The 56404-nt window shown below is 54.3% G+C and carries 58 protein-coding genes and 3 tRNA genes (2 of these 61 cut by a window edge); 30 read left to right on the forward strand and 31 right to left on the reverse strand.

Annotated elements, in window-relative coordinates; genetic code table 11:
* The 4 genes in view from C0557_RS02320 to C0557_RS02335 are tightly spaced (at most 49 nt apart) and all read right to left on the reverse strand, a layout consistent with a single transcriptional unit that may run on beyond the window.
* Positions 1 to 1057, reverse strand: the 5' portion of a protein-coding gene (locus C0557_RS02320) for a DUF445 domain-containing protein (RefSeq protein WP_208657364.1). It extends 224 nt beyond the left edge of the window; 1057 of the gene's 1281 nt are visible here — the first part of the coding sequence; its start codon is at positions 1055 to 1057; its stop codon lies beyond the left edge, outside the window.
* Positions 1058 to 1097: 40 nt separating this feature from the next.
* Positions 1098 to 1742 carry a LysE family translocator gene (locus tag C0557_RS02325; RefSeq protein ID WP_208657365.1) on the reverse strand — a complete coding sequence of 215 codons (645 nt, stop codon included), beginning with the start codon at positions 1740 to 1742 and terminating at the stop codon, positions 1098 to 1100.
* A 49-nt stretch (positions 1743 to 1791) separates the two neighbouring features.
* Positions 1792 to 2556, reverse strand: coding sequence for an AraC family transcriptional regulator (locus C0557_RS02330; protein WP_208657366.1), 765 nt, complete (start codon positions 2554 to 2556; stop codon positions 1792 to 1794).
* Positions 2557 to 2600: 44 nt separating this feature from the next.
* Positions 2601 to 3497, reverse strand: coding sequence for a LysR substrate-binding domain-containing protein (locus C0557_RS02335; RefSeq protein ID WP_208657367.1), 897 nt, complete (start codon positions 3495 to 3497; stop codon positions 2601 to 2603).
* Positions 3498 to 3874: 377 nt separating this feature from the next.
* On the opposite strand from C0557_RS02335, the gene C0557_RS02340 reads away from it, so the two are divergent.
* From C0557_RS02340 to C0557_RS02365, 6 genes are all read left to right on the forward strand, one after another.
* The gene (locus C0557_RS02340) at positions 3875 to 4558 is read left to right on the forward strand and encodes a nucleoside recognition domain-containing protein (protein WP_074774724.1); all 684 of its coding nucleotides are present in this window, start codon (positions 3875 to 3877) and stop codon (positions 4556 to 4558) included.
* A complete protein-coding gene (locus C0557_RS02345; RefSeq protein WP_064568522.1) occupies positions 4551 to 5018 on the forward strand; it encodes a YjiG family protein in 468 nt (155 codons plus the stop codon). The genes C0557_RS02340 and C0557_RS02345 overlap by 8 nt, the downstream gene beginning before the upstream one ends.
* A 24-nt stretch (positions 5019 to 5042) precedes the next feature.
* Positions 5043 to 6146, forward strand: coding sequence for a M20 peptidase aminoacylase family protein (locus tag C0557_RS02350; protein ID WP_208657368.1), 1104 nt, complete (start codon positions 5043 to 5045; stop codon positions 6144 to 6146).
* A gap of 297 nt (positions 6147 to 6443) precedes the next feature.
* Positions 6444 to 7814 carry an NAD-dependent succinate-semialdehyde dehydrogenase gene (locus tag C0557_RS02355; RefSeq protein ID WP_208657369.1) on the forward strand — a complete coding sequence of 457 codons (1371 nt, stop codon included), beginning with the start codon at positions 6444 to 6446 and terminating at the stop codon, positions 7812 to 7814.
* Positions 7815 to 7940: 126 nt separating this feature from the next.
* A complete protein-coding gene (locus tag C0557_RS02360) occupies positions 7941 to 8222 on the forward strand; it encodes a BrnT family toxin (RefSeq protein WP_074774736.1) in 282 nt (93 codons plus the stop codon).
* Complete coding sequence (locus tag C0557_RS02365; protein WP_208657370.1) at positions 8209 to 8514, forward strand: BrnA antitoxin family protein; 306 nt, start codon at positions 8209 to 8211, stop codon at positions 8512 to 8514. Before C0557_RS02360 ends, C0557_RS02365 begins: the two co-directional genes overlap by 14 nt.
* Before the next feature lie 77 nt (positions 8515 to 8591).
* Here the strand turns inward: C0557_RS02365 and yjiA are convergent, their stop codons facing one another.
* The 3 genes from yjiA to btsT form a co-directional block, all read right to left on the reverse strand.
* On the reverse strand, positions 8592 to 9548 hold the full coding sequence (gene yjiA, locus C0557_RS02370; protein WP_208657371.1) for a GTPase: 957 nt from the start codon (positions 9546 to 9548) through the stop codon (positions 8592 to 8594).
* 10 nt (positions 9549 to 9558) lie between these two features.
* Positions 9559 to 9762, reverse strand: a complete 204-nt coding sequence (locus tag C0557_RS02375; RefSeq protein ID WP_007373011.1) for a YbdD/YjiX family protein — start codon at positions 9760 to 9762, stop codon at positions 9559 to 9561.
* Between the two features lie 151 nt (positions 9763 to 9913).
* On the reverse strand, positions 9914 to 12067 hold the full coding sequence (gene btsT / locus C0557_RS02380; RefSeq protein WP_208657372.1) for a carbon starvation CstA family protein: 2154 nt from the start codon (positions 12065 to 12067) through the stop codon (positions 9914 to 9916).
* Positions 12068 to 12393: 326 nt separating this feature from the next.
* Between btsT and tsr the strand changes: the two genes are divergently transcribed.
* Positions 12394 to 14058: a methyl-accepting chemotaxis protein gene (gene tsr / locus C0557_RS02385; protein WP_208657373.1), complete on the forward strand. Its 1665-nt coding sequence runs from the start codon at positions 12394 to 12396 to the stop codon at positions 14056 to 14058.
* Positions 14059 to 14144: 86 nt separating this feature from the next.
* Entirely contained in the window at positions 14145 to 14957 is an 813-nt protein-coding gene (locus C0557_RS02390; RefSeq protein WP_208657374.1) for a GNAT family N-acetyltransferase, read from the forward strand.
* Between the two features lie 17 nt (positions 14958 to 14974).
* Here C0557_RS02390 and opgB read toward each other — a convergent pair whose 3' ends face one another.
* The 9 genes from opgB to C0557_RS02435 all read right to left on the reverse strand — a co-directional run bounded on the left by opgB (position 14975) and on the right by C0557_RS02435 (position 22477).
* Positions 14975 to 17266, reverse strand: a complete 2292-nt coding sequence (gene opgB, locus C0557_RS02395) for a phosphatidylglycerol--membrane-oligosaccharide glycerophosphotransferase (protein ID WP_208657375.1) — start codon at positions 17264 to 17266, stop codon at positions 14975 to 14977.
* A 241-nt stretch (positions 17267 to 17507) separates the two neighbouring features.
* On the reverse strand, positions 17508 to 18008 hold the full coding sequence (locus tag C0557_RS02400) for a DUF2501 domain-containing protein (protein ID WP_208657376.1): 501 nt from the start codon (positions 18006 to 18008) through the stop codon (positions 17508 to 17510).
* A 74-nt stretch (positions 18009 to 18082) separates the two neighbouring features.
* Positions 18083 to 18820 (reverse strand): DNA replication protein DnaC, encoded by a 738-nt coding sequence (dnaC, locus tag C0557_RS02405; RefSeq protein WP_208657377.1) that lies wholly within the window; start codon positions 18818 to 18820, stop codon positions 18083 to 18085.
* A gap of 2 nt (positions 18821 to 18822) precedes the next feature.
* Complete coding sequence (dnaT, locus tag C0557_RS02410) at positions 18823 to 19362, reverse strand: primosomal protein DnaT (RefSeq protein WP_074774758.1); 540 nt, start codon at positions 19360 to 19362, stop codon at positions 18823 to 18825.
* 159 nt (positions 19363 to 19521) lie between these two features.
* Positions 19522 to 19950: an organic hydroperoxide resistance protein gene (locus C0557_RS02415; protein ID WP_074774761.1), complete on the reverse strand. Its 429-nt coding sequence runs from the start codon at positions 19948 to 19950 to the stop codon at positions 19522 to 19524.
* A gap of 85 nt (positions 19951 to 20035) precedes the next feature.
* The gene (locus C0557_RS02420; protein ID WP_208657378.1) at positions 20036 to 20485 is read right to left on the reverse strand and encodes a MarR family winged helix-turn-helix transcriptional regulator; all 450 of its coding nucleotides are present in this window, start codon (positions 20483 to 20485) and stop codon (positions 20036 to 20038) included.
* Positions 20486 to 20529: 44 nt separating this feature from the next.
* Positions 20530 to 21171 carry a TetR family transcriptional regulator gene (locus C0557_RS02425; protein WP_208657379.1) on the reverse strand — a complete coding sequence of 214 codons (642 nt, stop codon included), beginning with the start codon at positions 21169 to 21171 and terminating at the stop codon, positions 20530 to 20532.
* Between the two features lie 65 nt (positions 21172 to 21236).
* Complete coding sequence (locus tag C0557_RS02430) at positions 21237 to 21710, reverse strand: threonine/serine exporter (RefSeq protein ID WP_074774769.1); 474 nt, start codon at positions 21708 to 21710, stop codon at positions 21237 to 21239.
* The gene (locus C0557_RS02435; protein ID WP_074774772.1) at positions 21701 to 22477 is read right to left on the reverse strand and encodes a threonine/serine exporter ThrE family protein; all 777 of its coding nucleotides are present in this window, start codon (positions 22475 to 22477) and stop codon (positions 21701 to 21703) included. The genes C0557_RS02430 and C0557_RS02435 overlap by 10 nt, the downstream gene beginning before the upstream one ends.
* Positions 22478 to 23028: 551 nt before the next feature.
* On the opposite strand from C0557_RS02435, the gene C0557_RS02440 reads away from it, so the two are divergent.
* Together C0557_RS02440 and bglJ are read left to right on the forward strand one after the other, a co-directional pair.
* Positions 23029 to 23766, forward strand: coding sequence for a LuxR C-terminal-related transcriptional regulator (locus C0557_RS02440; protein ID WP_208657380.1), 738 nt, complete (start codon positions 23029 to 23031; stop codon positions 23764 to 23766).
* Entirely contained in the window at positions 23763 to 24383 is a 621-nt protein-coding gene (gene bglJ / locus C0557_RS02445; protein WP_071892777.1) for a DNA-binding transcriptional activator BglJ, read from the forward strand. The genes C0557_RS02440 and bglJ overlap by 4 nt, the downstream gene beginning before the upstream one ends.
* A gap of 47 nt (positions 24384 to 24430) precedes the next feature.
* On the opposite strand, the gene C0557_RS02450 is transcribed toward bglJ, so the two are convergent.
* On the reverse strand, positions 24431 to 24889 hold the full coding sequence (locus C0557_RS02450; protein WP_043955135.1) for a YbaK/EbsC family protein: 459 nt from the start codon (positions 24887 to 24889) through the stop codon (positions 24431 to 24433).
* A gap of 337 nt (positions 24890 to 25226) precedes the next feature.
* On the opposite strand from C0557_RS02450, the gene C0557_RS02455 reads away from it, so the two are divergent.
* Complete coding sequence (locus tag C0557_RS02455; RefSeq protein WP_074774781.1) at positions 25227 to 26567, forward strand: PTS sugar transporter subunit IIC; 1341 nt, start codon at positions 25227 to 25229, stop codon at positions 26565 to 26567.
* 45 nt (positions 26568 to 26612) lie between these two features.
* Here the strand turns inward: C0557_RS02455 and fhuF are convergent, their stop codons facing one another.
* Positions 26613 to 27401, reverse strand: a complete 789-nt coding sequence (gene fhuF, locus C0557_RS02460) for a siderophore-iron reductase FhuF (protein WP_208657381.1) — start codon at positions 27399 to 27401, stop codon at positions 26613 to 26615.
* Between the two features lie 102 nt (positions 27402 to 27503).
* Positions 27504 to 28568, reverse strand: a complete 1065-nt coding sequence (locus C0557_RS02465) for a GGDEF domain-containing protein (protein ID WP_208657382.1) — start codon at positions 28566 to 28568, stop codon at positions 27504 to 27506.
* 217 nt (positions 28569 to 28785) lie between these two features.
* On the opposite strand from C0557_RS02465, the gene C0557_RS02470 reads away from it, so the two are divergent.
* Positions 28786 to 29064: a DUF1435 domain-containing protein gene (locus C0557_RS02470; RefSeq protein WP_208657383.1), complete on the forward strand. Its 279-nt coding sequence runs from the start codon at positions 28786 to 28788 to the stop codon at positions 29062 to 29064.
* 34 nt (positions 29065 to 29098) lie between these two features.
* Here the strand turns inward: C0557_RS02470 and C0557_RS02475 are convergent.
* The 4 genes from C0557_RS02475 to rsmC all read right to left on the reverse strand — a co-directional run bounded on the left by C0557_RS02475 (position 29099) and on the right by rsmC (position 30618).
* Positions 29099 to 29185: transfer RNA gene (locus C0557_RS02475), tRNA-Leu, on the reverse strand.
* Between the two features lie 32 nt (positions 29186 to 29217).
* Positions 29218 to 29304 (reverse strand) — tRNA-Leu (locus C0557_RS02480).
* 28 nt (positions 29305 to 29332) lie between these two features.
* Positions 29333 to 29419 (reverse strand) — tRNA-Leu (locus C0557_RS02485).
* Positions 29420 to 29589: 170 nt separating this feature from the next.
* Positions 29590 to 30618 (reverse strand): 16S rRNA (guanine(1207)-N(2))-methyltransferase RsmC, encoded by a 1029-nt coding sequence (rsmC, locus tag C0557_RS02490; RefSeq protein ID WP_208657384.1) that lies wholly within the window; start codon positions 30616 to 30618, stop codon positions 29590 to 29592.
* A 264-nt stretch (positions 30619 to 30882) separates the two neighbouring features.
* On the opposite strand from rsmC, the gene C0557_RS02495 reads away from it, so the two are divergent.
* The 8 genes from C0557_RS02495 (at position 30883) to C0557_RS02530 (ending at position 37411) form a co-directional block, all read left to right on the forward strand.
* The gene (locus C0557_RS02495; RefSeq protein ID WP_208657385.1) at positions 30883 to 31296 is read left to right on the forward strand and encodes a DNA polymerase III subunit psi; all 414 of its coding nucleotides are present in this window, start codon (positions 30883 to 30885) and stop codon (positions 31294 to 31296) included.
* Positions 31265 to 31705 (forward strand): ribosomal protein S18-alanine N-acetyltransferase, encoded by a 441-nt coding sequence (gene rimI, locus C0557_RS02500; protein WP_007373033.1) that lies wholly within the window; start codon positions 31265 to 31267, stop codon positions 31703 to 31705. The genes C0557_RS02495 and rimI overlap by 32 nt, the downstream gene beginning before the upstream one ends.
* A 12-nt stretch (positions 31706 to 31717) precedes the next feature.
* Positions 31718 to 32395 carry a pyrimidine 5'-nucleotidase gene (yjjG, locus tag C0557_RS02505; RefSeq protein ID WP_043955126.1) on the forward strand — a complete coding sequence of 226 codons (678 nt, stop codon included), beginning with the start codon at positions 31718 to 31720 and terminating at the stop codon, positions 32393 to 32395.
* A gap of 92 nt (positions 32396 to 32487) precedes the next feature.
* The gene (gene prfC / locus C0557_RS02510) at positions 32488 to 34077 is read left to right on the forward strand and encodes a peptide chain release factor 3 (RefSeq protein WP_208657386.1); all 1590 of its coding nucleotides are present in this window, start codon (positions 32488 to 32490) and stop codon (positions 34075 to 34077) included.
* A 385-nt stretch (positions 34078 to 34462) separates the two neighbouring features.
* Entirely contained in the window at positions 34463 to 35080 is a 618-nt protein-coding gene (gene osmY / locus C0557_RS02515) for a molecular chaperone OsmY (RefSeq protein ID WP_208657387.1), read from the forward strand.
* Between the two features lie 127 nt (positions 35081 to 35207).
* Complete coding sequence (locus C0557_RS02520; protein ID WP_007373037.1) at positions 35208 to 35369, forward strand: DUF1328 domain-containing protein; 162 nt, start codon at positions 35208 to 35210, stop codon at positions 35367 to 35369.
* A 153-nt stretch (positions 35370 to 35522) separates the two neighbouring features.
* Entirely contained in the window at positions 35523 to 36632 is a 1110-nt protein-coding gene (locus C0557_RS02525) for a patatin family protein (RefSeq protein WP_208657388.1), read from the forward strand.
* On the forward strand, positions 36629 to 37411 hold the full coding sequence (locus C0557_RS02530) for a metal-dependent hydrolase (RefSeq protein ID WP_208657389.1): 783 nt from the start codon (positions 36629 to 36631) through the stop codon (positions 37409 to 37411). Before C0557_RS02525 ends, C0557_RS02530 begins: the two co-directional genes overlap by 4 nt.
* Here the strand turns inward: C0557_RS02530 and C0557_RS02535 are convergent.
* Together C0557_RS02535 and C0557_RS02540 are read right to left on the reverse strand one after the other, a co-directional pair.
* Complete coding sequence (locus C0557_RS02535; protein WP_208657390.1) at positions 37400 to 38263, reverse strand: YjjW family glycine radical enzyme activase; 864 nt, start codon at positions 38261 to 38263, stop codon at positions 37400 to 37402. The two genes, C0557_RS02530 and C0557_RS02535, sit on opposite strands and share 12 nt — an antisense overlap.
* Positions 38235 to 39785: a YjjI family glycine radical enzyme gene (locus tag C0557_RS02540; RefSeq protein ID WP_208657391.1), complete on the reverse strand. Its 1551-nt coding sequence runs from the start codon at positions 39783 to 39785 to the stop codon at positions 38235 to 38237. The genes C0557_RS02535 and C0557_RS02540 overlap by 29 nt, the downstream gene beginning before the upstream one ends.
* Positions 39786 to 40041: 256 nt before the next feature.
* Here C0557_RS02540 and deoC point away from each other — a divergent pair, with 256 nt between their 5' ends.
* The 4 genes from deoC to deoD all read left to right on the forward strand — a co-directional run bounded on the left by deoC (position 40042) and on the right by deoD (position 44335).
* Positions 40042 to 40821 carry a deoxyribose-phosphate aldolase gene (deoC, locus tag C0557_RS02545; RefSeq protein ID WP_007373042.1) on the forward strand — a complete coding sequence of 260 codons (780 nt, stop codon included), beginning with the start codon at positions 40042 to 40044 and terminating at the stop codon, positions 40819 to 40821.
* A 139-nt stretch (positions 40822 to 40960) separates the two neighbouring features.
* Complete coding sequence (gene deoA / locus C0557_RS02550) at positions 40961 to 42283, forward strand: thymidine phosphorylase (RefSeq protein WP_208657392.1); 1323 nt, start codon at positions 40961 to 40963, stop codon at positions 42281 to 42283.
* A 51-nt stretch (positions 42284 to 42334) separates the two neighbouring features.
* Entirely contained in the window at positions 42335 to 43558 is a 1224-nt protein-coding gene (gene deoB / locus C0557_RS02555) for a phosphopentomutase (RefSeq protein ID WP_074774822.1), read from the forward strand.
* 57 nt (positions 43559 to 43615) lie between these two features.
* Complete coding sequence (gene deoD, locus C0557_RS02560; RefSeq protein ID WP_043955113.1) at positions 43616 to 44335, forward strand: purine-nucleoside phosphorylase; 720 nt, start codon at positions 43616 to 43618, stop codon at positions 44333 to 44335.
* A gap of 86 nt (positions 44336 to 44421) precedes the next feature.
* On the opposite strand, the gene lplA is transcribed toward deoD, so the two are convergent.
* The gene (lplA, locus tag C0557_RS02565) at positions 44422 to 45438 is read right to left on the reverse strand and encodes a lipoate--protein ligase A (protein ID WP_208657393.1); all 1017 of its coding nucleotides are present in this window, start codon (positions 45436 to 45438) and stop codon (positions 44422 to 44424) included.
* A gap of 51 nt (positions 45439 to 45489) precedes the next feature.
* Positions 45490 to 46134 carry a YtjB family periplasmic protein gene (locus C0557_RS02570; RefSeq protein ID WP_208657394.1) on the reverse strand — a complete coding sequence of 215 codons (645 nt, stop codon included), beginning with the start codon at positions 46132 to 46134 and terminating at the stop codon, positions 45490 to 45492.
* 118 nt (positions 46135 to 46252) lie between these two features.
* Between C0557_RS02570 and serB the strand changes: the two genes are divergently transcribed.
* The 3 genes from serB to nadR are packed head-to-tail and all read left to right on the forward strand — an operon-like array spanning position 46253 to position 49871.
* Positions 46253 to 47224: a phosphoserine phosphatase gene (gene serB / locus C0557_RS02575; protein WP_208657395.1), complete on the forward strand. Its 972-nt coding sequence runs from the start codon at positions 46253 to 46255 to the stop codon at positions 47222 to 47224.
* Positions 47225 to 47232: 8 nt separating this feature from the next.
* Complete coding sequence (gene radA / locus C0557_RS02580) at positions 47233 to 48615, forward strand: DNA repair protein RadA (protein ID WP_208657396.1); 1383 nt, start codon at positions 47233 to 47235, stop codon at positions 48613 to 48615.
* Positions 48616 to 48644: 29 nt separating this feature from the next.
* On the forward strand, positions 48645 to 49871 hold the full coding sequence (nadR, locus tag C0557_RS02585; protein ID WP_043955107.1) for a multifunctional transcriptional regulator/nicotinamide-nucleotide adenylyltransferase/ribosylnicotinamide kinase NadR: 1227 nt from the start codon (positions 48645 to 48647) through the stop codon (positions 49869 to 49871).
* A gap of 28 nt (positions 49872 to 49899) precedes the next feature.
* Here nadR and C0557_RS02590 read toward each other — a convergent pair whose 3' ends face one another.
* On the reverse strand, positions 49900 to 50409 hold the full coding sequence (locus tag C0557_RS02590) for a hypothetical protein (protein ID WP_208657397.1): 510 nt from the start codon (positions 50407 to 50409) through the stop codon (positions 49900 to 49902).
* Positions 50410 to 50750: 341 nt separating this feature from the next.
* Positions 50751 to 52418, reverse strand: coding sequence for an energy-dependent translational throttle protein EttA (gene ettA / locus C0557_RS02595; protein ID WP_208657398.1), 1668 nt, complete (start codon positions 52416 to 52418; stop codon positions 50751 to 50753).
* A 214-nt stretch (positions 52419 to 52632) separates the two neighbouring features.
* On the opposite strand from ettA, the gene sltY reads away from it, so the two are divergent.
* Entirely contained in the window at positions 52633 to 54573 is a 1941-nt protein-coding gene (gene sltY / locus C0557_RS02600) for a murein transglycosylase (protein WP_208657399.1), read from the forward strand.
* Positions 54574 to 54670: 97 nt separating this feature from the next.
* Positions 54671 to 55000, forward strand: coding sequence for a trp operon repressor (trpR, locus tag C0557_RS02605; protein WP_074774839.1), 330 nt, complete (start codon positions 54671 to 54673; stop codon positions 54998 to 55000).
* Here the strand turns inward: trpR and yjjX are convergent.
* The gene (yjjX, locus tag C0557_RS02610; protein WP_074774842.1) at positions 54991 to 55506 is read right to left on the reverse strand and encodes an inosine/xanthosine triphosphatase; all 516 of its coding nucleotides are present in this window, start codon (positions 55504 to 55506) and stop codon (positions 54991 to 54993) included. The genes trpR and yjjX overlap by 10 nt on opposite strands.
* A gap of 99 nt (positions 55507 to 55605) precedes the next feature.
* On the opposite strand from yjjX, the gene gpmB reads away from it, so the two are divergent.
* Positions 55606 to 56253, forward strand: a complete 648-nt coding sequence (gpmB, locus tag C0557_RS02615) for a 2,3-diphosphoglycerate-dependent phosphoglycerate mutase GpmB (RefSeq protein WP_007373058.1) — start codon at positions 55606 to 55608, stop codon at positions 56251 to 56253.
* On the opposite strand, the gene robA is transcribed toward gpmB, so the two are convergent.
* Positions 56250 to 56404: the 3' portion of an MDR efflux pump AcrAB transcriptional activator RobA gene (robA, locus tag C0557_RS02620; protein ID WP_074774846.1), read on the reverse strand. The gene runs 718 nt beyond the window's last position; the window shows 155 of its 873 coding nt (coding positions 719–873); its start codon lies beyond the right edge, outside the window; it ends in the stop codon at positions 56250 to 56252. The two genes, gpmB and robA, sit on opposite strands and share 4 nt — an antisense overlap.

Below are 56404 nucleotides of genomic sequence, written 5' to 3' on the forward strand. Positions count from 1 at the left end.
CCTGCTCCAGATGTTCATTCAGCGAGGCGCGCAGCGCAGCGTCCGCCAGCAGGGTTTCGCCGAACCACAGCCCGGCATCGCTGATGCGCTTTTTCATGCGCGAATCAGTGGACTGCATATCCACCTTCATCCAGCCGCGCAGATCCGCCCACATCTCGCCAACATAGTGGTTAAAGGCTTCATCATTCTTCAGATATTCTTTGATGTTGTCTGCACGCTCGGCGATTTCTGGATCGGTTTTCAGATTGGCGATCAGCTTGAGGGTTGCGCGATCAAAGGCCTGGCGGATCTGATGCGCGCGGTCTTCGTTAATATCATCCAGCAGTGAATTTACCGCCTCGGAGACCAGATCCGCGCTCTGCTCGCCGAGCCATTCCGTTGGCAGCAGCTTTGCTTTCATCGGGTGATCGGTCTCCAGCCAGTGCACCACCTGGCGGGCGATAAAAGTGCGGGTGCTCTCTCGTTGCAGCAGGGCGATAAGCTGGGCGATTAAGGTATCGAGCAGCTTCTGGTGTCGATTGTTGCGCGTCAGGCTCTCCAGCATGATGGCGCTGGTTTCGGTCAGATCGACTTTATCGATCGCTTTATGCACCGCGCGGCGCAGCAGGCGCTGAATGCGGGAGTCATCGGCCATTTCCAGAAAACCGCTCATGACCTGCAACAGATGCTGGCCAACGCGCTGCGCATTCTCCGGCTGGCTAAACCAGACGCCGATCATCTGCGCCGGTTGATGGCGTTGGATCAGCGCCACCAGCGACTGCGTATCGAGAAACTTCTCCTGCACGAACTGACCAAGATTGTCGCCGATCCGATCTTTATTACGCGGGATAATCGCCGTATGGCGGGAAATAAACGGCAACGGCACACGATGAAACAGCGCCACCACCGCAAACCAGTCCGCCAGCGCGCCAACCATTGCCGCTTCAGCAATGGCTTTGATCCCGCTCACCCAGAAACCCGGCGGCAGGAACAGCGTAGTGATAAACGTTGCGGCTGCAACCAGCAACAGCGAGAGCGCCAGACGCTTGGCGCGCTTAAGTTCGGCTAATTTTTCCATGACTTAAGCATATAACCCAACGACAGATTCATGCAAAAGGTTAAATCGCAAGCAGATCCCGCAGTAATCCAGCAAGGATCCACACCCCAAACACAATCAGCACTGCGCCAGCGCTGCGTTCTATCCAGCAGATGCTGCGGCTCATGCGTTGCTGCACGGCGGGCAGGCCAATCAGCGTGACCAGCGCCAGATCCCACAACAGCACCACCAGCACCATCCAGATGCCGCTGACCGATTGCTGAAGCAGCGTCACGTCCGGCCCCAGCAGCGCGGTCATCAGCGCCAGATAAAACAGCGCGTTTTTCGGGTTCAACAACGCGGAACCAAGGCCAAGCAGGCACTGTTTTCGCCAGGACGGGCACAACTGCTGCGTGTGTGCGATGGCCAGCGTTTGCGGGCGGCTACGCAGCAAATGGGCGCCAATCCACAGCAAATAGAGCGCACCGAGCAGTTCGATGGCGATGAACAGCGGCGCAAACTGGCGCAGCGCGCTGGACCCGATAATCACCAGCACAATATAGAGCGCATTGCCGGTGGCGATGCCGACGCATAACCCGGCGCTGCCGCGCAGGCGGTAACGAATGGCAAAGCCGATCAGCAGGAAGAAATCTGGGCCAGGGCTGAGCAGGGCAACAAAATGTGCCAGCGCCAGCGCGGGAAAAGCAGAAGGAAATAGCGACTCCATAGTGACCTCAACAGGAAAAAACAGAGGTCACCGTAGCGCAGAGGAAACGCTATTTATTGTCGGATATTGATCGCGCGTACTGGCGCGGCGTGGCGGCGGTGTAGTTCACAAAGGTGTGGTGAAAGTGGCTCTGATCGGCAAAACCGCTCTGGTAGCTGACATCGGCGAGCGCTTCCCCGGCGCGCAGGCGGCTTTTGGCAAACTCCACGCGGGCAATATTGAGAAAGCTGCCGGGCGTCAGGCCGGTGTCCTGCTTAAAAGCGCGGATCAGCGTCTCTTTGCGTAGCGAAAAGCCGTACGCCAGCGCATCCAGCGTCGGTGGCGATTGCAGGTTATCGGTTAACGCCGCCTGCAACTGCTGGCTCAGCGGGCGCAGCGTGGAAGGATGATTGTCGCTGCCGGGCAGCGCATTCAGCAAATGATCGATGGCCGCCGGTAAGTCCCGCGTTTTCCCGCGCTCAATAAGCGCCACAATGTGCTGATACTGTTGGAAAAGTTGCGGGTTGCGGATCACCTGCAACGCAGGTTGAGGGCGGATTTCCTGCGTCAGATACAGCATATGGTAGCTGCGTGGTTGCCCGGCAAGCGGATTGCAACTGTGCGGCGTTAAGGCCGGAATCACCATCAGATCGCCCGCCTGCAGCAGGTATTCCTGTTGAGGGCAGACGCAGCGGGTTTGTCCGTCGAGTATCGCGCCAATCGACAGTTGCGGATGGCTATGGCGTTTATAAGCCTGCTGGCTGCGCCAGGTGCTGCGCAACTCAACGCCGGGCAGACGGCGGAACGTTTGTTGGATATCGCGAATGATCGACATAGCTGCCCCGACGAGTGATGTGATTTCAGGTATATCACAGGCGGCTATTTGTCACTAAACGCATTGCGCAGTAGCTGCCACATATGGTGGGCCGCCGGGGTAAAACGGCGGTCGGAGTTACGCAGCAGATGGCACTGCGCGCTGCTGGCAATCGGATGATCGAGCGGCACGGCCACCAGCGAGCCCTGGCGAATAGGATCGGCGGCGGCATAAGCGGTCATAAACGAAATACCCAGCCCGGCCTGGCTCATGCCCATGGCGGTGGAAAACTGGTTGCAGCGGTACGCCGGGTGAAACTGCAACCCCTGGCTTTTAAACATCGCGTTCATATGGCGTTGCAGGCCAAAGTTTTCCGTCAGCGCGATCAGCGGGTAATCCGCCAGCGCTTCAATGGTGATACTGCTGCGCCCGGCGATTGGATGCTGCGGCGACACGACCGCGCAAATCGGCCCCCACTGGAAGCTGTGGCGTTTGAGTTCCGGCGTGCCGATCGGGCCGAATGCCAGCGCCATATCCGCGTCACCGCTGACAATGTCGTTGAGCATCTCCTGCATGCTGCCCACCACGATATCGACAAACACCTGCGGATACGATTGGGCGAATTCACGCATTACGCCTTCGATAAAGGCGGTGATCAGCCCGCCGCCAATGCGGACCGAAATCGTGCCGCCGCGCATATGACGCAGATCTTTTAGCTGGCTTTCCAGTTTCTCCCGCCGCTGGCGGCTGGCGAAATAGTCCTCGGCCAGCAGGCGGCCGGCTTCCGTCAGCACCACGTTTCGCCCGCGCCGCTCCAGCAACGGTAGCTGGAGCGCGCGTTCCAGTTGGGCTATCTGACGGCTGATCACCGACGGGTTAATGCCGAGGATATCCGCCGCGCGGCGAATGCCGCCCTGGATGCCCACCTCATACAGATAACCGACCGGTTTGTCCTGAAACATGCGCCGTTTCCTCTCGACTGTTGACCTGAAAGCAACAATAACATCCATTTGCAGGCATTTATCATGCCGGTTTAATAGAGATAATCAAATTAATGCTTAATTTATTCTGCCGGGAGGAAATGAAAAACAACGCCGATAAAATTGCACCAAAACGGTGCCCGAAAACGGTGAGAGGTTATTTTATTGGGGCGGTACCAGGGCTTAATTAAATAACTTTTCGTGAACTTTTCTTTTTATTCTCAGTGTTTTTTGGGAAGGTTTTTTATTGCGTTAAAAAATGCAATGCCAGCTATTTATTTTAGCATTTTGTTATTCAGGCATGGATCCTGCTTATTCATACAACATGGCCATCTAATTAATATTTAAAGAGAGATGTTATGAGCGAATCTAAAACGCTGGAGCAACCAGCAAACGAAGAGGCAAACGAGTGGAAAGTGGGGCCGGGCGCCTGGATCTCCTTGATCATTGTGCTACTGGTCTTTTCTGGTTTCTTTTTTAAAGTGGACGGTATGGCGTGGCTGGGCGCCTTCGACTTCACCACGCTGGGCGGGACTTTTGGCACCATGAAGTCGCCGGAAACCAGCACCTTTATCGGCAGCGGCGGCATCAGCGCCAAAGCGGGTTTCCTGTTTGCGCTGTCGCTGGTGCCAACGGTTATGCTGGCGCTGGGGCTGCTGGAGATTTTCACCCACTATGGCGCTATCCGCGCGGCGCACAAGTTACTGACGCCGCTGCTGAAACCGTTGCTGGGCATTCCGGGTTACACCGGGCTGGCGTTGATCACCGACCTGCAAAGCACCGATGCCGGCGCGGCGCTCACCAAGGAGCTGTACGACAGCGGAAAAATTGCCCGTAAGGACGTGGTGATTATGGGCGCGTGGCAATATTCCGGTGCCGGATTAATTAATAATTACTTCTCGATTGGATCGGCGATGTTTGCCTCATTAACTATTCCGATCATTATTCCGCTGGTCTTAATGTTTGTCCTGAAATTCGTTGGCGCCGCCGTGGTTCGCCTGACATTAAATACTGTCTATAAGAGAGATTTCGACCATGAATAATACCGCCAAAGTCTCCGGCAACCCGTTTGATATTTTCGTTATCGGCGCACGTAAAGGTTTTAATATCGCCATTAATAACCTGATGCCGAATGTCGTAATGGCCTATGTCATTGCCGAAATGCTCAACTTACTGGGGGTGATGCAGATTATTGGTCATCTCTTCGCACCGCTGATGGGCGTGTTCGGCCTGCCGGGCGAAGCCGTTACCGTGCTGCTCACCGCCTGGCTCTCCTCTTCTGCAGGAACCGGCGTCGCTATCAGCTTGCTGACTAAAGGCCAGCTTGATGTCGGGCAGATCACCATTCTCGCCCCGGCCATCTTTTTAATGGGTTCGCAGCTACAGTATATGGGCCGCCTGTTGGGTGTGGCCGATGTCCCGAAGAAGTACTGGCCGTTACTGATGGCCGTCAGCATTCTTAACGCGATTATTTCTATGCTGGTCATGCGCGTTATTGCCTGAGTAAAGAATACCAAGGAGTAAGACGTGTCACGCACATTAGAACACTTTAATTACCTGCATCAGATCCCGGAGCTGGGCTTCGAAGAGTACAAAACCTCCGCCTATATCGCAGGCGTACTGGAGGCGGCGGGCTACCAGGTCACGCGCCAGGTGAATAACACCACCGGCATCGTGGCCGTGCTGGACAGCGGCAAACCCGGCCCGGTGCTGGCGTTGCGCGCCGATATGGACGCGCTGGGGCATATCATCAACGGTGAGCATGTCGCGCGCCATACGTGCGGCCACGATGGTCACTCTTCCGTGGTGCTGACCACCGCCCAGGAAGTGATGGCAGAAGGCGTGGTGAAAAAGGGCAAGCTGAAGTTTATCTTTCAGCCAGCTGAAGAGCTGGGCACCGGGGCGATTGCCCTTACCGAGGGCGGCGTGCTGGAAGATGTCGACATGCTGCTCGGCTTCCACCTGCGCCCGCTGGAAGAGTGCCCGATGGGGCAGGCTGTTCCGGCGATGTACTACTCGGCATCCGCCACCGTTGAAGTGATGTTCCACGGTAAAGCGGCACACGCCGCGCGCCCGCATTTAGGGGTGAACGCGCTGGATGCCGCTGCGCACGCGGTGCAGGCAGTGAACGGCATTCACCTTGCGCCGTCGCTGACCTGGAGCGCGAAAGCCACGCGTTTTCTCTGCGATGCCGGGGTGACGAACTCCATTCCCGATAAAGCGCAGGTGTGCTGGGATCTGCGGGCGGCGCAGAACGAATCCATGGAGACGCTCAAACAGCAGGTATTGCGCGCTATCGAGAGCAGCGCTGCGGCGTATGGCGCACGGGCGGAGATCCGTATCCTGAAAGAGATGCCCGCCGCCATCATTGATGATGAGGCAACGGAAGTGGTTTCCCGCGCTATCCGTAGCGTGTTTGGCGACGCCGGATTGACCGAACCGAAATCAACGCCAGGCAGTGAAGATTTCTTCCACTACCTGCGTCTGCGCCCGCAGGTGAAAGGCGGTTTCTGGGGGCTGGGCGCCAACCTGACGCCGGGGCTGCATCACCCGGAAATGCACTTTGACCGCGAAGCATTAGCGCTCGGCGTGAAAGTGTTTAAAGCCTGCGTGCAGGACGTGCTGGGCTGAGTCAGGGCTTCCCGCTGTGATGGTCCCTGCATTTCAAACAACTCAATGCCGGGGCCATGCGCGAGTTTCAACATCCTCACCGCTTTCACCACCGTGCCCGGCACCTCCTGTGATGTTCATCGCATAAGCATAGCGCAACGTACATCCGCCAAAATCAACGCTATAACCTGCCTGTTAATCATTATCTTTACTTATCTTTATCCTGAGTATTTTTATAAGACGTTGCTTATCAACTAGGCTTAAGGCTTGTGACAGCGTTTAAAACTTAATGAATGACGATACCAGGAGACATGTAATATGGCTTATAAAACAGTGAATCCTTTTAACAATCAGCTCATTAAAGAGTACGCGAACCACAATGATGCCGAGATTGAAGTGGCGCTGACAAAAGCGGATGCGCTGTATCACTCTTCGTGGTCGAAGGGCGATATCGATCAGCGGCTTACGGTGTTGCACAAACTAGCCGATCTGATTGACAACCAGCAGGAAGCGTTGGCAAAAATCGCCAGCCGCGAGATGGGGAAACTGATTGCGCAAAGCCGCAGTGAAGTACAGCTCTGTGCGCAGATCGCCCGTTACTATGCCGATAACGCGAAAGCCTTTCTGGCTCCGGTGAAATACCCGTCTGAACTCGGCGAAGCATGGGTTGAACACCATCCGATTGGCGTCATTATGGCCGTCGAGCCGTGGAATTTCCCGTATTACCAGTTGATGCGTGTGCTGGCGCCAAACTTCGCCGCCGGTAACCCGGTTCTCTGTAAACATGCCAGCATCGTGCCGCAGTGCGCCGAAGCGTTTGCCCATCTGGTGCGGGAAGCGGGCGTGCCGGAAGGGGCATGGACCAATCTGTTTATCTCTTCCGATCAGGTGTCGGCCATTATTGCCGATCCGCGCGTGCAGGGCGCGGCGCTGACCGGTTCGGAAAAAGCCGGTAGCGCGGTAGCGGCGCAGGCGGCGAAACACATCAAAAAATCGACGCTGGAACTGGGCGGGAATGATGTGTTTATCGTGCTGGATGACGCCGATCTGGAGAAAGCGGTGGAAACCGGCGTGCAGGCGCGCCTGGCGAATGCGGGTCAGGTTTGTACGGCAGCCAAACGCTTTATTATTCATCAGGATATTGCCGATCAGTTCCTGCGCAAATTCACGGACGCTTTCCGCCAGGTGAAGCTGGGCGATCCGCTGGATGAAAGCACCACGCTTGGCCCGCTCTCGTCAAAAGAGGCGCTGGATACGCTAAGCCAGCAGGTGAGCGAGGCGGTGCAAAAAGGGGCGAAACTGCATCTTGGCGGTAAGCCTGCTAAAAGCGAAGGCAACTTCTTTGAGCCGACCATTTTGACCCATATCACGCGCGATAATCCGGCTTACTTTGAAGAGTTCTTTGGCCCGGTGGCGCAAATTTATGTGGTGAATAACGATGATGAAGCCGTTCGACTGGCCAATGATTCGCACTATGGCCTCGGCGGGGCAATCTTCAGCCGCAATATCAAGCGCGCGAAACAGATGGCTTCGCGCATTGAAACCGGGATGGTGTGGATCAACTGGCTGACCGATACCGCCGCAGAATTGCCGTTCGGCGGCGTGAAGCGCTCCGGCTTTGGTCGCGAACTCTCTGATTTAGGCATTAAAGAGTTTGTGAACCAGAAACTGGTGGTGGTGCGGCAGTAATTTTCCCTTTCCCCCTCCAGCGAGGAGGGGGAATCTTTACATTCCATGATGAAAAAAACAGCAGATCAAAATACAAAAATGTATATACTTTTTTGTATATACACTCAAGGATGAGAAAAGCATGTCATGGAGTTTGAATGGGACGTCACTAAAGCAAGAAGTAATCAACGCAAGCATGGCATTCGCTTTGAAGAAGCCGTATCGGTTTTCGAGGATCCTTACCATTTGTCCATTCAGGACCGGTTCGAGAATGGCGAATATCGATGGCAAACTATCGGTCTGATGTACGGCATCGTTATTATTCTGGTGGCCCATACCATCCGTTTTGAAAGTGGGCACGAAATTATCCGTATCATCAGTGCCCGCAAGGCTGACAAAAAAGAAAGGGATCGTTATGAGCATGGTTAAACATAAATCGGGTGAGTTGCCAGCGCTCAACAAGCAGCGTGAAGCTGAATTAAAAGCGCTGGCAAATAAATCGGACGAAGAGATTGATTACAGCGATATTCCGTCTACGAAGGATGCGTTATGGGCTGGCGCTGTGCGTGGCAAGTTTTTTCGCCCGTTAAAAACGCAGGCATCGGTGCGTATTGATGCTGATGTGATGGAATGGTTAAAACGACCGGGGAAAGGGTATCAGACGCGGCTCAATGCCATTTTGCGTGAGGCAATGATGCGCGATTTGCAGAACAAGAAGTAACGGATAAGTGCCGGATGGCGCTGCGCTTATCCGGCCTGTGTTCGGCTTTGCAAAGCCCTGGCCGGATAAGGTATTGGTTATTTCTTTAACCCCGCAAAGGCTTCGCGGATCTCCTTTTCCGGCAGTTGCACACCGATAAACACCAGCGTGCTGTGCGGGGTTTCATCGCCCCACGGGCGATCCCAGTCGGCGCTGTAGAGGCGCTGCACGCCCTGGAACAGCAGGCGGTTTGGCTCGCCGTCGATCCACAGCATCCCTTTGTAACGTAATAGCTTTTCGGCAAAACTCAGCAGCAGGCTCTCCATCACGCGCGACACCTCGCTGATGTCCACTGGGTAATCGAGTTCTACCACAATCGAACTAATGTCGTTCTGCTTGTCGCCCATAAAATGGAAGCGCGGCTTCGCGGCGACCACATTCTCTTCCAGCATAAAACCGTTGGTATTAAACAGGTTCGCCAGCTCGATATCACCGTGAGTAACGGTGTAAATCGGCGCGCGGGCGTTGATGCGGCGCAGGCGTTCGCGCAGCTTTTCGCTCTCACCAGCAACGTCGGTTTTGCTCAGCAGAATGCGGTCGGCATAGCCAATCTGCGATTGTGCCAGCGTAAACTGGTTCATCTGTTCATCGGCATGTACTGCGTCAACAAGGGCGATAACACCATCCAGCAAATAGCGCTGGCAGAGGATCTCATGGGCGAAAAAGGTCTGAATGATCGGGCCGGGATCCGCCATGCCGGTGCACTCGATCACCAGCCGATCAAAGGCGATATCGCCGCGATCGAGGCTGTCGAGCAGATCCAACAGCGCATCTTCCAGCTCACTGGAGCGGCTACAGCAGATACAACCGTTAGTCAGGGTTTTGATCTGCGTGGCGCGATCGCCAATTAATTGATCGTCAACGGAGACTTCACCGAATTCGTTTTCGATGACGGCGATTTTGTAGCCGTGCTGTTCATTGAGGATATGGCGTAAGAGGGTGGTTTTGCCTGCGCCGAGGAAACCGGTCAACAGTGTGACTGCAATTGGGGTCATAACATCTCCTTTAGCAACAGCGGACACCGCCCTTGCCGTCGCCGCCGTAACGCGCCTGCTGGCGTTCGCGGAAGAACTCTTCGTAAGTCATGTACGGTTTGTCGGGATGGTTGGTCTTCATATGGTCAACATAGTTGTCATAGTCCGGAATACCAATCAGCATCTTTGCCGCCTGACCGAGGTATTTTTTGGCTTCGCCTAAGTTACCAAACATTATTCTTCCCGGATATTGATTACGCCGGATGGCGGCGTTCGCCTTATCCGGCCTGGGATGACTGCGGAACTCATGTAGAACCCCGCTCTGCGGAGTTCTACATCATGATGTTTTGTAGGCCGGATAAGCGTAGCGCCATCCGGCATCAGGTTTAATGGTGTGAAGAGGTTTTCACGCCGCCTTCCGGCACTGGAACATACGGTGTTTCTTTGTCGGTACGCACTTTGTTGTTACGTACATTCAGCCAGGTTTTGATGCCGTAGAAGATGATGCTGTAAACCACCACCAGGAACAGAATACTCAAACCAGCGTTAGTGTAGTTGTTCACCACGATATGGTTCATGTTGGCAATCTGTTGTGCAGTCAGGTCACCGCCGCCTGCGGCAATCTTCTCTTTGTACTGGTTAGCCATATACAGGAAGCCTTCCAGTTGCGGGTTGGTGCTGAACAGTTTCAGACCCAGCGCCCAGGTGGTGCACAGCAACAGCCACAGGGCCGGAACCACGGTCACCCAGATGTATTTGGTGCGCTGCATTTTCACCAGCACCACCGTGCCCAGCATCAGCGCCACTGCCGCCAGCATCTGGTTAGAGATACCGAACAGCGGCCACAGGCTCTTCACGCCGCCCAGCGGATCGACCACGCCCTGATACAGCAGGTAACCCCACAGACCCACGCAGCCCGCCGTACCGATAACGCCTGCGACCAGTGAATCGGTTTTCTTCAGGAACGGTACGAAGTTGCCCAGCAGATCCTGCAACATAAAGCGACCGGCACGCGTACCCGCATCCAGCGCGGTAAGGATAAACAGCGCTTCAAACAGAATACCGAAGTGGTACCAGAAGCCCATATCCGCCATCGGCATGATTTTATGGAACACGTGAGCGATACCGACGGCCAGCGTTGGCGCGCCACCGGCGCGGTTCAGCACTGACGGCTCGCCGATATCTTTCGCCGTTTGCAGCACCTGCTCAGGAGAGATAACAAAGCCCCAGGAGCTGACGGTCGCCGCCGCGTGCGCAGTCACATCTTTCAACTGTGCCAGAATCATCGGCGCGTTTTCACCGCCCAGCTCATGCAGGTTCGGCATGGTGATGCCCAGACCGGCTGGCGGGGTGTTCATTGCAAAGTAGAGACCCGGTTCGATAATCGATGCGGCGACCAGCGCCATTACCGCAACGAAAGATTCCATTAGCATGGCGCCGTAACCGATAAAGCGTGCGTCGGTTTCGTTGGCCAGCAGTTTCGGCGTCGTACCGGACGCGATCAGCGCATGGAAGCCAGACACGGCGCCACAGGCGATGGTGATAAACAGGAACGGGAACAGTGCACCTTTCCACAGCGGGCCGGTACCGTCAATGTACTGCGTCACCGCAGGCATTTTCAGTTCCGGGTTGAGGATCACGATGCCCAGCGCCAGACCGACGATCACGCCGATTTTCAGGAAGGTCGCCAGATAGTCACGCGGTGCGAGGATCAGCCAGACCGGCAGCAGCGCAGAAACAAAGGCATAACCAATCAGCGCAAAGGTGATGGTGGTGTCTTTAAAGGTTAACGCCGGGCCCCAGTACGGGTCGTGGGCGATAATGCCACCAAACCAGATGGAGGCCACCAGCAGCACAATGCCGATCACCGACACTTCACCCACGCGGCCAGGGCGCAGGAAGCGCATGTAGATCCCCATAAACAGGGCAATTGGCACGGTAGAGCAAACGGTGAACACGCCCCACGGACTTTCCGCCAGCGCTTTCACCACGATCAGCGCCAGCACCGCGAGGATGATGATCATAATCAGGAAGCAGCCGAACAGCGCGATGGTGCCCGGCACGCGGCCCATCTCCTCTTTCACCATCTCACCAAGAGAGGCGCCGTTACGACGGGAGGAGATAAACAGCACCATGAAATCCTGTACTGCACCGGCCAGCACTACGCCTGCCAGTAGCCACAATGTGCCGGGCAGGTAACCCATCTGCGCGGCCAGCACCGGGCCGACCAGCGGGCCTGCGCCAGCGATAGCGGCAAAGTGGTGACCAAACAGCACATAGCGGTTGGTTGGCACATAGTTAAGGCCATCGTTATTGATCACCGCCGGTGTTGCGCGGGTCGGATCGAGTTTCATCACCTTTTGGGCGATGTAAAGGCTGTAGTAGCGGTAAGCCACCAGATAGACGGAGACGGATGCAACAACGATCCACAGAGCACTAACGTGCTCGCCCCGGCGTAAGGCGACAACAGAGAGACAGAAAGCACCGATAATCCCGAGAATCACCCAGGGTATGTGCTTGAAAAGTTTTTTAGTATCCATATCAGACCTGGTTTTTTGCAGAATGAGTGAACTGGACTTGAAGTGTTGTTTTGGCTGAATGCTGGCAGCGATCATGACAAATTACGCGCGCAAAGCGGTGATGATTTGACTCAGTGGTCAGAAACGGTTGCTGAGCGGCAAAGGAGTGGCGGTGAGCGGTTTCAATGGCGCGTAAGTGCCGGAAAATATGTGATTTTGATCACACAGAGAAAAACAGTTGGTTGTCTTTTGTTCGGTGAAAGGCGAACAAAAATAGCACGATGCACCATAAAGTTTTCCTTATCCAGGCCGAAAACCTAACGTCTGTCTATAAGGAAAGAGAAAACATGTTAACTCGCATCAAACTTGTCACCAGTTTATTGCTGGTGCTGGGATTATTTGGCCTTTTACAACTCACTTCCGGCGGCTTGTTCTTTAACGCGCTGAAACACGACAAAGAAAACTTCACCGTTCTGCAAACCATTCGCCAGCAACAGTCCACGCTGAACGCCAGCTGGGTTGCGCTGCTGCAAACCCGTAATACCCTTAACCGCGCCGGGATCCGCTACATGATGGATCAGAACAATATTGGCAGCGGCACGACGGTGTCCGATCTGATGCAGATTGCCAGCACCTCGCTGAAACAGGCAGAAGCAAGCTGGAATGCTTACCAGGCGCTGCCGCGCGATCCGCGCCAGAGCGGGGAGGCTGCGGCAGAGATCAAACGTAACTACGATATCTACCACAATGCGCTGGCGGAGCTGATCCAGTTGCTGGGGGCAGGCAAAATTAATGCCTTCTTCGATCAACCGACCCAGAGCTATCAGGACGGTTTTGAGAAGCAGTACCTCAATTATTTGCAGCAGAACGATCATCTGTATGAAACGGCGGTCAGCGATAGCGAAAGCTCTTACGGCTCTGCCATCTGGATCATTATTACGGTGCTGATCGTGGTACTGCTGGTGATCATCGGCGTCTGGGCCGGGATCAAACGAGCGCTGATCGGGCCGTTGAACCACCTGATCGACAACATTCGTCATATTGCCGGTGGCGATCTGGTGCAGCGTATTGATGTCCACGGCTCCAACGAGATGGGGGTGTTGGCTGACAGCCTGCGTCATATGCAGAGCGAACTGGTGCGTACCGTCAGCGATGTGCGCAATGGTGCCAATGCGATTTACAGCGGGGCCAGTGAAATTTCGGTGGGGAATAACGACCTTTCCTCCCGTACCGAGCAGCAAGCCGCTTCGCTGGAAGAGACGGCAGCCAGCATGGAAGAGCTGACGGCAACGGTGAAACAGAACGCCGATAACGCCCGTCAGGCGAGCCACCTGGCGCTGAGTGCCTCCGAAACCGCGCAGAAAGGCGGCAAAGTGGTCGATAATGTTGTGCAGACGATGCGTGATATTGCCGCCAGTTCGCAGAAAATTGCTGACATCATCAGCGTAATCGACGGTATTGCCTTCCAGACCAACATCCTGGCGCTCAACGCCGCCGTTGAAGCCGCGCGTGCGGGCGAGCAGGGGCGTGGCTTTGCGGTAGTCGCGGGCGAAGTTCGCAACCTGGCGCAGCGCAGCGCCCAGGCCGCTCGTGAAATCAAAAGCCTGATTGAAGACTCAGTCGGTCGCGTTGAACTGGGTTCTACGCTGGTGGAAAGCGCTGGCGAAACGATGGGTGAAATCGTGAATGCGGTGACCCGCGTGACGGACATTATGGGGGAAATCGCGTCTGCCTCCGATGAGCAGAGTCGCGGTATCGACCAGGTAGGACTGGCGGTTTCCGAGATGGATCGGGTGACGCAGCAGAACGCCTCGCTGGTGGAAGAGTCCGCTGCGGCGGCGGCGGCGCTGGAAGAGCAGGCCAGCCGTCTGACGCAGGCAGTTTCGGTATTTCGCATTAACCAGCAGCAGCGCAAGCAGAACAGCGCGACGCCAGCCCAGCCCGCTCCGGCAAGCTCGCAGCCGCGTAAAGCGGTGGTAACCGATACCGGTGATAACTGGGAAACTTTCTGACGGTTATTTGCGCCCTGTCATGCAGGGCGCGTTTTCCCCCCGCTTCCCCGTGCTATGCTCACTGCATCCTTTCGTGGAGAAGCCTTATGAACTTCGTCGCTATCCCTGCCATTCACTACAGTTGCACGCAACTTGCCGCCCTGGTTGGGCAATGTTTTGAAGGTTACAGCATGCCGTTTTCGTTGCCGCCAGCGGTCTTTGCCCAGCGTTTTAGCGCCGAAGGGCTTAGCCTCGTGGACTCCTGCGTCTGGCTGGATGGCGAGGAACCTGCGGCGGTGGCCCTGATCACCCGGCGCGGCGCATCGGCGAGGCTGGCAGCGTTCGCCATTCGCCCGCAGTATCGAGCGCAGGGGCTGAGCAAACGGCTCCTCCCTCCCTTAATAACCGCGTTGCGCGATAAGGGCGTGCGGTTGCTGCGACTGGAAGTCATTCAGGATAATCATCCGGCGGTTGCTCTGTATCACTCACTCGGCTTTACCACCGTCCAGCCACTGTATGGCTTTCAGGGCGCGAAAGAGGTGGACGGCGAAGATAATGCGTTGCGGGAAATTGATCCGCTGATCGTGGTGCGCAAAGCAGTCTGCGAGAGTAATGCCGCGCTCTCCTGGCTGACCGATCCGCTCTCTGCCGCATCATTACCGGCGCGGGCGTTTGAGTACCGCAATCATGCGCTGGCGGTGGTTGCCACGCACATGGAGACGCCGCAGCTACGGTTTATTTATGTGGAGACGGAGTACCGGCGCAGAGGATTTGCCAGTGAACTTTTGCAGGCGTTGAATCAGCATTTTCCCGGTCTTAGCACCTCGGTGGTGGTGCCCGGCGCGTTTGCGCCGCTGTTCGAACGTGCGGGTTACAGCAGGCTTGCGCTCAGCCAGTATGAGATGAAGGCTGACCTGTAACGGCCAGCCTTCGATTTTTAACCTTCGTCACTCAATACTTTGATTTCCGCCAGCCCGATTCCAAGCTGACGCGGCGAGTGACCGAGAATATTCCCTTCGTTGGTGGATTGCGGGTCCGGCGGGACAATCACCAGCGTGCTGCTGCGGGACGGATTATTGAAGCGCAATGTCGTGGTGCTGAGCGTGTTATCCAGCGTCAGGGTTTGCTCTTCATCGCCGACACGCACCGGAATAGGGCGGTTGGCGTTCGGGCCATACGCTTTGGCGGTAATGACCAGTTCGAAATGTTCCGGTAGCGGCTGGTTATATTCAATCGACACTTCTTTGCCCAACTGCGCGTTGGACCAGCGCCCCCAGCTTTCCGGGCGGGAAATGCCGTTGAATGCTTTCACCTCTTCCGGCGCGCCGGGAACGTTGAAGACAAAGCTGTCGGCTTTGTAGCGAATGTTGTTATCGAGGATCTTCAGCGTATCGACATTATTCTGGTAGCGATCGGCGCTGATCACGCTCTCTTTAAACGCGGTTTTGCCTTTCCACAATGCCTTATCAATATGCTGAACCTGCTGTTCGCCGCCGAGCTGCCCCTGCGAGACGCACCAGTCGGTAGAGAGCGCCAGTTCTGGCGACCACAGGCGCGCCATTTTGTAGCACTGATCGATCCACACGAAGTTATCGCGCGGCGCAAAGTCGGCAAGCTGGAAGCGCAGCGGCGCGGAGTATTCGCTTTCCGGTAGCGGTTCAACGCGATGACTGGAAACGCGCACCAGCAGCGGTAAACGGAACTCGCTGCCGGAGAAGGCGACCATCTGTTTCTGGCTATTCACCGTGAACTCCTTCATCGTTTTCGGGAAGTTCCACAGGCGAATGACGTCCGGTTTCCAGGCCAGCACTTTCTCTTTCATATTCAGGAATACACCGGAGAGCGACTGGCCGGAAATACTGCTGCGCCCAAGGCCGAGGAAGTTGTCGCCGCCGAGGATATCGAGCACGGTTGCGCCGTTATCCAGCGTGCTGCGTTTGATCCCGGAAACATCCTCCTGGCGCTCATCGCCGCGCATCACAAAGAACAGATCGCTACGATCTTGTTTGTTAAGGTATTTCCATGCCGTGTTGTTCATCGCCAGATGATCGGAAGAGACCACGATCACCGTGTCTTTAAACCACGGCGACGCTTTGATCTTATTGATCAACGCCGCGATATGCTGCTGGCTGCAGGTGACGGCGCTGAATGACTGGTTCGGCTTGCCATCATAGCTGTAACTTTTTCGCTCGCAGGTGCGCGAGATAAAACCATCCGGATGGTGCGTATCGACGGTCAGCGCGAACAGTGAGAAGCGTTTGCCCGCGCGCGACAGCTCTTCGTAGCGTTTCCAGACGGCATCCAGCACCGTATCATCGTAGAAGCCCCAGTCATTACGGTAGTGGGGATCGGCGACCTGGTTTTTCAGCTCTTCTGCGCCAACGAGGTAATCAAAACCGTGCGATTTCAGGAACACATCTTTCCCGGCAAAGCGCAGATTCGCGCCCTGGATAAAATGGTTCTCGTAGCCGGAATTTTTCAGAATGTCGCCGAGGCAAAGATTCTGCGGGAAGAAACTGGATACCGAAGCGGAAGCGTTGCCTTCAAAAGGCGCGAACAGTGGAATGCCGCACTGTGAGGCGACCATGCCAGCGATGGTGTAATCCGTGCCGGGGAGTTGTTCCGTATGGCTAAAGTCGAGGCTTTGCGCCTTCAGCGCGCCCAGTTCCGGCGTCAGGCCAGGAAAAGCCTCTTCATTGAAGTAGGTGCGCTCCAGACTTTCGCCGTAGATGTAGACCAGGTTGAGTTTCGGCTCCGGGATCTTCTTCGCCGGGACTTTATAAAACGTGGCGAAGTCGGGATCGCCCTCACGCGTCTGGGATTTCACCAGTTCGGTGATCTGGCGGAATGCCGGGCTGGCATCGACCGAACCCAGCGCCAGCGCCAGTGCCAGCAAGCTGTAGCCAAAATGATGGGGCAGATGGCGACGGCGGCGCAGTACCCAGCCCAGCGCGCAGAACAACGCCACCAGCGCGAGAACCAGCCCCGCCCCGGGTAACATGTATTTGCTGATGCCCGCACCGGTCAGACTGTTGGTGAGGGTGTACAACACTGCATCGTTAATGCCATCGCCGGTAAAGTAATTGCTGGCGTACAGCGTGATATTCAAAATAATAAACAGACCCAATACCAGCAGCGTTGCAGTAAACCACCAGCTATTTCGCCCCGCCTTACAGGCGTAAATCACAACCGAGGCGATAAACAGAGCAATAGAGAGCAACTCGGACAACCGTCATTCCTCATCAAGACCAGACATATTGCTGGTTAATCATTTTTGTGACAGGAGAACTAATTTAATGGTGATGTCACACTGCTGCAATTGTAGTGTCACTTTATTCTGAGTTGATTCAGAAATGGTTTAGAAAACGACAATTTTGTTGTGCATCACGTCTGTGAACTGGCGGAACGGTGGAGAAAGAGAGGGGGAAATGCCGCGTTCAGGCCGAAAAAGCGCTCAACGCGGCGGAAGATCAGGAGAGGAAGTTGACGCCCTGTTTCAGAACAATATCGCAGGCTTTTGACTTCACTTTTTCTGCCAGCGGTGTGCTGCCGATGTTGCTCAGGTTCAACTGCTCGCCGTTTTTGGTGTTCAGCATACCCTGAAGGCCATCCAGATAATTGGTGTCTTGTTTCTGCTGGCTGGCGCCGAGCCCCAGTTTATCCAGCACCTGGTTTTTTACATTCTCAGTGTTGGTGAGCGAGGAGAGCTTGTTTTTGGCGCACCAGGACATTACGCCTGCCGCATTGTTCATGGTATTTGAACTGAGCGCCTGATTACCGCCGTTAAGCAAGCCGGTCAGGGAGGAGAGCGACAACCCACCCTGCTGCGAAGCGGTGCTGCTCTGGTTTTTCTGGCTGAGCTGGTTGGCAGCGCTGGAGAGCGTATCCTGCCAGGAAGCGGCATTGGCAAAGCTGGTTAGCAGGGCGCTGCTGATGGCAGCCGCGCAGAGCAGGCGTTTAGCGAATTTCATATCGTGCATATCCTGATGTTTCAGTAAAGCGCTGAGTATACACCTGCGCAGATCCGCCACAGAGGTGAAAACTCTCAATACTCTTTACCGGTGACGCGGCTACGGTAGCTCTCCCAGTTGAAGATCACCCACAGACTGTTGCCGAGACGCATCCTGTCCATTACGCGCTCGCCCAGCAGTTTATTCATCTCTTCCAGATTACTGTTAGTGAGCATGCCGGTCGGGCGTTTGGACGAAGAACGCCTGTCGACTATCTGGTTGATAATGACTTTTTCGTAGCGGGATTCTGTCTGCATGCCGATTTCGTCAATCACCAGCAGATCGACGCTGCTTAGATCGTTCAGCAACTGTTCTTCGCTGCTTTCGCGATTGCCGAACGTCTCTTTCATGGCAGACATAATGTCGGCAACGGTAATGATCAGCACCGATTTCCCGCGCAGCAACAGCTCATTGCAGATGGCGGCGGCGAGGTGATTCTTGCCGGTGCCTGGTTTGCCGGAAAAGATAAAACTGGCGATATTACCGTCAAACTCTTCGACATATTGCCGCGCCTGGCTGAGGGCGCGCATCTGGCCCTCCGTTTCGACCCGGTAATTTTCAAAAGAGCAGTTCTGGTGCAGCGGACGAATGCCGGAGCGATTAAAAGTACGCTGCATTTTCATTGCGCGGTTTTCTCGCTCCAGCGCCGCCGAACGGATTGCGCCCTGTTCTTTCTGCCAGGCCATTAGCTCCTCGCCCGTTTTAAAGGCGGGCTCGGTGTTGGCGGGCATCATCTTTTGCAGTCGCTTCATCAATTCGCCGACGTTTTTCATCGTTATCCTCTAAAGCCTGGTGGGATTTGATTGTCCGGTTCTGACAGTGCATTGATATCGCGTTTCGCCGCGCCATTCTGGCTGGTACGACCGATTTGTACGCTGCGCGCCAGCTTTTGCTGCCACTGCACATGGTGGAATACTTTGCCTTCGGCCTGCCAGTAGGCAACAAACGAAGCCAGCTCTTCCGGCGTAACGGGCTGCGTTAACGCAATGCCCCACAACGCAGCCAGACGCTGGAAGTCTGCATCCGGTTGCCAGCCGGCGTACATGGCGAATTTGCCCATCGGCACATTCACCGGCGCGGCGGTGGGTTCTTCATAAAATTGTGCATCAAGGGCAATGTCGCTGGCTGGCCGCGCAAGGCGGGCTTCAAGTTCCAGTAATTGCTCAAGGCGCTGCGGCGTAACGGCATAAAACGCGGGGCTGTTATTGGCAAAAACAGCGACAGCACCGCCTTCCGCGCGGGCCAGGACACTGGCGTGATCGCGCACAAATTCATCAATGCCGATGACATTCGATGTCAGGATTTTGGAAGACATAACGCGTTCTCAAACAGGATTACTACGGATAAGGCGCTCTGTGTTTTTTTCGCACAGGCATAATGACACATAGTAACACAGTGAGCGGAAAGGGCAGTACAGCATGAAAAAAGCCGGGTTTCCCCGGCTGTTGATTTTCCCAAAGTGTTCGCTTGCGCGTTACGCAATAATGTTCAGCGTAACGTCGATGTTGCCACGGGTAGCGTTGGAATAAGGGCAAACGATGTGCGCGGCATCGACCAGTTTTTTCGCTTCGGCTGCGTCCATACCAGGCAGATGGATATTCAGTTTCGCTTCGATACCGAAACCGGTAGGCAGCGGACCAATGCCGACTTCACCTTCGATAAACGCCTCTTTCGGTATGGCTATTTTGTCGCGGCCCGCGACGAACTTCATGGCGCCCAGGAAGCAGGCGGAGTAACCCGCAGCGAACAGTTGTTCCGGGTTGGTCACTTCACCGCCTGCGCCGCCCATCTCTTTTGGCACGCCCAGTTTGACATCCAGAACACCGTCTGAAGAGGTTGCGCGGCCGTCACGGCCTCCGGTGGCTTTAGCTTTAGCGGTGTAGACGACTTTTTCTAATGACATGGCAGGTTCCTTAATTATCTTGAGAGTTTGCTATAAAATAGCGTGCTATTTAGTTGATTGAGATAAACTCCCCGCAAAAGGGAGTTTATGCCCGCTGAAAGTTCTGGCGAAGCTGTTCCAGTTGCTGCTTGATATCGTGCAGCGTTGCGTTATCGCAGGCCATGGCGCAGCCTATCGCTTCCGGAATGGACGTCGCTTGCTGCTGCAATGTGCGCCCACTTTCGCTTAACGTAATCACCACTTGCCGCTCATCCTGGCGTGAACGCTGACGGCGGATCAGCCCTGCGCTTTCCAGCCGTTTAAGCAGCGGCGTCAGCGTTGCTGAATCCAGAAACAGGCGCTCACCAATCTCTGACACGGTGATATCGTCCTGTTCCCACAGCACCAGCATGACCAGATACTGCGGATAGGTAAGGTTCAGCGGGGCCAGAAGCTGCCGGTAGAGCTTATGCAGCGCCAGGTTTGTTGAGTAGAGTGCAAAACAAAACTGGTTATCTAAGGCGAGCTGCGCGTTTTTGGTCGGTGTCGTTTTCATGTTTTTTAATATAGGTAGTGTGCGATTTAATTGCAAGGTATTTTTTACGGACAGATATAACGCAGCACAACCTCGACTGCCATCTCCCGATAGTACTGGCGCTGCGCAGTCGCATCAGGGTTCTCTTCAAACAGCATGGAAAAAGAGTAGCTGTTGGCGACGTAGTGAAAGCTGAAACTGCTCATCAGACGGTGAACATCGCGGGCATTGACGTTTTTATTAAACAGCCTTTTTTGCTGGCCGCGGCGGAGAATATCTTCCAGTAAGGTCAACGCGCTGCGGTTCACATCGCGCAGCAGGACCGATTGCTGGATAAAGCGCCCGCGCTGCATGTTCTCCATACAGATAATACGAATGAAATCAGGGTGATCGGCATGGTAATCGAAAGTGCTTTCGACCAGTTGCACCATCGCCTCTACGGGCGGCATATCTGCAAGATTCAGCTTTTTCTCGCTGCGGCGAATCATGGTATAAACGTATTCAAGTACCTGTAAATAGAGGTTTTCTTTGGTTTTGAAATGGTACACCACCATGCGTTTTGTGGTGGCGGCGCGTTCGGCGATTTGCTCCATGCGTGCGCCTGTCAGGCCGTATTCGGCAAACAGAGCGATGGCGCTGATGAAAATTTTGTCTTTCAGGTTGGATTCGTCAAAACGTTCGGAAAGATCGCTGCCATGGTGTTCCACATCCACTCCTTACTGGCCGTCATTTGTCTGTGGATTATCACCATGGCCGCGACAGAAAACAAATCTCAAACGCGCGGGCGTCTGCGGTATATCCACAGGCCGGGAATCGACAGGCCAATAGAAAGCGCGCCAACGATCGATGAGGCTTTCAGGAAATTCGTCAGTAACAGGATCATTAACTCTTCGCTGTAACCGAAGTGGCCAATTTTCACCGCGGAAACCATCGCTGTGTAGGCCGAGATGCCCGGAAACATCGGAATGACGGCCGCCACGGTAAACACTTTAGGATGCGCCAGATACCATCGCGACCAGCGAATGCCTATCGATCCGACCAGCATGGCGGCTACAAAGGTTGACCATTCGATATTAAAACCCCAGTACATCAGCGCAAAGCGGGAACCGTGGCCCAGTGCGCCAAGGAGCGCACACCAGGGCAGGGCGCGATGCGGAACGTTGAAAACCATGGCAAACCCGACTGCGGGGATTGCGGCCAGCAACATATCTTGCATAAGAGCCAGAACAAAGGCGATTACATCCATCCGCGTAGCCCCCACAGTGTCATTGCCATCACCACGCCGATACAGGTGGCGAGGGTTAATAAGCTGGCGATGGCCCAGCGCGCAAGACCCGTGTTGATATGGCCTTTGAACATATCGGCAACCGCGTTGATCAGCGGAAAACCGGGTACCAGCAACAGCACGCTGGCGGCCATGGCGACAGTGGATGAATGAATAAAGGCAGGAAGTGTCAGCATCAAACCGGAAACGGTGGTGGCCACAAAGGCGGTAATGCAGAAATTAATCTGTGGATGCATATGGCGATTCGCCAGTAGCAGCCGCACATACATCGCCACGCTGCTGGCGCAAAAGGTAATAAATGCGCCGTCCCAGCCGCCTTTATTGAGTTTGCAGAAACAGGCGCAGGAAAGGCCAACCATCAGCGTGACCAGCCAGCGTGGGTAGCGCAGCGGTTTAACCTGGGCAAACCGCTTTTCAACATCCCTGGCATCCAGCAGCTTATGTTCGGTCATGATCACGATATGCTGTATTTCCGTTACTACGTGCATATTGATGCCGCGATCGCTGTTTTTACGCGTTGAGGTCAGGCATTGCCCGTCTTTGATGGTTGTCAGAACGATGGCATTAGAGGAGATGAGACTTTCAACGCTGTCCATACCCAGCGCGATGCCCAGACGTGTTGATAGCTCTTCCACTAATGCGCTCTCTGCGCCATGCTGCAACAAAAATAGCCCACACTGAATACACAGCCGCGTAATAGCGCGCTGTGATGACTGGTCTGTTTGCATGATTACCCTGGTATCTGTTAACACAACGCTCGCGAAGGATGGAGCGTAAAAGATAGTTTTAGCACAGGTGACAGGCAGAATGGCGCTCAGATAGATCAAGATTTGTGCAGTAAGTCACGCTGAAATTTGCTCTGAAGTTTTCTTAAATTATGCGGTTAAGAATTCATTTAAGGTTTTTTTATAAAAAATTATATGAAAAGAAAAGGGGCGGTATTATTTGCGACTAACGGCCTGGTTTTCATAAAGTATTTCTTAAACATTTGTTAAGATTATTGTTTTTATCTTAATTATATTGTCTTTGATTATTTTAAATTTCCTTTTTATTTTTTAATAATACGCGAGATAATCTGGCGGGCGATATGTTATATTGACATGTAAGTTGGTAATACTATAATTCCGGCTCTTTATGTTTGACCCCAACTCATAAATTTCGCCAATTCTTACGGCGACGCTTATCCAGATAATGTCATTATCTGTGGTTATTATTGGTTCCTATTGGAAAAAAGTCATCGTGCGGATTGATAGAACTCGCAAATGGACGTGGAGATTTTATGTTATCAGCAGACAACACTCATGGGATTGTTATTAGCCAGACTCCGGTTCTCAGGGCCGGGATTGGCGGTATACTTGAACGCAATTTTCCTGAATACATCCTCAATTATTATTCCTGTGTAGAAGAGATAGATCTGCTGCAATTAAAGAGCGCTCGCCTGGTTATTGTTGATATCTCTGACGAGCTTTTCTACGCGAGAAGACGCTGTCAGAATTATTATTCTCTTTTTTCTCAAAGTGATAGCTCACACTGGATCTTTTTCACTCCACGTACGGTGCTGCCTGTGGCCATGGAGTTTTTGTTACGCCCACGTATCACGTTACTCTCCAGCCAGGAACCCGTTGAAGGGGTGATTAATGCTATTCGCCACGGATATGGGAGCGAGGGAGAAATTAGCCAGACGCTTATGCCAGAGGGAATGAGCAGAAGTGCCGCTGATGCTCCCCTAAGTAAAATACTTACCCTATCTGAACGTAACGTGTTACGTCTTCTTGGAAAAGGCTGGGGAATAAACCAAATTGCTATGCTGCTCAAAAAAAGTAATAAAACAGTGAGCGCGCAGAAAAATAGTGCAATGAGACGGTTATCATTACGGAGTAATGCAGATTTATATATATGGATTAATAGCAGCCAGGGAATGGCTGAGTTGAATTCAGGCGCGATGTATGGAGACCGAAATGAATGGAAAATAGCTACAAAAAGGGAAATGTCGCCATTATTGAAAAGTGCACAATGAGTCGGGAGGGATTACGACATTTATTTAGTGAATCGTCTATTAATCAGTATTCGTTTCATTTTTTTAAAGAGCATTCGGTGTTTCATCAGGCACTGAAACACACGCCTTTTTTTTCCGTTATCTATTCACTTTTTGGGCACCGGAAAGAGCGGCGGGAGTGCCTGATGTGTTTGCACTGGCTTTCGCTTTCTCACCCGGGTGTTCAGCATATTGTTCTGGCGGGAGACGATCGGGAAGCCCAGTTGGTCGGGCATCTCTCTCCCTCGCGGCTGCATGGTATTTTGAGCAAATCCTCTCCGCTGCCTGTGTTACAGGAGCAATTGGGGATGCTACTGGGTGAAACCCGGCGCATTAATGAGAACATGATTAATAATTGGTACGTGAGCCAGTGCCGGATGCTCAGCCCTACAGAGTGGGAGATCCTGAATTACCTGACGCGCGGTTTTTCGCTGGCCGAGATAGCCTCACTGCTGGATCGGAACGTGAAAACCATCCGCGCGCATAAATTCAATGCGATGACGAAGCTGGGCGTTACGTCTGACGTCGGGTTATTGGATGCCGCAGATATTCTGACCTGGAGGCCACCAACTCCTCGTTCAGCGTCGGAGTTGATGTAGTTCAGCGACGTTTAAGCGCCAGGCGTGCTGTACCTGGCGCTGAGACGTTACAAGCAAACGTCAATCCATTTTGCGCGAGTAAGTTCAGCCATTCGCTCAGGAGAAATGCGGACTGCGCTGTGGATAGCTCCCGCAGCGGGCAGGACTTCCGGATACTGTTTTAGTGAGATATCACAATAGATTGCCAGTGGGTTTTCTAACCCAAACGGACAGACGCCGCCCACCGGATGCCCGGTAACCATAACAACCTCATCGCTGCTCAGCATGCGAGCCTTCGCGCCAAAGGTGTTTTTCAGTTTTTTGTTATCCAGACGCGCATCGCCTTTAGCAACCACGAGAATGACTTCGTTTTTCACTTTTAATGACAGCGTCTTGGCGATTTGCCCTGGTTCAACATGATGCGCGGCGGCGGCCAGTGCAACAGTCGCGGTACTTTGGTTCAGTTCAATAATATCGATATCGGGGGCGTTGTCGGCAAAGAATTGCCGCACGGACTGCAAACTCATGATGTTCTCCTGCCTGGGACCGCCATTAATCTGTCATAAGCCTGTTATCCATGTAAATATCCCGATGTAACAAACCTCTCTACAAAGTTTCTCGATCGCCTTCACAATCGCGGAAACCGGTTACAGTAACCGGTTGCAGTGTCCACATCGCGGGTTAATACTGATTTTGTCCTTCCTTCTGTACATAAAATCAAATAAAGAGCCGTCTATGAAACCTACACTGCTTTGTCGTAATGCTGGTTTAAAAAACCGCATGGTTTCAAACCTAAAAATGGATCGCTGCACGGCAAAACATTCGCTGGTGCGCTTATTTTTTTAGCCTGACAGGAGAGCTGATATGTCTGCTAACCATGCTGCGTTTAACCTGATTTTCCGGTTTATAGAAAACTACGTCAGCCCGATCGCCGGGCGGATTTCTTCTCAACGTCATGTTATGGCCATCCGTGACGGCTTCATTTCTGCGATGCCGTTTATGATTGTTGGCTCATTCTTATTGGTCTTTGCCTATCCGCCCTTTTCACCGGATACCACCTGGGGCTTTGCGCGCGCCTGGCTGGATCTGGCGAAACAGTATGAAGGTCGGATCCTCACGCCTTTCGATATGACGATGGGCGTTATGTCCATTTATATCTGTGCGGCGATTGCTTATAACCTCGGTAAGCATTACGTGAAATCGCACCAGCTCGACCCTTTCATGTGCGCAATGCTGTCGCTGATGGCGTTTTTACTGGTTGCGGCACCGAAAACCAACGGTACGCTTCCGGTGGATAGCCTGGGCGGAACCGGTATTTTCACCGCAATACTGGTGGCGATTTACTGTGTCGAAATGATGCGTTTCCTGAAGGCGCACAACATTGGCATTCGCCTGCCGGACCAAGTGCCGCCGATGATCAAAAACTCGTTTGATCTGTTGATCCCGGTGCTTGTCGTCGTATTGACGCTCTACCCGTTAAGCCTGCTGATCCAGTCGCAGTTCAATATGCTCATCCCACAGGCGATTATGGCGCTGTTCAAACCGCTGGTGGCGGCGGCGGATTCTCTTCCGGCGATCCTGCTGGCGGTGATTATTGCTCATCTGTTGTGGTTTGCCGGGATTCACGGCGCGGCTATTGTTTCGGGCATGCTGCAAATGTTCTGGTTAACCAATCTGGGGATCAACCAGAGCGCGCTGGCGCAGAGCGCACCGTTACCGCATATCTTTATGGAAGCATTCTGGACTTTCTTTATCGTGATAGGTGGCTCTGGCGCGACAATGGGGCTGGTGTTCTGCTATTTACGCAGTCGCTCGGTTCACCTGCGCTCGATTGGTCGGTTGAGCGTCGTGCCCAGCATCTTCAATATCAATGAGCCGGTGATTTTCGGCACCCCGATCGTCATGAATCCGGTGTTCTTTATTCCTTTCCTGCTGGCACCAACGGTCAATGCCATTATTGCGTGGGCAGCCATGAAGCTGGATCTGATCGGCAGAGTGATTTCTGTGGTGCCGTGGACCGCGCCTGCACCGATTGGCGGAGCGTGGGCGCTCGGCTGGGATTTCCGTGCCGCGATCCTTGTCGTACTGCTGGCCTGTATTTCTGCCGTCATCTATTTTCCTTTCTTTAAAGTGTATGAGAAACAGCTCCTGGAGCAGGAAGCGGAAGAGGCACAGCGTACAGAGGATGAAAAACAGGTCGCTTAAAACAGGATCAAGGAGAATCATGCGGGAGGCGTAATGCCTCCCTGATTATTTCAGCGTGCAGTCACCGCACTGTTGCACATCCGGCAACCGGTAGCGCTGGCAGCAGGTACGACGTACCAGCGCGCCATCGCGCAGTACAACAGTGCGCCACAGCGGATTGTCGCTGCCGTCGGAAAGCTGTTTTTCGAAGAAGCAGGTCTGGCGTAATGCCGCGACGCGTGCTTCACCCAGCAGCGGGATCATCTCACCCAGACACCAGTTGATCAGATAGCCGGTGTTGCTCCAGATAAGTTTGCCGTTGATATCGCCCGTGGCTTCCAGTGCCTGAACTACCGGGAGCATCGCCTGCGAAACCAGTGCGGTAATCCGTTGCGCATCATTTTGTGACGTCAGTTGATGGTCCTGCTGCACATCAATCCAGAAACAGGCCGCGCGGCCCGTTTCATGAAATTCAACGTGAAAATGTTCAGGCGCGAGGTTAATCGCGCTTTTTTGCGTTAACAGCGCCAGTAGCAAGGGCGGCACCATTAATCCCAGATACCATTGCGCCCATAGTGACAGTAGCGGTTTATTTTCGCGCGGCTGCGCCAGTTGATGGCGGTAAATATGATCGGAATAGGTCGCAATCAACGATTGCAGCGCGGCAGGGCGTGACCATTCTGCCAGCGTCTGTGCTTGCCAGGGCGCTGGCTCGTTAAGGCGAATAAAATCGAGCAGATGGGCGCGCGTGCTGGCGATGGTTTCCCGCATAGCATTAGCCAGCGAATCGCGTTCGTCAACGAGACGGCTTCGCCAGATAACATGTTCAGTGATCGATGCGGTACGGTAGGTCATGGTGCCAGCTGGATGCGGAATCTAAATGATAATGATTGCTAATCCTAGCCAGAGGTAAAATCGATAGCAAGATTTTTATCGTAAAGTTAACGCAGCTACGCCTCAGGCGAGACGCAATTCTCCGCTGACCAGAATATTATTGCGGCCCAAGTGCTTAGCTTCGTATAACGCTTTATCTGCCCGCTCAATAGCGGCGTCGATATTGTCATCCAGCAACGGTGCAATACCAATGCTGATGGTGACATTCGTGGCGACACTTTCATTAAACATATGCGGGATCTTCAGATCGTACACTTTCTGACGAATACGCTCGGCGGCCAGGCGCGCATGTTCCAGATCGGTATTATTCAGCAGGATCATGAATTCTTCACCGCCAAAGCGCGCGACGATATCGCGGGAACGCACGGCATCGCGCAATGCGGCAGAGACGCGAATCAGCGCCTGATCGCCCATCATATGGCCGTAGTGGTCGTTATAAGCTTTGAAGTGGTCGATATCCAGCAGTAGCACAAACCGCGAACTATCATCCAGCGCCAGCAGGTTATCGATTTTGGATTGCAGGCCGCGGCGGTTATACAACCCGGTAAGGGGATCCAGCATGCTCAAATCGTTCAGGGTTTTCCGTTCCTGCATTAAACGGTTCATTAACGCCTGGGCGAAATTATCATTACGCTTCTGAATCGCATGCTGTATGGAGATACCTAATACCGGCAAAGCAAAACTAAATATTAAACGGAGCTCGCTCTCCGATCCGGAGAAATAGAGGCAAGCGGCAAATACCGGCAATGAGTGCAGCAGAAATGCGGCAATGTTATTAGAAAAAGCAATCGAACCGATAAAGAGGACATTCAGCAGCGCAATCAACAAATACGATGAGGCGTTGTGCTGGAGTAAGTCGATCTTCACGATCACATGCCATGCCCAAAGGCTGCCGAACATAAGAGAAATCAATGGGATACTGATTTTCTTTTTCGGATAGTGTCTGTGCCATGCGGGCAACACGACGCTGGCCGCAAAAATAATACACGCTGGCAGTGTGAAGGCGCGCAGGTTATAGAGCGGCAGAGCCATGGAGAACATTGCTGAGAGTGCATTGAGCAGCAAGAAGAGTCGCAGAGACAAACGATATCTCTTGTTACACAGAGATTGCCAGGTTTGTAATGTCATACCTAAAAATCGTTATTTATCCACAATGTAACACTACGCAGTGAGTCGATAAGAAAAGAAATAACGCGAAGAAACAGTCATCGCGAAAAATTAGTGATTTGGAATTTTATTTAAGCAGCGCTTAATTTATCACCTTAAGGAATGTCTGTCATCAGAAGATGAGCGATCTTCATACTGCGGTATTGGCAGCATGCTGACAAATGAGAAATGATGTCATATGATATTGGTTATCATTATCGATATCAGAGATGAAAACATGTTGCAGCGTGTGCTGGGAAGTGGTTGGGGGATCGTCTTACCGGGCATGATTGTTGCCGTTCTGGCACTGGCTGATCTTTCGATCGATGCATGGCGGATGGTGATTTTGCTGGGTTTATTGCTGACTCCGGCAATGCTTTACCATAAGCGGTTACGGCATTTTGTTTTGTTGCCTTCGGGTGTTGCGCTGGTTGGGGGAATGATAATGATGCTGCTGAATTTGAAAATGATGGTGTAACAGGGGAGCCATACAGGGAGAGATATAAGATATCTGGTGCGAGGGGGGGGACTTGAACCCCCACGTCCGTAAGGACACTAACACCTGAAGCTAGCGCGTCTACCAATTCCGCCACCTTCGCACAGTCATCTTACTTTTTAGATATCGCCTCGTTGGTGCGAGGGGGGGGACTTGAACCCCCACGTCCATAAGAACACTAACACCTGAAGCTAGCGCGTCTACCAATTCCGCCACCTTCGCACAGTGCGAGCGATATCTGCGTGGTTTATGGTGCGAGGGGGGGGACTTGAACCCCCACGTCCGTAAGGACACTAACACCTGAAGCTAGCGCGTCTACCAATTCCGCCACCTTCGCATACCATCGATACATTTGAAGTATCGTTACCACGGAGGCGCATTCTAGATGTTTTCAACTTTTCGTCAATAGTTAATTGCTGAGAGCAACACTGATTGCTGCAAAAATGGGCGCTGTGAATGGGTAACGCGGAGATGCCCGGCGAACAGCGCTCGCCGGGAGAAGAGTGATTATTTCAGCGCCTGGCGCGTCATCACTGTGCGGTAAACCTTGAAACGTCCGGTCTGGGCGAGCACTTCATGGAAACCGAAGATCTGATCTAATAGGTCCGGGTACGGCAGGAAGGCGTTAGCGACAATGCGCAACTCGCCGCCGCTGTTCAGATGGCGCACCGCGCCGCGTATCAACGTCTGCGCGGCTTCAAGGCTGGTTTGCAGGCCATCATGGAACGGCGGATTGGAGATAATCATATCGAAGCGGCCAGTGACTTCAGAGAAGACATTACTGGCAAAAACCTCACCTTCAAAGCCGTTGGCAGCAAGCGTCGCGCGGCTGGCTTCTACCGCCGGAGCGGAAACGTCGCACAGGGTTAAACGCACTTTCGGCGAATGGCTCGCCAGCACCGCTGCCAGTACACCGGCACCGCAACCAACATCCAGCACTTTGCCTTTCGTGTGCGGGGTCAGGGTCGAGAGCAACAACTGGCTGCCTACATCTAATCCGTCACGGCTAAAGACGCCCGGCAGGGTTTTGATCGTCAGATCGCCCAGCGCATACTCGCCCCAGAAACCATTCGCATCAAAGTCAGATTTCTTCTCCAGACGACCGTAATACAGGCCGCAACGACGCGCGCTGTCTATCTTGTTGAGCGGGCAATACGCAGCCAGCATCTGCTCGGCGCTTCGCACGCCGCTACGGTTTTCGCCGACGACGAAAATATCGCAGCCCACTGGCAGCAGCGACAGCAGGTTCATTAATTGAAACTGCGCTTCAGGTTTGTTTTTGGGCCAGTAATAGATCAGCGTATCAACCTCGCCGACCGTCTCGCTGTCAGCGACCAGGCTGTAGCAGGCGCGTTCGCCCATCGGCTGGCTTAAGGTTTGCCACTGGTGAAACTGTTGCGTCCAGGCACGGCTTTCAGCCGTCTCCAGACGAGCGGGCAGGTCATCCTGCAAATCACCGGCAAACAGAATGCGGTTGGTTTCGAAATCGTCACTGTGGCGCAGCAAGACTTCACTTGCCGGGGTAAAAGCAGACATGAATGGGGGTTCCTCGTTTAAATCAGGCGGCGATTATACACGTTATCCTGCAAACTGCCTCTTTGTTGGCTTCACCTTTACACCCCAGTCACTTACTTATGTAAGCTCCTGGGGCTGCGCAGTCTTGCCGCCTCGACGCAGTGTGAATGATTTTGTGTATACACGTTATCCTGCAAACTGCCTCTTTGTTGACGAACGTCGTTGATGGCGAATTTTCGCCGGGTTTGCTATATTTGCGCGCCTGACACACAGGAGTGTTTCGCTATGACTTCCCGACGCGACTGGCAATTACAGCAACTGGGCATTACTCAGTGGAGCTTGCGACGCCCGGCGGTGTTGCAGGGCGAAATCGCTATTTCGCTACCTGCGCATATCCGTCTGGTGATGATCGCTTCCGAACCGCCGATGCTTGCCGATCCGCTGGTGAGCGACGTACTGCGTGCGCTTACCATTACAGCGGATCAGGTATTACAGTTGACGCCGGATCGCGTCGCGATGCTGCCGCCGGGCAGCCAGTGCAACAGTTGGTGGCTGGGCGTCGATGAACCGCAGTCGCTGGCGGGCGCACAGGTCGCAACGCCCGGCGTGGATGAATTACGCACTAACCCTGCGGCACGCGCCGCGTTATGGCAACAAATCTGCAAACATGAACACGATTTCTTCCCTCAGCACGGCTGATTTAGCCCGCGCATACCAGATTGAAACACGGGCGCACGCCTTCCCCTGGAGCGAAAAGACCTTCGCCAGCAATCAAGGGGATCGCTACCTCAACTACCGGCTGATGGTGGGCGATGAGATGGCGGCTTTCGCCATTACGCAGGTTGTGCTGGATGAAGCCACATTATTCAACATCGCGGTTGATCCCGCCTGGCAACGGAAAGGGTTTGGCCGCCAGTTGCTCGAACATCTGATCCGCGAACTGGAAGCCCGCGAGGTATTAACCCTGTGGCTGGAAGTGCGCGCTTCCAACGTGGGCGCGATTGCACTGTATGAAAGTTTAGGTTTTAACGAGGCGACAATCCGCCGCAATTACTATCCCACCGCCAACGGGCGCGAAGACGCGATAGTGATGGCCCTGTCAATTTAAAAAGGTGATGTAATGAAATGGGACTGGATACTCTTTGATGCTGACGAAACGCTGTTCACCTTTGATGCGTTTGGCGGCTTACAACGGATGTTTCTTGACTATAGCGTGACATTCACCGACCAGGACTTTCTTGAATATCAGTCAGTTAATAAGCCACTGTGGGTTGATTACCAGAATGGCGCCATCACCGCGCTGCAGTTGCAACACCGCCGTTTTCAGGGCTGGTCTGAGCGCCTGAACGTTCCGGCGGGTTCGCTGAACGACGCGTTTCTTAATGCGATGGCTGAGATTTGCGCTCCGCTGCCGGGTGCCGTTTCGCTGCTCGACAGCCTGAAAGGCAAGGCGAAGCTGGGCATCATCACCAACGGTTTTACCGCGTTGCAGCAAATCCGCCTGGAACGCACCGGCTTGCGTGACTATTTTGATTTATTGGTGATCTCCGAAGAAGTCGGTGTCGCCAAGCCCGATCGCCGTATCTTCGATCACGCGCTACAACTGGCCGGCAACCCGGATCGCGATCGCGTGATGATGGTGGGCGATACGGCAGAATCTGACATTCTGGGCGGCATCAACGCCGGGCTGTCCACCTGCTGGCTGAATGCGCACAATCGCGCGCTGCCTGAAGGTATTAACCCGACCTGGACCGTAACGTCCCTGAACGAACTGGAGCAACGCCTGTGTAAACATTGATTGTCTGCACTTCGCTGTTGAGTACAATAGCCGCATTTTTCGTATTTCATCGCGTGGCCTGAAGCCGCGCAATTACACAGAAGATTTTTATTATGACGTTGTCTCCTTATTTACAAGAGGTGGCGAAGCGCCGTACGTTCGCCATCATCTCGCACCCCGATGCGGGTAAAACCACCATCACCGAAAAGGTCTTGCTGTTCGGACAGGCAATTCAGACCGCCGGTACGGTAAAAGGTCGCGGCTCCAACCAGCATGCAAAATCCGACTGGATGGAGATGGAAAAGCAGCGTGGGATCTCCATCACCACTTCCGTGATGCAGTTCCCGTATCGCGAGTGTCTGGTGAACCTGCTGGACACCCCGGGGCACGAAGACTTCTCCGAAGATACCTACCGTACGCTGACGGCGGTGGACTGCTGCCTGATGGTTATCGATGCGGCAAAAGGCGTTGAAGATCGAACCCGCAAACTGATGGAAGTTACCCGTCTGCGCGATACGCCGATCCTGACTTTTATGAACAAACTCGACCGTGACATCCGCGATCCCATGGAATTGCTGGATGAAGTGGAAAACGAGCTGAAGATCGCCTGTGCGCCCATCACCTGGCCGATTGGCTGCGGTAAGTTATTTAAAGGCGTGTACCATCTTTATAAGGATGAAACCTATCTTTATCAGACCGGACAGGGCCATACGATTCAGGAAGTGCGTATCGTTAAAGGGCTGAACAACCCGGATCTCGACAACGCGGTGGGCGAAGATCTGGCGCAACAACTGCGTGATGAGCTGGAACTGGTACAGGGCGCATCCAACGAGTTCGATAAAGAGCTGTTCCTGAGCGGTGAAATCACTCCGGTCTTCTTCGGTACCGCGCTGGGCAACTTCGGCGTTGACCATATGCTGGACGGTCTGGTTGAGTGGGCGCCCGCGCCAATGCCGCGTCAAACGGATCTGCGTGAAGTGAAAGCGGACGACAGCAAATTTACCGGCTTCGTCTTTAAGATCCAGGCGAACATGGACCCGAAACACCGCGACCGCGTAGCATTTATGCGCGTGGTGTCAGGCAAATACGAAAAAGGGATGAAGCTGCGTCAGGTGCGCACCGGTAAAGATGTGATTATCTCTGACGCGCTGACCTTTATGGCCGGCGACCGTTCTCACGTTGAAGAAGCGTATCCTGGCGACATTATCGGGCTGCACAACCACGGCACCATTCAGATTGGCGATACCTTTACTCAGGGCGAAATGATGAAGTTCACCGGTATTCCGAACTTCGCCCCGGAACTGTTCCGCCGTATCCGTCTGCGCGATCCGCTGAAGCAGAAACAGCTGCTGAAGGGGCTGGTGCAGCTTTCGGAAGAGGGCGCGGTGCAGGTGTTCCGCCCCATCGCCAACAACGATCTGATCGTGGGCGCAGTCGGTGTGTTGCAGTTTGACGTGGTCGTGTCGCGCCTGAAGAGCGAGTACAACGTAGAAGCGGTGTATGAATCCGTTAACGTGGCGACGGCGCGCTGGGTTGAAAGCAGCGACGTGAAGAAATTCGAAGAGTTTAAGCGTAAGAACGAGATGCAGCTGGCGCTCGATGGCGGCGATAACCTGACCTATATCGCGCCGACAATGGTGAACCTGAACCTGACGCAGGAACGCTATCCGGAAGTGACTTTCCACAAAACTCGCGAGCATTAATCCCCCACGGAGCACGGTATTCGCCGTGCTCCGGCACTTTTCCTGTCTTTTTAGCCCCTTGCGGAATGTTCTTAAAACCCGCCCTTTTTCCCCTCCCTGCTCGTTTTTTAACCTGTGAGCCGGGATTTTTATCGATAGTGTTCTATATTTAACAAAGTGATGACATTTATGGTGGGTAAAAGTCCCGTTCATTGCGTGTTAAATAGTCTTTTATCCACCATATTTCTCACTAAAGGAGATTAATAACTGCCTCAGCCAGATAAGTAGCGGCATTGTATCCGCAACTATCCGACGCTGGATTGGGTGATTTTTCGCCATGGCGGTTAAGCAGCCCGAGTTGCTGCAAGCGGCCCAAATTGTGGGCAAACCAACAGGAACGACATCGATGACTATGACAAAACTGAAGATTTCTAAAACTCTGCTGGCCGTCGTGCTGGGCTCTGTAGTGGCAAGTGGTTCCGCTTTTGCGGCAAACACCACCACCGACAAAGCGCAAAACGCCGCATCCAGCGCGGGGGAAAAAATCGACAGCTCGATGACTAAAGTCGGTGGATTCATGGATGACAGCTCCATCACTGCAAAAGTGAAAGCGGCGCTGGTGGATCATGAAAGCATTAAAAGCACCGATATTTCCGTCAAAACGGACAACAAAGTCGTCACGCTGAGCGGCTTCGTTGAAAGCCAGGCACAGGCCGAACAGGCTGTCTCTGTGGCCAAAGGTGTGGATGGTGTGGCTTCGGTAAGCGACAAGCTGCATGTCCGTGACGGGAAAAACCAGTCAATGAAAGGTTATGCGGGCGACACCGCTACCACCAGTGAAATCAAAGCCAAATTGCTGGCCGATGACATTGTACCGTCTCGTAAGGTGAAAGTTGAAACCACCGACGGCGTCGTGCAGTTGTCCGGTACGGTTGATTCTCAGGCCCAAAGTGAACGCGCCGAAAGTATCGCAAAAGCGATTGAGGGCGTTAAAAGCGTCAAAAACGATCTCAAAGTTAAGTAACAATTCCTGAAAACGTCAGCGCCCGCGTGGACGGGCGCGACGAACACGTGACGGGAAAACATCGCAGATGAGCAACCTGAGCGCTCATCGCAAGCGGTCGACATTAACTATGGTAAAGGAGAGTCTTATGTTTCGTTGGGGCATTATATTTCTGGTTATCGCGTTAATTGCCGCCGCTCTGGGCTTTGGTGGTCTGGCGGGGACGGCAGCAGGTGCAGCGAAAATCGTCTTTATCGTCGGTATCATCCTGTTCCTGGTCAGCCTGTTTATGGGCCGTCGGCGTCCATAGCGTCGTTAGCGCTTAAATTTCGCTTACATTAAAGCCAGTCCTCGTGACTGGCTTTACTATTTCGGCCCGGCAGAAATAGACTGGCTTTACTATTTCGGCCCGGCAGAAATTGCGTTACTTTGACAGATACAACGCAGCCAAAAGGAAAGCAGGGTGGGGCAATATATTCCAATAACGCTGGGCAATATTGCGCCCCTGGCGTTAAAACCGTTTCGTCCGGGCCGTCTCGCGTTGGTGTGCGAAGGCGGAGGTCAGCGTGGAATTTTCACTGCCGGGGTGCTGGACGAGTTTATGCAGGCGGACTTTAACCCCTTCGATCTCTACTTTGGTACCTCTGCGGGCGCGCAAAACCTCTCGGCTTATGTATGCAACCAGCCCGGCTACGCCCGCAAAGTGATCATGCGCTACACCACCACGCGTGACTTTTTTGACCCGGTGCGCTTTGTGCGCGGCGGTAACCTTATCGATCTCGACTGGCTGGTTGATTCGACATCCCGCCAGATGCCGCTGGCGATGGATTTTGCCGCGCGTTCTTTTGATGCCGGGAAAGCGTTCTATATGTGCGCCTGCCGCCAGGATGATTACACCGCGGAATATTTTGCGCCAACCCACCAGACGTGGCTGGATGTGATCCGCGCCTCCAGCGCGATTCCGGGTTTTTACCGTTCGGGGGTGTCGCTCAATGGCGTGAACTATCTCGATGGCGGTGTCAGCGATGCGATCCCGGTTCAGGAAGCGGCTAAACGCGGAGCGAAAACCATCGTCGTGATCCGCACCGTGCCTTCTCAGATGTACTACACGCCGCAGTGGTTTAAACGTATGGAACGTTGGCTGGGCGACAGCAGCTTACAGCCGCTGGTTAATCTGGTGCAGCACCACGAGAAAAGTTACTCGGCGATTCAGCGGTTTATCGAAACGCCGCCGGGAAAACTACGCATACTTGAAATCTATCCGCCGAAACTTTTGCATAGCATGGCGCTGGGCAGCCGGTTACCGGCGCTGCGCGATGATTATAAAATCGGCCGGCTGTGTGGACGTTATTTCCTGGCGACGGTAGGAAAATTGCTGGCGGAAACCCCGCCGCTGATTCGCCATACTCTGGTGCCTGCTCCCCTCACTGTGCCGCCCGCGGTCGTTGCCACGCCCGTTCCTGCCACCCGCGTGGTGCCGCCTGCCGCCGTCGCCAATGATGTGCTGGATGCGCCGCTGGTTAGCGCGGTACAAGCCAACGACTTACCCATTAATAAAGAGGATACGGCGTGAGTTTCCGCTTTATCGATACGCACTGTCATTTTGATTTTCCGCCCTTCACGGGCGATGAAGCTGCCAGTATTGCCCGCGCGGCAGACGCTGGCGTCGGGCGCATTATCGTACCCGCCATCGCCGCGCGCTATTTTGATCGCGTTTGCTCTTTGGCGCACGAGCATTCTGCGCTGTATGCCGCGCTGGGTCTGCATCCGATTGTGATTGAAGAACATACGGCACAAAGCCTTGAACAGCTTGAGCAGGCGCTGGTCGCCAGGCCGGAAAAGGTGGTGGCGATTGGCGAGATTGGCCTGGATCTCTATCGCGATAATCCGCAGTTTGAACGCCAGCAGCAGGTGCTGGATGCGCAGCTAAAACTGGCGAAACGCTTTGATTTGCCGGTGATCCTCCATTCGCGGCGCACGCATGACAAACTGGCGATGCACCTGAAAAAGCAGGCTTTGCCGCGCACCGGCGTGGTTCACGGCTTTTCCGGTAGCCTGCAACAGGCGCAGCGTTTTATCGAACTGGGGTATTACCTTGGCGTCGGCGGAACGATCACTTATCCGCGCGCCAGTAAAACCCGTGATGTCATGGCGCAGTTGCCGCTATCGGCGTTGTTGCTGGAGACCGATGCGCCGGATATGCCGCTGAACGGCTTCCAGGGGCAGCCTAACCGGCCGGAACAGGCAGCGCGGGTTTTTGCCACGCTGTGTGAACTGCGCCCTGAAGCCCCGGATGTGATCGCCCAAACGTTACTGGACAATACGCAGCAGCTTTTCGCTTTACAGATATAGCGCCGGGCGCAGCACGGTGGTGACGCCGCGCTGTTGCAGCGCGTCCGCCAGCGGTTCGATATCTTCTTCGGTTGCGCTGTGCCAGCTTTTTGCCTCGCCGTAAACGCCGTGCGCGTGAAATGCGTTGAGCCGCACCGGAATACGCCCCAGTTCACAGATAAACGCCGCCAGCGCGTCGATATGCAGCAAATAGTCGCTATGTTGCGGGATCACCAGCAAACGCACTTCGGACAGCTTGTTCTGTGCCGCCAGCAGGCGCAGGCTATTTTTCACCGGCGCATTATCCCGCCCAGTGAGGAAGCGGTGGTGTTCGCTGCCCCAGGCTTTAAGATCGATCATTGCCCCGTCACAAACCGGCAGCAACTTATGCCAGCCGGTTTCGCTCAGCATTCCGTTACTGTCGACAAGACAGGTCAGATGGCGCAACTGCGGATCGGCACGCAGCGCCGAAAACAGCGCGTGCAGAAACGGCAGTTGTAACGTGGCCTCGCCGCCGCTGACCGTGATGCCTTCAATGAATAACGCGGCTTTGCGGATCTTCGCCACCACCTCTTCCACAGACATCGACTCTGCCATCGGCGTTGCCTGTTGCGGACACATTTGCAGGCAGGTATCGCACTGCTGGCAGGTTACGGCGTTCCACCGTACTTGCCCGCCGTCAAACGCCAGCGCCTGATGCGGACAACCTGGTACGCAGTCGCCGCAGTGATTGCAGCGGCCGATCGTCCACGGATTGTGGCAGCTCTTACAGCGCAGATTACAGCCCTGTAAAAACAGCGCCAGGCGGCTGCCCGGCCCGTCGACGCAGGAGAAGGGGATCAGGTTACTGACGAAAGCGCATCTGCTGCTCATGGCTTACCACTCGGGGTTGTCGCTCAAGAATATGCGTATTGCGCGCGGCTTCTTCACCCAGCCAGGTGGTGTTGGTGCGCGAACCTTCGGCGCGGAATTTCTCCAGATCTGACAGGCGCACCATATAACCAGTCACGCGCACCAAATCATTGCCCGCGACGTTGGCGGTAAACTCTCGCATCCCGGCGTTAAACGCGCCGCGGCAGAGTTGCACCACGGCCTGCGGGTTGCGTTTGACAGTTTCGTCGAGGGTTAAAATATCGCTGATCCCGGCTTTGTACCAGGCGTGGTGCGGCGCAACGGCCAGCAAATGGGTAATCGGATCGGGTTCATCGCCATAAGGCAGACGCGCGCCTGGCGTGGTACCGATATCGGAACTGATGCCGGATTGCGCATGCAGCAGCGCGCGCTGCTTCCAGCCGTGTTTGACCGGCGTGTTTTCAACAAATGCCGCCAGTTGCTCACTGATGCGGTAGCCGAGAGCATTGGCCTGCTCATCTTTGCCGTAGCGCCCTGCGATGTTCGCTTTATCGCACAGAATATTGACCGCTTCAGCCAGCCCGTAGATGCCGAACATCGGCGCAAAACGATCGGCGGCGATCAGCCCCTCCTGCACAAGGAAACTATGCTCAAAGAAACCGGATTGTTGATACAGGAAGTCGCAGCGCGCATCGATAATGGCCAATTGTTGCTGGCAATAATGTGGCAGCCGCTGGGTAAAGAATTCCTCCAGAGAACGGCTGCTTTCAGCGATGACTTTCAGGTTCAGCCGTACCAGCGTACTGCCGCCGCCGCCCAGAGGCAGCGAGTTGTAACAACTGACAATGCCATAGCCGCCTTTTGTGAAAATATTATCATGCAGAGGTCCATTGGCGATATGCGGCTTGCTGCACGCGCAGATGTTACGGGCAACGTCCAGCAGCAGATCATCCGGCGTAATCTGCGGATCATAAATAAACGTCAGATTCGGCACGACCTGCTTTAATTCAGCATCGGCGCGTAAGATAGCGCGGGTGACTGGTGTGTCATAAGGGCCGATATTGGCGTGGACAAAGGCATCCGGTAAGGTTCTGTCGAGGTAGCGCCAGAAGCGTTTTATTCGAATATCGATTTCTTCTTGTGTTAGAATTCTAACATATGGTTGCAGTAACGCATCCAGTTGCCCAAGGTAAACCGGCATGCCGGTAACGGAGGGAACATGGTGATAAAGAATGGTCAGCAAAGAGAGCGCATCATCCAGATCCTTTGCCCCTTCCAGCTCCAGCCACGCGGATCCGTTGGCCAGAAATTTGGCGTAATCCGGCAGGACGTAGCGCGGTTTGTAGGGCGCGTGCCCTTCAAACATATCGCAAATTGCCCCCTCGTCGAGCGCCTCCCGCGCGGCTTGCGGCAGCGCCGGATAGGGGAGGCTATTTTCCGCCTCCAGCGCGAGAAAATGGTGTTTCTGCTGCGGCGTGAGCGTTGGGCTGGTCACAATTTGCTGGCAGCGTGTCTGTAATCCTGGCGTAACCGGTATCGACATGATCTTCCTCTTTATCCCGTGCGTTCAGGGCGAGGAGTGTAAGACACCGGCGAATAACCCCTTTTGATCCATACGCACCTTAGCGGTAATCACGACCGCTTTTGCGTTTTAAAGTTTGATGAATGTCTCATTATGGTTTTGCAAACGTGCATTAAGTTTTCATTAACTGTGATGGGTGTCGAAGTGTAATCGAGGGTTGATGTTAGAATATTAACAAGCCCGAACAGAAAATCGGCATTACGCCGTCGGAGAGAATATGAGTGATTTAACGGCAAGCAGCCTGCGCGCGTTGCAATTAATGGATCTGACCACCCTGAACGACGATGACACCAACGAGAAAGTCATTGCGCTGTGTCATCAGGCCAAAACCCCGGTGGGGAACACCGCCGCCATTTGTATCTATCCGCGTTTCATCCCGATTGCGCGTAAGACGCTGAACGCGCAGGGAACACCGGATGTGCGTATTGCGACGGTAACCAACTTCCCGCACGGTAACGATGATATCGACATTGCGCTGGCAGAAACCCGTGCGGCGATTGCCTACGGTGCTGATGAAGTTGACGTAGTATTCCCGTACCGCGCGTTGATCGCCGGTAACGAACAGGTTGGTTTTGATCTGGTCAAAGCCTGTAAAGAGGCGTGTGCCGCAGCCAACGTGCTGTTGAAAGTGATTATCGAAACCGGCGAACTGAAAGAAGAAGCGCTGATCCGTAAGGCGTCAGAAATCGCGATTAAAGCGGGCGCCGACTTTATCAAGACTTCAACCGGCAAAGTACCGGTGAATGCCACGCCGGAAAGCGCGCGCATCATGCTGGAAGTGATCCGCGATATGGGCGTTGAGAAAACTGTGGGCTTTAAACCGGCGGGCGGCGTACGCAGCGCAGAAGACGCGCAGCACTATCTGGCGATTGCCGATGAACTGTTTGGTGCAGACTGGGCCGATGCCCGTCACTATCGTTTTGGCGCATCCAGCTTGCTGGCAAGCCTGTTGAAAGCGCTGGGACACGGCGACGGTAAGAGCGCAAGCAGCTACTGATGGCTCCATTTACCCGGCCTGCACCTCTACCCCGCAGGCCGGGTAAGGTATCACCGCCATCCGGCGGTATATGCTGATAACACCATGTTTTGCCGGGTCACTTTGCTTGCCCGGTCGTATCATTCCTCAGGGGGTTACCTTGTTTCTCGCTCAAGAAATTATTCGTAAAAAACGCGATGGTCTCGCACTGAGTGATGAAGAGATCCGTTTCTTTATCAACGGAATTCGCGATAACACCGTTTCTGAAGGCCAGATCGCCGCGCTTGCCATGACCATCTTTTTCCACGACATGACGATGCCAGAACGCGTGTCGTTGACCATGGCAATGCGCGATTCCGGTTCGGTTCTGGACTGGAAACACCTTAATCTCAACGGCCCAATTGTTGATAAACACTCTACTGGCGGCGTCGGGGATGTGACCTCATTGATGCTTGGCCCGATGGTTGCCGCCTGTGGTGGCTATATTCCGATGATTTCCGGGCGCGGGCTGGGGCATACCGGCGGCACGCTCGATAAACTGGAAGCCATTCCCGGCTTCGACATTTTCCCGGACGATAGCCGCTTCCGCGACATTATTAAGGATGTTGGCGTGGCGATTATCGGCCAGACCAATTCACTGGCACCGGCCGATAAACGTTTTTATGCCACCCGCGATATCACCGCGACGGTGGATTCTATTCCGCTGATCACCGCGTCCATCCTGGCGAAAAAACTGGCTGAAGGCCTTGATGCGCTGGTGATGGACGTGAAAGTCGGCAGCGGTGCGTTTATGCCGACTTATGCGCTCTCCGAACAACTGGCGGAGGCGATTGTGGGCGTGGCGAATGGCGCAGGCGTGCGCACGACCGCACTGCTGACCGATATGAATCAGGTGCTGGCTTCCAGCGCGGGCAATGCGGTGGAAGTGCGTGAAGCGGTGCAATTCCTCACCGGCGAATACCGTAACCCGCGCCTGTTTGATGTCACGATGGCGCTGTGCGTGGAGATGCTGATCTCCGGCAAACTGGCGAAAAATGATGCGGAAGCCCGGGCGAAACTGCAAGCGGTGCTGGATAACGGAAAAGCGGCAGAGATCTTTGGCCGCATGGTTGCGGCGCAGAAAGGGCCGACGGATTTCGTCGAGAACTACGCTAACTACCTGCCCACCGCCACGCTGAGCAAAGCCGTTTACGCCGACGACGAAGGCTTTATTACCGCAATGGATACCCGCGCGCTGGGCATGGCGGTGGTGTCGATGGGCGGCGGCCGTCGCCAGGCGACGGACAGTATCGATTACAGCGTTGGCTTTACCGATATGGTGCGTCTGGGCGAGCGCGTGGATGGGCAGCGCCCGTTGGCGGTCATCCACGCGAAGGATGAAGCCAGCTGGCAGGACGCGGCGCAGGCGGTGAAGGCTGCCCTCGTTGTAGACGACATCGCCGCAAAAGAGACACCAACGGTCTATCGCCGCATTACTGAATAACGATATACTGATCTGATCGCTTTTTTACAAAGCACAAGGTACGGAGAACATATGAAACGTGCATTTATTATGGTGCTGGACTCTTTCGGCATCGGCGCGACTGAAGACGCGGAGCGCTTCGGCGACGCGGGTTCCGACACGCTCGGCCACATTGCTGAAGCCTGTGCGAAAGGTGAAGCTGATACCGGGCGTAAAGGGCCGTTGCATCTCCCTAATCTGACCCGTCTGGGGCTGGCGAAAGCCCATGAAGGCGCGACCGGTTTTATCCCGGCCGGGATGGACGGTAATGCAGAAATCACTGGCGCTTACGCGTGGGCGCATGAGCTCTCTTCCGGTAAAGATACGCCGTCAGGCCATTGGGAAATCGCCGGTGTGCCGGTGCTGTTCGATTGGGGCTATTTTAGCGATACCGAAAACAGCTTCCCGCAGGCGCTGCTGGATAAACTGGTAGAACGTGCAAATCTGCCGGGTTATCTCGGCAACTGCCACTCTTCCGGGACGGTGATCCTCGATCAACTGGGCGAAGAGCATATGAAAACCGGTAAGCCGATTTTCTATACCTCTGCGGACTCTGTCTTCCAGATCGCCTGCCATGAAGAGACGTTTGGTCTCGATAAGCTGTATGAACTGTGCGAAATCGCTCGCGAAGAGCTGACCGAAGGGGGTTACAACATTGGTCGCGTGATTGCGCGTCCGTTTGTCGGTGATAAAGCGGGCCACTTCCAGCGCACCGGTAACCGCCACGATCTGGCCGTTGAGCCGCCGTCAGCAACCGTGCTGCAAAAGTTGGTGGAAGAGAAAGACGGCCAGGTGGTTTCGGTGGGCAAAATCGCCGATATCTATGCCAACTGCGGCATCACCAAAAAAGTGAAAGCCACCGGGCTGGATGCGCTGTTTGACGCCACCGTGAAAGAGATGAAAGAAGCGGGCGATAAGACAATTGTCTTTACCAACTTCGTTGATTTTGACTCATCATGGGGCCATCGTCGCGATGTCGCCGGTTATGCGGGCGGGCTGGAGCTGTTTGACCGCCGTCTGCCGGAGCTGATGGCGCTGGTGGGCGAGGACGATATCCTGATCCTTACCGCCGATCATGGCTGCGATCCGACCTGGAAAGGCACCGATCATACCCGTGAGCACATTCCGGTGCTGGTTTACGGCCCGAAAGTGAAACCCGGCTCGCTTGGCCACCGTGAAACGTTCGCGGACATTGGTCAGACGTTGGCGAAATACTTTGGCGTTTCTGATATGGACTATGGCAAAGCCATGTTCTGATGATTTTGGGCGGGAGCTTCCCGCCCTTTCTGTTCTAACGACATAAAGGAATTAACGATGGCTACCCCACATATTAATGCAGAAATGGGCGATTTCGCGGATGTTGTGCTGATGCCGGGCGATCCGCTGCGTGCGAAGCACATTGCCGAAACATTCCTCGAAAATTACCGCGAAGTGAACAACGTGCGCGGCATGCTGGGTTATACCGGTACTTACAAAGGCCGCAAAATCTCGGTAATGGGCCACGGTATGGGCATTCCGTCCTGCTCCATCTATACCAAAGAGCTGATCACCGATTTTGGCGTGAAGAAAATCATTCGCGTCGGTTCCTGCGGTGCGGTGCGTATGGATGTGAAACTGCGTGATATCGTGATTGGTATGGGTGCCTGCACCGATTCCAAAGTAAACCGCATGCGTTTTAAAGATCACGACTTTGCGGCAATTGCTGATTTCGACATGGTGCGTAACGCCGTTGATGCGGCGAAAACGCTGGGCGTTGATGCGCGCGTGGGGAACCTGTTCTCTGCCGATCTGTTCTACTCTCCGGACGGCGAAATGTTCGATGTGATGGAGAAATACGGCATTCTCGGCGTGGAAATGGAAGCGGCGGGTATTTATGGCGTGGCGGCAGAATTCGGTGCGAAAGCGCTGACTATCTGCACCGTTTCCGACCATATCCGCACCCACGAGCAGACCACCTCTGCTGAGCGTCAGACGACGTTTAATGACATGATCAAAATTGCGCTGGAATCTGTCCTGCTGGGCGATAAAGCGTAAGTCTTTGTTGTGCCGGGTGGAGGCAATGCCTTACCCGGCCTGCATTCCCCTGGCCTGATAAACGCAGCGCCATCAGGCATGTGAAGTTAACGCACCGCTTTGACAATCCACGCTGACAACTCGCGCAGCTCCTGTTCCTGATCCGGAAAATCCACCAATAACGCATCGCACTCCTGCGCCAGCATATCCGCCCGGTACAGACAGCCCTGCAAACGCGCCGCCAGCGCTTCGAGCGGCGCAGGGTTCAGGCTGTCGGTAAACACCTGCGTGCGGGTGATATGGCCTTTCTCAACGTCGAAGTGCAGCTCCACGCCGCCCCAGGTAAAGCGCTCATCCAGTAAATGGCTGAAAGCGGGCGCCTGACCAAAGTTCCACTCCCAACTGCTCTGGCGGGCAAAGGTTTCGGCAAAATTGGGCAGATCCGGCGTTTTCTCCGGTGAGATAATTTCGGCTGTAACGCGTTCGCCGTAGTGGCTGAAGAAGGCCTCCGTTATCGCCTGGCAAATCTGCTCGTGGGTGATGCCCGGCAGTAATTCCACCAGGTTGGCGACGCGTCCGCGCACGGAGGTAATGCCTTTCGCTTGCAGTTTTTTCTTGTCCGGATTGAGGTAGTTAGCCAGACGGCTGAGATCGGCATTTAACAGCAGCGTGCCGTGGTGGAAGCCGCGATCGCGGGTTTCACGGTAGGCAGAGCCAGACACTTTGCGATCGCCTTCTGCGGTCTTCACCACCAGATCGTTACGCCCGGAGGCTTCTGCCGTTACGCCGAGCGCATTCAGCGCCGCGAGCACAATACCCGTAGAGATGGTTTTGTCGTATTCGGGTTTGCCAGCCATAAAGGTAAAGCAGGTGTTGCCGAGATCGTGGAAAACCGCGCCGCCGCCGCTGCTACGCCGGGCCAGCCGCACGTTGTCTTCTTCCATGCGCCGCGTATTGCACTCTTTCCACGGGTTCTGCGCCCGACCGATAACCACCGTATCGGCGTTGCGCCATAAAAACAGCACGCGCTGGGTTGCCGGCATCTGGCGGAAAATACACTCCTCCACCGCCAGGTTGAACCACGGATCGTAAGATTCAGAGATAAGCAGACGAAGCGTTGACATAGCCGATTTCCTTTCTTTGACTTTTCAATAGATTACCGTTAGCGGCAGCCGCTACTCTTTCTTTTCGTGCTCTTCTTCTTCCGGCACGGATTTGTTAGCCGTCAGCAGGAACGGCGACTGTTGCCAGCGCGTGCGTTTGCCCTGCAAAAGGGTACGCGTCAACACGACGCCAATGGCCAGCGACAGCAACAACATCAGGCGCAGAATATTGGTGGTGTTATCAACCTGCTTCGCTTCCGTCGCCAGCGTGTGGGTATCCAGCGTCAGGCGCAGATAACCCAGCGGGCCGCTTTTTCCCTGAATGGGTTCGACAATTTGTTGATTGAAATAGCCGCCGGCTTTCTTGCCATCGAGCGCCAGCCGGTCGCGAACGTCAATGCTTTCGCCCGAACGTGCAATGAGATCGCCCTGTGCGTCATACACGCCGGCATCGAGGATCCGGCTCCCTTCCGTAAGCTGGCGTAGCACGATATCAATACGTTTTTCATCCGGCGTTTCGGTACGCATCAGCGGCGTAAGGTTGAGCGTCACCTGGTGCGCCAGGGTTCTGGCCAGCTCTTCAAACTGTGGATTGCGCTGGCGTTGATGGTTCTGGCTGAACCAGGATGCGCCCTGCATCAGCGCGACCAGCAATGCCAGACAGATGAGGACTGTTACGGCGCGATGCAGCCGAAATTTAAGTTTTGCGCGAGCCATATTCCACCTGTTGAAAATTTGAGGCTTAATGTTGCCAGAAGCGCTGGTTACAAGGTAGCCTCATGCGTTATTTTCCCCTCCGATGCTTTCTGGCGCGAATGTTTTTACAGGAGCTTTAATGCTTAACAGTTTGACCTGGTGCGATCTGCCCGACGATGTTTCTCAGTGGCCAGGGTTGCCGCTCTCTTTAAGTGGTGATGAGGTCATGCCTCTGGACTATCACGCCGGTCGAAGCGGCTGGCTCCTGTACGGGCGCAATCTTGATAAAACGCGCCTGACGACCTACCAGCGCAAACTGGGCGCGGCAATGGTGATTGTGGCAGCCTGGTGCGTCGATGATTATCAGGTGATTCGCCTGGCGGGGTCATTAACGCCGCGCGCTTCGCGTCTGGCGCATGACGAAGGCATGGATGTTGCGCCGCTGGGTAAAATCCCGCATTTGCGCTCGCCAGGGTTGCTGGTGATGGATATGGATTCCACCGCGATTCAGATCGAGTGTATTGACGAGATTGCGAAACTTGCCGGTACGGGCGAGATGGTGGCGGAAGTGACCGAACGTGCGATGCGCGGCGAGCTTGATTTCACCGCCAGCTTGCGCAGCCGCGTGGCAACGCTGAAAGGGGCGGATGCCAATATCCTGATGCAGGTGCGTGAATCGTTGCCGCTGATGCCGGGTCTGGTGCAACTGGTGTTGAAGCTGGAGACGCTGGGCTGGAAAGTGGCGATTGCCTCCGGCGGCTTTACCTTCTTTGCAGATTACCTGCGCGACAAGCTGCACCTCACGGCGGCAGTGGCGAATGAGCTGGAGATCATGGACGGCAAATTCACCGGCCAGGTGCTGGGTGATATCGTCGATGCCCAGTACAAAGCCAACACATTGAAAGCGCTGGCGGAGAAGTACGAGATTCCGGCCGCGCAAACCGTCGCCATTGGCGATGGCGCGAATGACCTGCCAATGATCAAAGCCGCCGGGTTGGGGATCGCCTTCCACGCGAAACCCAAAGTGAATGAGAAAGCGGAAGTCTCCATTCGTCACGCCGACCTGATGGGCGTATTTTGTATTCTTTCCGGCAGTATCAATAAGAAGTAGAGGTGATTGTGGCGAAAGCTCCCAAACGTGCGTTTGTCTGTAATGAATGCGGCGCGGATTATCCGCGCTGGCAGGGGCAGTGCAGCGCCTGCCATGCATGGAACACCATTACTGAAATCCGTGTGGCCGCTTCGCCCACCGTGGCGCGTAATGAGCGCCTCTCCGGCTATGCCGGGAGCGCGGGCGTCTCGAAAGTGCAGAAACTTTCGGAAATCAGTCTGGAAGAGCTGCCGCGTTTTTCGACCGGTTTTAAAGAGTTTGACCGCGTGCTCGGCGGCGGCGTTGTGCCGGGAAGCGCCATTCTGATTGGCGGTAACCCGGGCGCAGGGAAGTCAACGTTGCTGTTGCAGACGCTGTGTAAGCTCGCGGAACAGATGAAAACCCTGTATGTCACCGGCGAAGAGTCCTTGCAACAGGTTGCGATGCGCGCCCATCGCCTGGGGCTGCCGACGGCCAACCTGAATATGCTTTCAGAAACCAGCATCGAGCAAATCTGCATGATTGCTGATGAAGAGCAACCCAGGCTGATGGTGATCGACTCAATCCAGGTGATGCATATGGCGGACATTCAGTCGTCGCCCGGCAGCGTCGCCCAGGTGCGCGAGACGGCGGCCTATCTGACGCGGTTCGCGAAAACCCGCGGAGTGGCAATTGTTATGGTCGGCCATGTCACGAAAGATGGTTCGCTGGCAGGGCCAAAAGTGCTGGAGCACTGTATCGACTGCTCGGTGCTGCTTGACGGCGATGCCGATTCCCGTTTTCGCACCTTGCGTAGCCACAAAAACCGTTTTGGCGCAGTGAATGAGCTCGGCGTGTTTGCGATGACCGAACAGGGGTTGCGTGAAGTCAGCAACCCTTCGGCCATTTTTCTTAGCCGCGGGGATGAAGTGACCTCCGGTAGCTCGGTGATGGTGGTATGGGAAGGGACGCGCCCGCTCCTGGTTGAGATCCAGGCGCTGGTGGATCACTCGATGATGTCGAACCCGCGCCGCGTGGCGGTTGGCCTGGAGCAGAACCGCCTGGCGATTCTGCTGGCGGTGTTGCATCGCCACGGCGGCTTGCAGATGGCGGATCAGGATGTGTTTGTGAACGTTGTCGGCGGGGTGAAAGTGACCGAAACCAGTGCCGATCTGGCGCTGCTGCTGGCGATGGTTTCCAGCCTGCGCGACAGACCGCTGCCGCAGGATCTGGTGGTATTTGGCGAAGTGGGGCTGGCCGGTGAGATCCGTCCGGTGCCGAGCGGCCAGGAGCGTATTTCCGAGGCGGCCAAACACGGTTTCCGCCGCGCGATTGTTCCGGCGGCAAACGTGCCGAAAAAAGTGCCGGAAGGAATGCAGATTTTCGGCGTGAAGAAGCTCTCGGATGCGCTAAACGTCTTTGACGACTTATAATTGGCTAAAGATTTTTGCAGGAGGCAACAATGTCGTCATTTGATTATTTAAAAACCGCGATTCGCCAGAAGGGTTGCACATTACAACAAGTGGCCGATGCCAGCGGTATGACCAAAGGCTATTTAAGCCAGTTGCTCAATGCCAAGATTAAAAGCCCCAGCGCGCAAAAGCTGGAGGCGTTGCACCGTTTCCTCGACCTTGAATTCCCCCGGCGGCAGAAAAATATTGGCGTGGTATTCGGTAAGTTTTATCCGCTGCATACCGGCCATATCTATTTGATCCAGCGCGCCTGTAGCCAGGTTGACGAATTGCATATTATCCTCGGCTACGACGAAACGCGCGATCGCGAGCTGTTTGAAGACAGCGCGATGTCGCAGCAGCCGACGGTCAGCGATCGGCTGCGTTGGCTGCTGCAAACCTTTAAGTATCAGAAAAATATTCGTATTCATGCTTTTAATGAAGAGGGCATGGAGCCGTATCCGCACGGCTGGGATGTCTGGAGTAAAGGCATCAAAGCGTTTATGACAGAGAAAGGCATTACGCCAAACTGGATCTACACCTCGGAAGAGTCTGATGCGCCGCAGTATTTGCAACATTTGGGCATTGAGGCGGTGCTGGTGGATCCGCAGCGCACGTTTATGAATATCAGCGGTTCGCAGATCCGCGAAAATCCATTCCGCTACTGGGATTATATTCCGACGGAAGTAAAACCTTTCTTTGTCCGCACGGTGGCTATTCTGGGCGGTGAATCCAGCGGTAAATCGACGCTGGTGAATAAACTTGCCAATATTTTTAACACCACCAGCGCGTGGGAATATGGCCGGGACTACGTATTTTCTCATCTCGGCGGCGATGAGATGGCGCTGCAATATTCTGATTACGATAAAATTGCCTTAGGCCATGCGCAATATATCGATTTCGCGGTGAAATATGCGAATAAAGTGGCTTTTATCGATACGGATTTTGTTACCACGCAGGCGTTTTGCAAAAAATATGAGGGGCGTGAACATCCCTTCGTACAGGCATTAATTGATGAATATCGCTTCGATTTAGTGATCCTGCTGGAAAATAATACGCCGTGGGTGAATGATGGCTTAAGAAGTCTGGGCAGTTCGGTTGACCGGAAAGAGTTTCAGGATTTGTTGGTTTCCATGTTACAGGAGAACCATATTGATTTTGTCCGTGTTGAATCGGCTGACTATGATTCGCGGTTTCTGCAGTGTGTCGAATTGGTTAAGAAACTGATGGGCGCATAAGCACGGTTACTGGCCGGGTATTTTCACTTTACCCGGCAAGCGGATAACGGGTCGGCTGGTTGCACAAACTTTCCCAGTAATAGTAAACCTGATTCAGCGTCGCGACAGAAGGCTGGTTCACTTTCTTCAGCATATTGTATTTGTGGGTGCTGAACGTTTTTACATCCATTTCGCCGTTGCTGAATATATCGGTCTGCGCTTCTCTGTTAATAATATGTTTAAGCAGCACCCTTTCTTTTCGGGTTAGCGCTAATTTCCCCTCGAGTCTCTTTTTATTTCGCCAGGACTTCTGTTGTAGGGTCCGTTGGAAGACGTCGATTGGCAGGCTTTTACTTATTTTGAAAAAGGGATACAGCAGAAATTTTTCAAAGGAATTATCGCTTTCCGTAATTTCCTTCAGCGTCGTCAAGGTGGTGATAACAAGCAGGTGATTATCAAAATCTATAATCACATCATCCGCATTCAGTTTTATCGCGTGCTGCTGAATAAGCGTGTGCAGACCGCATTTTAAATATGCATTTTCCGTAATGATCTGCATTGAATATAACCACGTATTGATTCGGCTTAAGGGGTAATCAATGTTATCCGGTGGCTTTTTCGTTAAGCAATAGCGTGGCTTTTTTATTAATCATCAAAATATAAAACTATTCATTTATATCTTTTTGTATTTTTATTCTGCGCTGATGTTTTTTGCTATGTTTTTGTTTTGATTCGCCGTGAGCAGTGAATGCGCAAATGCCTGGGTTTGATGCGAATATTATGCAAAAACGAAAACACTTTTTTTGCTCAGAGTTGCAGATGAATTCTCTGCGCGTTTCGCGGGAAGCCTGGTGGGGAAGGGGAAAAAGCGGATGGGAAATCCATCCGCTTAGACGGTGCTTATTTAGCGATACGTTTGTATTTAATACGTTTTGGCTCCAGCGCTTCAGCGCCAAGCGTACGTTTTTTATACTCTTCGTATTCGGTGAAGTTACCTTCGAAGAACTCGACTTTACCTTCATCCTGGTAATCCAGAATGTGGGTGGCGATACGGTCAAGGAACCAGCGGTCGTGCGAGATAACCATCGCACAGCCCGGGAATTCGAGCAGGGCGTTTTCCAGCGCGCGCAGCGTTTCGATATCCAGGTCGTTGGTCGGTTCATCGAGCAGCAGCACGTTGCCGCCTACCTGCAGCAGCTTCGCCAGATGCAGACGACCGCGCTCACCGCCGGAGAGTTCGCCAACGCGTTTGCCCTGATCGGTGCCTTTAAAGTTAAAGCGACCCACATAAGCACGGCTCGGCATTTCGGTATTGCCGATACGCATGATATCCAGCCCGCCGGAAACCTCTTCCCACACGGTTTTGCTGTTATCCATCGCGTCACGGAACTGGTCAACCGAGGCCAGTTTCACGGTATCACCCAGGGTGATGGAGCCGCTATCCGGCTGCTCCTGACCGGACATCATTCGGAACAGCGTCGATTTACCCGCGCCGTTTGGACCGATGATGCCGACAATGGCGCCTTTCGGTACGGAGAAGGACAGATTGTCAATCAACTGGCGATCGCCGTAGGATTTGCTGAGGTTGTTGACCTCAACCACTTTGTCACCCAGACGTGCTCCAGGCGGAATAAACAGTTCGTTGGTTTCGTTACGTTTCTGGTATTCCGTGTTGTTAAGTTCTTCAAAGCGCGCCAGACGGGCTTTGCCCTTCGACTGACGGCCTTTCGCACCCTGACGAACCCACTCCAGCTCTTTCTCAATGGATTTACGGCGAGCCGCTTCCTGAGAGGCTTCCTGCGCCAGACGCTGATCTTTTTGTTCCAGCCAGGAGGAGTAGTTGCCTTCCCACGGAATGCCTTCGCCGCGGTCGAGCTCAAGGATCCAGCCCGCGACGTTATCAAGGAAGTAACGGTCGTGGGTGATCGCCACCACGGTGCCTTCGAAGTCGTGCAGGAAGCGTTCCAGCCACGCAACGGATTCAGCATCAAGGTGGTTAGTCGGTTCGTCGAGCAGCAGCATGTCTGGCTTTTCGAGCAGCAGGCGGCACAGTGCGACGCGGCGGCGTTCACCCCCGGAAAGATTAGCGACTTTGGCATCCCAGTCCGGCAGACGCAGGGCATCCGCCGCGCGCTCCAGTTGGACGTTCAGGTTGTGACCGTCGTGCGCCTGGATAATCTCTTCAAACTTACCTTGCTGCGCGGCCAGCTTGTCGAAGTCCGCATCCGGTTCCGCGTACTTCGCGTACACTTCATCCAGACCTTTCAGCGCGTTAACCACTTCGGAAACGGCTTCTTCAACCGATTCACGGACAGTATGTTCCGGGTTCAGTTGTGGTTCCTGCGGCAGATAACCAATTTTGATGCCAGGCTGCGGGCGGGCTTCACCTTCGATGTCTGTATCGATGCCGGCCATGATGCGCAGCAGGGTAGACTTACCGGCACCGTTAAGACCCAGTACGCCGATTTTTGCGCCCGGGAAGAAGCTTAGCGAGATATTTTTCAGAATATGACGTTTCGGCGGGACAACTTTGCCGACACGATGCATGGTATATACGAATTGAGCCACGTTGGACTTCGCCTCTTTGTCATGAGAGTAGTATTCAACAGCGGAGTGTAGCGGTTTTCGACGCTTAATCCCAGCCAACAGCGCCCACACTGTTAAATCGCCACAAAAAGGTAAAAAAGTGTGCAGAACATGGCGCGTAGCGGCATGCCCGGTTAGCATTAACTCATTACGCGGCATGATGCTGCCAATAACGTGACAGAAAGAGGAAAGAGCTGTGCAGAGAGCTAAACATGCCGCCTGGCGATTTGCGGCGGCCTGCGTTTGTTTGCTGTCCCTCAGCAATATGGCGCGCGCAGATTCACTGGATGAACAACGTAACCGTTATGCGCAGATCAAAAGCGCATGGGATAACAAGCAAATGGATGTCGTGCAGCAACTGCTGCCCACGCTGACTCATTATCCGCTGTATCCCTATTTGCAATATCGCCAGATTACCGACGATCTGATGAATCAACCGGCCATCGCGGTGACCAACTTTGTGCAGCAGAACCCGACGCTGCCGCCAGCACGCACACTGAAATCCCGTTTTGTTAACGAACTGGCGCGGCGTGAAGACTGGCGCGGGCTGCTGGCTTTCAGCCCGGAAAAACCTGCCACTACCGAAGCGCAATGTAACTACTATTTCGCCAAGTGGAACACCGGGCAGGCAGATGAGGCGTGGGCGGGAGCAAAAGAGCTCTGGTTGAGCGGTAAAAGCCAACCGAATGCCTGTGACCGGTTGTTTGGTGCCTGGCGCGCTTCCGGAAAGCAGGATCCGCTGGCATTTCTTGAACGCATCCGGCTGGCCATGAAAGCCGGTAATACGCAACTGGTGACGCTGCTGGCCGGGCAGATGCCCGCTGATTATCAAACTATTTCGCAGGCCATCATTAACCTTGCCAACAATCCCAACAGTGTTATGACGTTCGCCACCACCACCGGCGCGACCGACTTTACCCGGCAAATGGCGGCGGAAGCATTTGAAAGCGTTGCCCGGCAGGATGTGGAAAATGCCCGTTTGCTGATCCCTTCGCTGGCGCAGGCGCAGCAACTGACGGAGGATCAAATCCAGACGCTGCGTGATATTGTCGCCTGGCGTTTGATGGGGAATGACGTCACCAGCGAACAGGCGCGCTGGCGCGATGATGCGGTGATGCGTTCGCAATCCACATCGCTTCTGGAGCGGCGGGTGCGGATGGCGATCGGCGCAGGCGATCGTCGCGGTCTGAATACCTGGCTTTCCCGTTTGCCGATGGAGGCGAAAGAGAAAGATGAGTGGCGTTACTGGCAGGCTGATTTGTTGCTGGAGCGCGGCCGTGATGAAGAGGCCAAATCGATCCTGCATGCGCTGATGCAGCAACGCGGCTTTTACCCGATGGCGGCGGCGCAGCGTTTAGGGGAAGATTACCAACTTCAGATCGATAAAGTACCAGGTAACCCCGATCCGGCATTGGTTCAGGGCGCTGAAATGGCTCGCGTACGCGAATTGATGTACTGGGGGTTGGATAATACCGCCCGCAGCGAATGGGCTAATCTGGTCACCAGCCGCCCGCAGCAAGAGCAGGCGCAGCTGGCGCGCTATGCATTCAACCAGCACTGGTGGGATCTCAGCGTGCAGGCCACCATTGCCGGTAAATTGTGGGATCATCTGGAAGAGCGATTCCCGCTGGCCTACAGCGATTTGTATGCGCGTTACACCAACGGTAAAGCCATTAGCCAGAGCTATGCGATGGCGATTTCCCGTCAGGAGAGCGCGTGGAATCCAACGGCGCGCTCGCCGGTTGGCGCGAGCGGGTTAATGCAGATTATGCCCGGCACCGCCACCCATACGGTGAAGATGTTTAACATTGCCGGTTATCGCAATGCCAGCCAGCTTTTCGATCCGGAAACCAACATCAACATTGGCACCAGCTACCTGCAATATGTTTATCAGCAATTCGGCAACAACCGGATTTTCTCCTCGGCGGCCTATAACGCCGGGCCGGGCAGGGTACGTAGCTGGTTGAACAACAGCGCCGGAAAACTGGATGCCGTGGCGTTTGTGGAGAGTATTCCGTTCTCAGAAACCCGCAGCTACGTGAAAAACGTCCTCGCTTACGATGCCTATTACCGTTATTTCCTCGATGGTGGCAAACCGGTCATCTTTAACGACGCCGAGTGGCAGCGCCGTTACTGATTTCTAAGGTTTATGCTATGCTGTGTACTCTTTAACGAGTACACTCTTTCGGAAGCCTGTCTAAAGGGCTTCCGAAACCAACGAATGGCGGAAAACTATGACTCAGCAATCTCCTTATTCAGCAGCAATGGCCGAACAGCGCGACCAGGAGTGGCGACGCTTTGTCGAGTTGGTCAGGCAGTCATATGAAAAGGATCTGCATCTTCCGCTGCTTAATTTGATGCTCACGCCGGATGAGCGCGAGTCGTTGGGTACGCGGGTGCGAATTATCGAAGAGTTGTTGCGCGGCGAGATGAGCCAGCGCGAGCTGAAAAACGAACTGGGCGCGGGCATTGCGACCATTACCCGCGGCTCTAACAGCCTGAAAGCGGCGCCAGCCGATTTGCGCCTGTGGCTGGAGCAGACGCTGCTGAACGATCAGCGGTAAACCGCGTTATGAAACGGGCTTAGCGCCAGAATTACCGCCTGGTGGTAAACGCTCTCGCGGGTGAGTTTACCGGCAGTGAAAACACCAATCGCCCCCTCTTTACGGCCAATCTCATCAATGCCGGTGTAGTGTGACATCACCGGTCCGAGCGCTTCACCGGCGCGCACTCTCTGCAAAATGATCTCTGGCAGCGGCAGCGTGGCTGAGCGCGCTTCGCCCTGCATTTCTGGGGTTTCGATGACGACCCAGCTAAACGTACTACCTTCATCAATCCCTGCTTCAATGGCAACCCAGAAATCGGCGTCAGGCCGCAGCTTGCGGGCATTGCTCACGCGATTACGTGCGCCAGCCCGCGTTTCCTGACTGCCAAACGGCTGTTCAGGCACGCCGCTATCGACGGAGACTGATTCTATATGGCAGGATCCTTCGCCGAAGATCTCGTTAAAGGCGTGCAGAATAGCCCGAATTTTCGCGGGATTTGTGGTAGCTGAGACAACATGGTGCATAATCTATAATTGGCTTGTCCGAAACGAGACGCGTTCTTTATCCCGGACAGAGGCCTTCCTCAGATAATAAATTCATCGCAGTATAATGGATAAAAAAGCATGTTACAGGTATACCTTGTTCGCCACGGTGAAACGCAGTGGAACGCCGAGCGTCGTATTCAAGGCCAGTCAGACAGTCCGTTAACCGACAAAGGGGAAACGCAGGCGTGGCAGGTGGCTGAACGCGCGAAAGCGCTGGGCATCACCCATATTATTGCCAGCGATCTGGGGCGTACCCGTCGCACGGCGGAGATCATCGCTGATGCCTGCGGTTGCGAAATTACGCTTGAGCCGCGTCTGCGCGAGCTGGATATGGGTGTGCTCGAACGCCGCCATATCGATTCCCTGACGGAAGAAGAAGAGAGCTGGCGTCGCCAGTTAGTGAATGGCACGGCAGATGGCCGTATTCCTGACGGTGAGTCGATGCAGGAGCTGAGCGATCGTATGCACGCCGCGCTGGCGACTTGTCTGGAGCTACCGGAAGGAAGCCGCCCAATGCTGGTCAGTCACGGTATGGCGCTGGGCTGCCTGGTGAGTACCATTCTCGGGCTTCCGGCTTATGCAGAACGCCGTTTGCGTCTGCGCAACTGCTCCATCTCCCGCATCGATTACCAGCACAGCCCGTGGCTGGCATCCGGCTGGGTGGTGGAAACTGCAGGCGATGTTTCGCATCTCGACGCCCCGGCGCTGGATGAATTACAGCGTTAACGGCGGATAGGCACCAGATATTCGCAGCGAATGTGTAACGGCGGCTCACGGTCGCGTGAGTCGTCATGCTGCGGGTAGAAATGCTCAATATCCTGACCTTTGCGGCGCGTAAGGTTGAGCATTGGCATGCACGTACCATAAACGGTCAGAA

Origin of the sequence: Kosakonia sp. MUSA4 (assembly GCF_013085925.1) — a bacterium.
In the GTDB taxonomy this organism is placed as follows: domain Bacteria; phylum Pseudomonadota; class Gammaproteobacteria; order Enterobacterales; family Enterobacteriaceae; genus Kosakonia; species Kosakonia sacchari_B.

Excerpts from the sequence above, each read along its gene's own strand:
- C0557_RS02325 (WP_208657365.1), bottom strand. The coding sequence starts at position 1,742 with ATGGAGTCGCTATTTCCTTCTGCTTTTCCCGCGCTGGCGCTGGCACAT.
- C0557_RS02330 (WP_208657366.1), bottom strand. The coding sequence starts at position 2,556 with ATGTCGATCATTCGCGATATCCAACAAACGTTCCGCCGTCTGCCCGGC.
- C0557_RS02335 (WP_208657367.1), bottom strand. The coding sequence starts at position 3,497 with ATGTTTCAGGACAAACCGGTCGGTTATCTGTATGAGGTGGGCATCCAG.
- C0557_RS02340 (WP_074774724.1), top strand. The coding sequence starts at position 3,875 with ATGAGCGAATCTAAAACGCTGGAGCAACCAGCAAACGAAGAGGCAAAC.
- C0557_RS02345 (WP_064568522.1), top strand. The coding sequence starts at position 4,551 with ATGAATAATACCGCCAAAGTCTCCGGCAACCCGTTTGATATTTTCGTT.
- C0557_RS02355 (WP_208657369.1), top strand. The coding sequence starts at position 6,444 with ATGGCTTATAAAACAGTGAATCCTTTTAACAATCAGCTCATTAAAGAG.
- C0557_RS02360 (WP_074774736.1), top strand. The coding sequence starts at position 7,941 with ATGGAGTTTGAATGGGACGTCACTAAAGCAAGAAGTAATCAACGCAAG.
- C0557_RS02365 (WP_208657370.1), top strand. The coding sequence starts at position 8,209 with ATGAGCATGGTTAAACATAAATCGGGTGAGTTGCCAGCGCTCAACAAG.
- yjiA (WP_208657371.1), bottom strand. The coding sequence starts at position 9,548 with ATGACCCCAATTGCAGTCACACTGTTGACCGGTTTCCTCGGCGCAGGC.
- C0557_RS02375 (WP_007373011.1), bottom strand. The coding sequence starts at position 9,762 with ATGTTTGGTAACTTAGGCGAAGCCAAAAAATACCTCGGTCAGGCGGCA.
- btsT (WP_208657372.1), bottom strand. The coding sequence starts at position 12,067 with ATGGATACTAAAAAACTTTTCAAGCACATACCCTGGGTGATTCTCGGG.
- tsr (WP_208657373.1), top strand. The coding sequence starts at position 12,394 with ATGTTAACTCGCATCAAACTTGTCACCAGTTTATTGCTGGTGCTGGGA.
- C0557_RS02390 (WP_208657374.1), top strand. The coding sequence starts at position 14,145 with ATGAACTTCGTCGCTATCCCTGCCATTCACTACAGTTGCACGCAACTT.
- C0557_RS02400 (WP_208657376.1), bottom strand. The coding sequence starts at position 18,008 with ATGAAATTCGCTAAACGCCTGCTCTGCGCGGCTGCCATCAGCAGCGCC.
- dnaC (WP_208657377.1), bottom strand. The coding sequence starts at position 18,820 with ATGAAAAACGTCGGCGAATTGATGAAGCGACTGCAAAAGATGATGCCC.
- dnaT (WP_074774758.1), bottom strand. The coding sequence starts at position 19,362 with ATGTCTTCCAAAATCCTGACATCGAATGTCATCGGCATTGATGAATTT.
- C0557_RS02415 (WP_074774761.1), bottom strand. The coding sequence starts at position 19,950 with ATGTCATTAGAAAAAGTCGTCTACACCGCTAAAGCTAAAGCCACCGGA.
- C0557_RS02420 (WP_208657378.1), bottom strand. The coding sequence starts at position 20,485 with ATGAAAACGACACCGACCAAAAACGCGCAGCTCGCCTTAGATAACCAG.
- C0557_RS02430 (WP_074774769.1), bottom strand. The coding sequence starts at position 21,710 with ATGGATGTAATCGCCTTTGTTCTGGCTCTTATGCAAGATATGTTGCTG.
- C0557_RS02435 (WP_074774772.1), bottom strand. The coding sequence starts at position 22,477 with ATGCAAACAGACCAGTCATCACAGCGCGCTATTACGCGGCTGTGTATT.
- C0557_RS02440 (WP_208657380.1), top strand. The coding sequence starts at position 23,029 with ATGTTATCAGCAGACAACACTCATGGGATTGTTATTAGCCAGACTCCG.
- bglJ (WP_071892777.1), top strand. The coding sequence starts at position 23,763 with ATGAGTCGGGAGGGATTACGACATTTATTTAGTGAATCGTCTATTAAT.
- C0557_RS02450 (WP_043955135.1), bottom strand. The coding sequence starts at position 24,889 with ATGAGTTTGCAGTCCGTGCGGCAATTCTTTGCCGACAACGCCCCCGAT.
- C0557_RS02455 (WP_074774781.1), top strand. The coding sequence starts at position 25,227 with ATGTCTGCTAACCATGCTGCGTTTAACCTGATTTTCCGGTTTATAGAA.
- fhuF (WP_208657381.1), bottom strand. The coding sequence starts at position 27,401 with ATGACCTACCGTACCGCATCGATCACTGAACATGTTATCTGGCGAAGC.
- C0557_RS02465 (WP_208657382.1), bottom strand. The coding sequence starts at position 28,568 with ATGACATTACAAACCTGGCAATCTCTGTGTAACAAGAGATATCGTTTG.
- C0557_RS02470 (WP_208657383.1), top strand. The coding sequence starts at position 28,786 with ATGATATTGGTTATCATTATCGATATCAGAGATGAAAACATGTTGCAG.
- rsmC (WP_208657384.1), bottom strand. The coding sequence starts at position 30,618 with ATGTCTGCTTTTACCCCGGCAAGTGAAGTCTTGCTGCGCCACAGTGAC.
- C0557_RS02495 (WP_208657385.1), top strand. The coding sequence starts at position 30,883 with ATGACTTCCCGACGCGACTGGCAATTACAGCAACTGGGCATTACTCAG.
- rimI (WP_007373033.1), top strand. The coding sequence starts at position 31,265 with ATGAACACGATTTCTTCCCTCAGCACGGCTGATTTAGCCCGCGCATAC.
- yjjG (WP_043955126.1), top strand. The coding sequence starts at position 31,718 with ATGAAATGGGACTGGATACTCTTTGATGCTGACGAAACGCTGTTCACC.
- prfC (WP_208657386.1), top strand. The coding sequence starts at position 32,488 with ATGACGTTGTCTCCTTATTTACAAGAGGTGGCGAAGCGCCGTACGTTC.
- osmY (WP_208657387.1), top strand. The coding sequence starts at position 34,463 with ATGACTATGACAAAACTGAAGATTTCTAAAACTCTGCTGGCCGTCGTG.
- C0557_RS02520 (WP_007373037.1), top strand. The coding sequence starts at position 35,208 with ATGTTTCGTTGGGGCATTATATTTCTGGTTATCGCGTTAATTGCCGCC.
- C0557_RS02535 (WP_208657390.1), bottom strand. The coding sequence starts at position 38,263 with ATGAGCAGCAGATGCGCTTTCGTCAGTAACCTGATCCCCTTCTCCTGC.
- C0557_RS02540 (WP_208657391.1), bottom strand. The coding sequence starts at position 39,785 with ATGTCGATACCGGTTACGCCAGGATTACAGACACGCTGCCAGCAAATT.
- deoC (WP_007373042.1), top strand. The coding sequence starts at position 40,042 with ATGAGTGATTTAACGGCAAGCAGCCTGCGCGCGTTGCAATTAATGGAT.
- deoB (WP_074774822.1), top strand. The coding sequence starts at position 42,335 with ATGAAACGTGCATTTATTATGGTGCTGGACTCTTTCGGCATCGGCGCG.
- deoD (WP_043955113.1), top strand. The coding sequence starts at position 43,616 with ATGGCTACCCCACATATTAATGCAGAAATGGGCGATTTCGCGGATGTT.
- lplA (WP_208657393.1), bottom strand. The coding sequence starts at position 45,438 with ATGTCAACGCTTCGTCTGCTTATCTCTGAATCTTACGATCCGTGGTTC.
- C0557_RS02570 (WP_208657394.1), bottom strand. The coding sequence starts at position 46,134 with ATGGCTCGCGCAAAACTTAAATTTCGGCTGCATCGCGCCGTAACAGTC.
- serB (WP_208657395.1), top strand. The coding sequence starts at position 46,253 with ATGCTTAACAGTTTGACCTGGTGCGATCTGCCCGACGATGTTTCTCAG.
- nadR (WP_043955107.1), top strand. The coding sequence starts at position 48,645 with ATGTCGTCATTTGATTATTTAAAAACCGCGATTCGCCAGAAGGGTTGC.
- C0557_RS02590 (WP_208657397.1), bottom strand. The coding sequence starts at position 50,409 with ATGCAGATCATTACGGAAAATGCATATTTAAAATGCGGTCTGCACACG.
- trpR (WP_074774839.1), top strand. The coding sequence starts at position 54,671 with ATGACTCAGCAATCTCCTTATTCAGCAGCAATGGCCGAACAGCGCGAC.
- yjjX (WP_074774842.1), bottom strand. The coding sequence starts at position 55,506 with ATGCACCATGTTGTCTCAGCTACCACAAATCCCGCGAAAATTCGGGCT.
- gpmB (WP_007373058.1), top strand. The coding sequence starts at position 55,606 with ATGTTACAGGTATACCTTGTTCGCCACGGTGAAACGCAGTGGAACGCC.